Genomic DNA, 54,444 nt, shown 5'->3' with positions numbered 1-54,444 from the left:
GTCTTCCTGATGGCCGTGACCTTCAAGTTCATGGGTATGGGCGACACCGCCGGCTATATCGCTGCCGCCGGCTTTCCGTTTCCGCTGTTCCTGGCCTGGTGCGCGGCGCTGCTGGAAGCCGCGCTCGTGCTGTGCTTGCTGACCGGCGCCTTCTTCACGCCGGCGGCCCTGGTCGCCGCCGCCTATGTGCTGTTCCTCGGCTTTTCCTTCCACGGACCCAGCCACTGGGCCGGCAACCAGGCCGAGTTCGGCTTCTTCATCGACCATTTTTCGTTCATGGCCGGACTGCTGTTCGCGGCGGTGCATGGCCCGGGCAGGGTGCTCTCGCTGAATCCAGGATGGCCGGGCCGGGCGTAGGCGCAGGAGCCCGTCGCTAGCCCCGGATCAACCATTTGCTCACCTGGCAAGCAGTTTATGAGTTTACGGCCTGGACGAAACCCTTGGAGATGGACACATGGCGCTCAAACGGATGGACAATGTAGGGATCGTCGTCGATGACCTCGGTCAGACGATTGATTTCTTTCGCGAGCTCGGCCTCGAGCTCGAAGGGCGGGCCACGATCGAAGGAGAATGGGCCGGACGTGTCACTGGACTGGGCGATCAGCGCGTCGAGATTGCCATGATGCGCACACCGGATGGCCACGGCCGGCTCGAGCTATCCCGCTTCCTCGCGCCACCTGTCGTCGCGGATCACCGCAACGCCCCGGTCAACGCTCTGGGCTACCTCCGCGTCATGTTCACCGTGGACGACATCGACGAGACGCTTGAAAGGCTCCGCAATCGCGGCGCGCAGCTCGTCGGCGAAGTGGTCCAGTACAAGGACGTGTATCGGCTCTGCTACATCCGCGGGCCTGAAGGGCTGCTCATCGGACTCGCCCAAGAACTCGGCTGAGCGCAATACGACGACAATGACGAAGGGCGACCAGGGGTCAGAGAGCGCGTTCAGGCATTCCCGTGGTCTCCGCTACGCCTTGCCGGGAGCCAGGCCCAGGCGCGCGACCATCCCGCAGCGGCAAGCCCGCGTTGGCGTCCTTCATATCTGGTCGTTGTAGGGCTCCTTGATCTGGCCGACCATGCGGGCGAGCTTTGAAAAGGAGGGCATGTCCGCCTCCGGCTGGCATTGATTGGCCAGTTCCAGCAGCCGTATCGGAAAGCTGACGGCGTCGCGGCTTGACGCGGACATGCCTTCGGACCGCTCCTGGCTGATTTCGCCGGCCTCGGCCTTGCGCAAGGCCAGGTCTATTTCCTCCGCCGTCAGCACCCCCTTTTGGACCAGGAGGTGGTTGATCGACGCGACGGCCATCAGCAGGCCTTCGAGTTGCAGATTGGCGACGTTCATGGCGATTGCTCCCGTGGCTATGATCGAAAACGCGCCAGCGGCGTTTCCGCTCCGGCGGTGAGGGCAGGGCGTAGTCGAGGTCGCAAAAGATCACAGAGCTGGCTGCCTGGAAATGCCTATTCCTGCGTCAGGCGCTCGCCATATTCGCGCCACAGCGCTTTCACGTCCAGACCCCCGAGGCGGGGGATCGAGGGATCTGCCGCGGCGATGGCGACGGCACTGATGTCGTATTGGGGGTAGGCGTGGGCGACGAAGCGGATCGCCTCGCCGAGCGAGCGCACGCGGATGATCGGGTCCGCCTGTCCCTGACCGGTGCTTCGCACACCCGAAACCGTGGCCGGCGCATGCCGCACCCTGAAGACGGATGCCATGGTTGGTCTGTCCATCGCCCTCTCCTACAAGGCCGTACGACGCGAATCATTCCATGAGCTTCAGCTAACGGTCTCACAGATGTCGGCTTATGAAAAGTCGACACGAAAGTCTGGCCTTGCCGCCCGCTCGCATGCCGATCGGGTTGTCCGGTGAGGGCATGCTATTGATTTGGGTATGGTGTTGATTTGCGCCAACGACCTCCAGACCCGCCGCGCCGGTGGGTTTTTTGTTTTTCGGCTGCCCTTCAGCGATGCGCGGGAGCTTGGTTGGCGGGCGTCGAAAAAGGGCTTATAGGAATTTTTTCTCAGAAAATCGTTGACTGGGTGAGGGCAGCTATGCTACATATTTGTCCATGGTGCTGATTTGCGCCAACGACCCGCCGCCGAGGCGGGTTTTTTGTTTCTGGCGTCTGTCTATCGATGCGCCCTTGAAAACCACTTGAACGTTGGCAGGACAGAGGGGGGCGTGACGGAACGCCATCCTTTGCCCGACGACCCTTCGCAATATCCACGAGAACTCCCATGCGCCGCTACGCCACCATCATCACCGACGATGACGGCCGCGAGGTCGTCAGCGCCATTGGCGCGTTCGAGGGGGCGGCGCCGCAGCCGCGTCTCGGGCTCATCGAACAGGTCGCGCCCGGCGTGCTGATCGGCATGGTGCGCGGCGGTCCGGTCGATGCGGCCGGCGGCTTCGGCTTTGGCCTGGGATCGCTGGGTGGCAGCGACCTGGCGATCGGGGCGGCACGGCTGATGAAGCGGCTGCGCCTTGCCGGCCACTCTGGTGCGGCGGGTTCCGGCGTGGCGAGCTCCAAAGCGGCAACACCAGCCGGCGCGACAGAGACGGAGGCTGGTCCGGCCAAGCCGGCTCGGGCAGCCGGCAAGCCGCGCAAGCGCCTCGCCCGTTCAAAATCCAAAGTGGCGAAATCGAGGGTAAAAAGAACCGCTCGATCAAAATCCACGGTGGCGAAATCCAGGACGGCCGCTGCAAAGACCACAGGGGGCGAGCATGGCTGACAAGCCGCCGCCGGCTCGCCGGGCGCCGAAGCGCCGGACCGCGACGCCAGCCACCAAGCCCGCTGCCAGGCGTCGGCCGAAGCGCGGGAAAAGGACGCTGGGGGATGATTTCCTGGCGGCCGTGCGCGCCGATTTCCGGACGCATGGCGCCGGGGTCATTGCCGAGGTGCGTGCCGACAAGCCCGACCAATATCTGAAGATCGTGCTTTCGGTGCTGCCCAAGGATTTGCCAAAGGGTCTGCATGTTTCCATCAACCAACTGGACGGCTTAAGCGATGACGAGATCCGCAGCCGTATCCGCGGCCTCGAAGCCGCCCTCAAGCCGTTCCTCGAAGACCTCGGCGGCGAAGACGGAATATCTGGCGCTGCTGGCGGAACTGGACCGCAGGCGCCGCACTAACCAGCTTGCCGCCTACCGGCCCTATGCCAGGCAAGCCGAGTTCCATGCCGCGGGCGCGCAGAACCGCGAACGGCTGTTCATGGCCGGCAACCAGCTTGGCAAGACCAGGGCCGGCGGCGCCGAATGGGCCATGCATCTGACTGGGCGCTACCCCTCGTGGTGGCAAGGCAAGGTCTTTGCCGGCGCGGTCCGGCTGTGGGCGGCTGGCGTGACCGGCGAGGGTACGCGCGACAACCCGCAGCGCGTGCTAGTCGGCCCGCCGCAGCAGCAGACGGCCTGGGGCACCGGCATGATCCCTGCCGACGCTATTGTGCACACCATCATGGGACGCGGCGCGCCGGGCGCGCTCGACAGCGTCGTGGTGCGCTGGGGCGGCGGCGGTGACGTGCAGGCCGATGAATCGGTGCTGTCGTTCAAGAGCTTCGAAAAGGGCCGCGAGAAATGGCAGGGCGAGACGCTGCACGGCGTCTGGTTCGACGAGGAACCGCCGCTCGACATCTATTCCGAAGGCCTGACCCGCACCAACGCCACCGGCGGCATCACCATCGTCACCTTCACCCCGCTGCTCGGCATGTCGGATGTGGTGCTGTTTTTTTTGTCGGCGGAAGAGGTTGAGGGAATGGGGAAGGGGTGAGGACGCAGGACTTCCCTTCTCCCCCTGTGGGAGAAGGTGGCCGAGCGAAGCTCGGTCGGATGAGGGGTGTTCCAGCTGGGCAGTGAAGGCATTTCTTCCAGCACCCCTCAACCGTCTCGGCGCTGCGCGCCGATCCACCTTCTCCCACAAGGGGAGAAGGAGAGAACCGCCGCGCCTAGCCCGAAAATCGCGCCTTAAGGAGTTCGCCATGAGCCGCCACGTCACCTTCATGACCATCGACGATGCCGAGCATTATTCAGCCCAAGAGCGCGCGGCGATCGTTGCCGCCTATCCGGCGCATGAGCGGGAGGCGCGTGCTCGCGGCATTCCGGTGCTGGGCTCCGGCCGCATCTTTCCGGTGGCTGAGGAAATGATCGCCTGCGCGCCGTTCCGGCTGCCGCGCTACTGGCCGCGCATCGGGGCGCTGGATTTCGGCTGGGACCATCCGTCGGCCGCGGTCGAACTTGCCTGGGATACCGAGGCCGACGTCGTCTATGTCGCGAAAGCCTGCCGCGCTTCGCAGCAGACTCCCGCGATGCAGACGCTGACCCTGAAACCATGGGGCGACTGGCTGCCCTTTGCGTGGCCGCGCGATGGCCGCCGCGAAACGCTGGAAGGGGCGGGCGTAGCGCTTGCCCGGCAATATGCCGCGCACGGGCTGAACATGCTGACCCGCCACGCGCAATTCCCCGACGGTTCTGTCTCGGTCGAGGCCGGGCTGATGGAGATGCTCGACCGCATGCAATCCGGCCGCTTCAAGGTGTTCTCGACGCTTGCGCCCTGGTTCGAGGAATTTCGGCTTTATCATCGCAGGGACGGCCAGGTTGTAAAACTGCGCGACGATCTGATGGCGGCGACTCGTTACGGCGTGATGATGCTGCGGGAGGCTGTGGTCGATCCGGCGGAATTCAGGAGCGCGCGGCGACAGGCGGGGCAGAGCGATCCGCTGGGGGAATTTAGGTGAGGGCGAAGTGCCACGTGCTTCGTTATCCTCGGGCTTGACCCGAGGATCCATGCCGCGACTTCCAAGCGTCGCGACGGCACAGAAATTCTGCGCCGCTGCATGCGTCGGCCGAGGTCACGGCATGGATCCCAGGGTCTCCGCGACGTCGCTTCGCTCCTGCTTCGCCCTGGGATGACGAAGTGGCGAGGCTTCGGCCGCCATGCCGTCCGTATCATTCTCGCCGCTTCGAATAGCTGCGATGTCTCGAATTGATCCCGTGGGTCACTCCACGATCTTCCAGTAGGAATCCTTGCGGATCACCTTGCCATCACGAAACGTATAGAAGTCGCAACCTTGGACTTCCTTTCTCACACCCTCGCGGGTGGTGCCTGTGAGGGTCCATTTCGAGATGCCGGTATCGGCGGCCGCATCTGCAAAATGTTGGCCGTTGCCGTAATGGACATCGGGCAAGCCTTCGAAGCGTGTCGCCAGCGCGTCTCGTACGTTGCGCTTGCCCTCGCAACGCGTGCCCCAAGGCATGCTCCCCCGCGGCATCTCCAGGACGCAATCCTCGGCAAAGAACGCCATGATGCGATCGAGATCGTGCGCGTTGAAGGCCTCGCATAGCTCCGTCAGCGTCGATCGAATGTCCATTCGCCCGTCTCCTCCAGTCGTCGGTAGCCTGCGTGTTCGATGCCCGAAGTAGGTCACTGGCGACGGGGCCGGTCAAGTGCGCGGGCCTTCGAGACTCCGCCCGAAAGCGGGAAGCGCACCCCATCGCTCTGGCCTGCCCATGACCCTCCGCATCATCCCCGCCACGCTGCGCGATCTCTCCTACATCGCCGCCAACCTGCGCGCGGAAGACCGCGCCGAGATCGACTGCCAGATTGACCAGTGGTCGCCGGCATTGCTGGCGCTGACGGCGTTGCAGGGGTTCGCCTATGTCGCCGAGCTCGACGGCAATCCGGAGGCCGGCTTTGGCGCCGCCGAACAGCGCGGCGGGCTGTGGATCGCCTGGAGCTGGGGCACGCGCCGCATGAAGCGCTGCGTGCCTGGGATCACCGTGTTCTTTCACACCGTGCTCGGGCCTCAGGTGGCTGCGCGTGGTGCGTGGCGGGTCGAGGCGCGGGCGCTGGCTGCCAATGAACTGGCGCTGCGCTGGCTTGGCCGGCTCGGGGCCACGCAACGCTGCCTGCTGCCGGGTTACGGCAGGAACGGCGAAGATTTTTTCCTCTATGACTGGACAAGGGAAGGCTGGAACCATGTGCCTGTTTCAAAAACCACCGGAACTGAAGCCGCTGCCACCGACACCGACGGCCGAGGACAAGGACGTGCAGGCGCGCGAGGCGGCGCTCAGGGCTGAGCTCGAACAACGCCAGGGAACGCTGAGCACCATCAAGACCGACCTCGCACCGGCAAGCCTCACCGGCCAGCGCCGCGTGCTTCTGGGGCTTTAGACCATGACCGCGATGAAGCGCAGTTTCAGGAAGCGCGTGCTGGCGTGGTGGTATTGGCGCCGGCATGCACGGTTGGTGAGACGGCGGGGGTGAGGGTCAGCTGATCTCCCCCCTTGCGGGGGAGATGCCCGGCAGGGCAGAGGGGGGTGGGAAGGATCGCCAACCTTCCCATATCTCACTCTCAACGAAAGTCGGTCGAAGGCAGAGTTGTGTTTGGCTGATAGGCGGGAGGGACAGCACCCCCCTCTGTCCTGCCGGACATCTCCCCCGCAAAGGGGGGAGATTGGCAGCTTCGCCGCTGCTGTCCGTCGAGAGCTGTCGCGCCCCTCGATGCTTATAGCTCACCCCTTCTTCGCGAAGGCCCAGACCATCAGCGGGTATTCCTCGTCGTTGCTGAGATCGCGCCACAGGCCGTAGGCGCGGACGGGGCCGCCGATGTGGGCCCTGGCGCAGGCCTTGTTGCCCCAGCCGTGGACCTTGACGCTGGCTTCGGAAAAACCTCCTTCGACCATCAATTGCTTGAGGCCGGCGGGGGTCCACCGGTTGTAGTCGTGCGGCCTGGCGTGGACGCGGAACAGGAAGGGTGTCGCCACCATCGCCCAGCCTCCGGACCGGGTCATGGCGTGGATGTTCTGCACCGCCGCCAGCGGCCGCCGCACATGTTCCAGCACCTGGTCGGCGATGACGATCGAATATTGCTCGTCGGTGCGGTCCTTGCAGATGTCGAAGGCGGGGAAATCGACGCAGCGGTAGTTGGGACACATCGCCCGCCAGGTGCGGTTCCAGCCGGGCGAGATCTCGATCACGTCGGCGGCTTTGCGGTTTCCGGCTTCGAGGAAGACGGTGAACGCCTCGATCTGGCGGATGCGCAGCCAGTTGCGGGAATCATAGCCAAGCAGGCGTTTGGCCACCTGTTTGCCGCGGTTTTTCAGGGTGCCGGCAAGGCTTGTCGTCGTCACATCGACCTCCTCCAAAACCCGCCGCGAGAAGAATCTTAGACTGAGAACCGCGCAAAAGAATGACATGGTGCCGAAGCTGCCAATCTCCCCCCTCGAGGGGGAGATGCCCGGCAGGGCAGAGGGGGGGTGTGAAGGAACGCCAGCCTTTGCGATTTCCTAAAAGCAAAACACCAAAATGATTGCAGGTCGGCGGGACAGCGCCCCCCTCTGTCCTGCCGGACATCTCCCCCACGAGGGGGAGATTGGCAGCTTCGGCCTTTGCGCCAAACAAGTGAGACATCCCATGACCGATTCCCGTGCCCGCGATATCCTGTCCCGCCAGTCCGAGCTCGAGAGCGAGCGCAGCCAGTATGAGGCGGTGTGGGAGCAGGTGGCTGAGTTCTGCGATCCCGATGCGCCCGACATATGGGGCGGCCGCCGTGGCGGTGGGGCGGATTCGCAGGCCGAGCGGCAGGAGCGGCGGGGCGCGCGGGTCTACGCCAACACCATCAACTCGGCCGCCAACCGGCTCGCTGCAGGCCTCGAAAGCCTGATCATTCCGCAGTCGGAAAAATGGCACGGCCTGTCGACCGCCGAAATGAACGACGAGGAGACCGACGAGGAAATGGAATGGGCGGAATCCCTGCGCGATTTCCTGTTCTCGTTGCGCTACTCGGCCAATTCGAACTTCGTGCCGGCGACACAGGCCTGCCTGCGCAATGTCGTGCGCTATGGCCCGGCCTATCTCTATGCGGAGGAAGGGTTTGGCTCGACGCTGATCCGCTATGCCTCGATCCCCGTAGTCGAGGGCTATCTCTCGCGCAACCGCTGGGGCCAGGTCGACATCTTTCACCGCCGCTACGAGCGCACTGCGCGGCAGGCGGCGCAGCTGCTCGGCTATGAAAAGCTGCCCGCGCGCATCAAAATGCTGGTCGACGATCCGGCCAAATGCGAGACCAAGATCTCGCTGGTCCAGTGCATCCAGCCGCGCGACGAGCGCAAGATGTATCGGCTCGGCGGCCACACCCAGTATCTCGACACGGCGTTTGCCTCCTACCATGTCATCGAGGACGAGGAGGAGATCGTGCGGGAAAGCAGCTTCCGCACCTTCCCGGTGTCGACGTTCAACTGGCGCCGCTACGAGGGCGATCCGTACGGCGTCTCGCCGACCATCGAGGCGCTGACGACCGTGCGTGAGGAAAACGCCGTGCGCCGGTCGGGCTTGCGCGCGCTGCAGCAGATCACCGATCCGGCAACCGCCTCGAAAGCCCGGCTCGACTATGTGCCGGTGCTCAATCCCGGCGAGAACTATCCCGGCCTGATCGACGACAATGGCCGGCCGCTGATCGCGCCGATCTCGACCGGGCAGAACCCGACCTATGCCTTCAACTATGCGCAGAGCCGCGCCGACGAGATCCGCGACATGATGTTCGTCAACCTGTTCCAGACACTGGTGCAGAACCCGCAGATGACGGCCACCGAAGCGCTGATCAGGCAAGAAGAAAAGGGCGCGCTGCTCGGGCCCTCCGGCTCGATCATCCAGGCCGGCTTTGCCACCAATCTCGACCGCGAGCTCGGCATTCTCGAGGACAAGGGGCTTTATGACGAAGACAGCCGCTTCCTGCCGCCGGCGAGCCTCGCCGGCAAGGCGGTGCGGCCGACCTTTACCGGCCCGCTCGACGTGCTGCGTCGCTCGGCCGAGGCGCGCGACACCATCCAGGTGGTGACGACGGCCATGCAGATGGCGCAGTTCGATCCCGGCGTGATGGACAACATCGACAGCGACGAGGCGATCAAGATCGTGCAGGGCGCCGGCCGCAGCCCGCAGCGCATTTTCCGCCGCAGGCAAGAGGTCGACAGCCTGCGCGATGCCCGCGCCAAGGCAAGCCAGGCCCAGGCCGGCATGGCGGCGATCGCCACAGCCGGGAAGGCGGCCAAGGATGCCGTGCCGGCGGCCGTGCAGGCGCGCGACAGCGGGCTGCTCGACGGGTTGCAAGGCATGCTGCAGGGCCAGGCCGGGTCGGCTGGTGAAGGCGTACAAGGAACATCGGGCGCGGCGGCTGGTCCGGACGCGGCGGGTGGCGGCGCATGAGCCACAAACGCTTCGCCCATTCCGCGCAGGCCGGCGGCCCAACCAAGGCCCGTGAGGCGCTGGCCAAGGCGTATCTCAGGGTGTTTTCCGGCGCCGACGGCGAGATGGTGCTGGCCGACCTCGCGGCGACGGTCGGCTACTACAGGCGCCCGTCCTATGGCGAATGGATGGCGCGGACCCGTACGCCCAACGGCTTCGAACTGCACAGCGCGCTCAGCAATGCACGCGCCGAGGTGGTGCAGCACATCATGGGATTTCTGACGCTGGACGAGGCGCAGCTGGTGGCGCTGGAGAAGGCGGCAAGGTTGGAGGAGAGGTAGGGACGCTCAAGCTGCGTCCCTCTCCCCGTTCACGGGGAGAGGATGCCGGCAGGCAGGTGAGGGGCGGTGCCAGCATTTCGCAACATGGCGCTGCCCGTCCTTCGGACCCCCCTGCCGGGACCTTCTCCCCGTTGAACGGGGAGAAGGGGCTAACGATCAATAGTCGCCGTTATAATACCGGTCGTCGCAGGGGGCGGTGTAGATGCGGCCGTCGCGGTCCTGGTAGCGGCACATCTGTTCGCCGCGGCGTTGCGGTTGCGGGGTGGTGGCCGAGCCGACGACCGCGCCGAGCAGGGCGCCGCTGGCCGCGCCGATGACCGTGCTCTTGGTGTTGCCGCCAATGGCCTGGCCGACGAGGGCGCCGCCGGCGCCGCCGATCAGCGCGCCGGTTCCGGCTCTCTGCTGGCCTTCGGTCTGTGCGCAGCCTGCAAGTGCTGCAGTCATCAGCACGGCGGCGATGGCTTTGTGAAAGTTCATATGAAGTCTCCCTTGAATGCCTGAAATCCCTATGGCTCGCCACGTGCCGCCGCATTGCGGCGGAACGGGGGCACCGGGCCTCACGATATAAGACAGGGTTTCTCGGGCGTTGATGGATCGAGGCCCGAAAACACCTCATGCGAACAAGGCGGTAGCGCCGATCCTTGTCAGAATGATTCAGCCTTTGCCGGTTCGGCCTGGCTGCGCCCGGCCCTTCGCTATCGCTCCGGGCGTTCGTCGTTTGGAAAGCCAAGCAATTGGCTTCCCATGCGCTGCGCGCACCACTCCTCACTCAAACAATGGAGACATACCAATGACCCGAGGTCTTCCCCGCACACTTGTCCGCGCCGCCGCCCGCGAGGCCGGCCTTGCCCCGCCGAAAGCCGGCCTGAAGGCCGTCACATCGGGGCAGGGCGGCGCTTTCCGCACCGTCTTTTCGTTCAGTGCCATGCCGGTGCCGGTCACCGACGCGCTGGCCTATGCCAGCCAGAAGATCTTCGACTTCGCCGACGGCAAGGTGCGCATCAAGGGTGGCACGGCAAGATTGCAGTTCGCCGTGCTGACGGCGCGCGCGGCGACCGTCAACGACAATGCAGCACTCACCTGGTCGCTCGGCTCGGCGCCGGCATCGAGCGCGACACTGGCCTCGACCATGGTCAATGTGCTCGCCGCCACCGCTCGCACGCTCGACGGCGCCGGTGCGGCACTCTCCACCGCCTCGACCGCCGACATCGCCGTCGCCGCGACGCTGGATGGCACCATCACGCCGGTCGATCTCTATCTCAACTTCGCCTTGCCCACCGGCACCGATATCGATGCCGATGGGACGATCGCGGTGACCGGGACGATTACGGTGCTGTGGGAGAACTGGGGGGATAACGCCTAGGGCATGCCGATATTCCGGCGAGGCCGGCCTACAAACGGCGGTCTTCTGCGCTTCCGGTGCTCACGTACCCAAACGTACGCTCCGCTCCGGTTCTCGAAGCCCACCATTTTCGGCTCGGCCTGACCGGAATCTCGACACGCCCTGAGCCAAAACATGGGCGATTGACGTAAGCGGCGATGACGGCCGATCTCCCCTCTCGTGGAGGGAGATTGGCAGCTTTGCCGCCGGCTCTTTTCTAACCCCTCACAAAGGAACATCACATGACAGATCTGGCAGACGCCGGGTCCGTGGCGGCGCGTGCGCAGCCGGCGGGCAACCCGGTACGATCACCGGCTGGTGCGGACAACGGGTCCGCCGCGCCTGTCGTCCAAAGTTGGTTTGACGGTCTTTCCGAAGGCAACCGCAAGCTCGCTGAAACCAAGGGTTGGACCAAGCCTGAAAGCCTCGATCGGGTTTTCACATCCTATGCGGAGCTGGAGCGGCAGCAGGGTGAGAGCCTGCGCATTCCCCAGCCCGACGCATCCCGGGAAGACTGGGACCGGTTTCATGCCCGGCTGCCCGAGGCGATGCGTCCGGTCACCTCGTCCGAAAAGGTCGAGTACCGACGCCCGGAAGGGTTGCCGGAAAACTTCGCCTATTCGGACGAACTCGCCCAGGCGTCCAAGGCCTGGGCGGTCGAAGCCGGTGCCTCGCCGAAGACCGCGCAGGCCTATCACGACAAGTTCGTCGGTTACATGGCCGAGCAGGCAAAAGCACAGGAGATCGCGCTCGCCCGCTCGGTCGAGGCCACCCATGACGACCTTGTCAGGGATTGGGGGCCGACCGACAGCGACGGCTTTCGCCGGAAGCTCGAGGTCGCCAACCGGGCCATGAAGAAGCTCGGCCTGGTCGACGCCTACAAGGCGAAGGGCATCCTTCTGCCTGACGGGGCCTTGACCGATCCGCAGATCGCCAAGGCGTTCCACGCCATCGGCGAGGCGATGTTCACGGAAGACACGATCGACGGCGGTGCTGCTTTCAGCGGAGGCAATCCGTTCAAGCGCAACGCCGCCGGCGAACGCAACATTTCGGCGATTTCAGCCCTCGTCAAAAGCGACCCCGCCCGTGCCCGGAGGCTGGCCCGCGAAGCCGGTGAGAACCCGGATCGGTGGATGCCGAATAATCCTCGCTGACTTTGAGAGATCACCGCTAACCAACGCAAAAGGAAGAGAAAAATGGCAGATGCCTACACCCGTATCGCGGACGCGATCGTTCCGTCCGTCTATGCGCAATATGCGTTCGAGGAACATGTCCAGTCGCTCGAAATCTACCAGGCCGGAATCCTGTTTTCCGACCCGGCCATCGCCTCGAAACTGTCGATGGGCGGCCGCTCGGTCGACATGCCCGGCTGGAAGGATCTCGGCAACGACCCGTCCGAGCCGGTCAATGACGATCCGGCCGATTCGATCGAGATGAAGAAGATCGGTTCGCGTCGCGAGGTCGCCGCCCGCAATGTCCGTGCCCAGGCGTGGGGCGTTCCGGACCTGACCTCGATCCTGGCGGGTGACGATCCGCAGAAGCTGATCGTCAAGCGGCAGACCGAGTACTGGCAGCGCGCCAACAAGCTGACCTTGCTCGGCATCCTGAAAGGCGTCGTCGCCGACAACATCGCCAATGACGGCAGCGATCTGGTGCGCACCACCGGCGCCTCCATTGTCGACACCGACATCATCGAGGCCGCCTATCTGATGGGCGACCGCGCGGACAAGTTCAAGACGCTCTGGATGCACTCCAAGCAGATGAAGGCGCTGAAGCTCGCCGACCTCATCGACTATGTGCCGTCGTCGCAGCAGGGCGGGCCGCTGATCCCCTACTACATGGGGCTGCGCGCCGTCGTCGACGACGACATTCCCGTGGTGGCGGGCGTCTACACCGCGTTCATGTTCAAGGACAAGGCGATCCTGTGGAACGAGCTGCCGGTCAACACCGAAGGCGGGCCGCTGGAGTTCGACCGCAAGCCGCGCCAAGGCCATGGCGGCGGCGTCACCGAAATGGTCGGCCGCCGGCATTTCGTGCCACATGTTCCCGGCACCCGCTTCCTCGACGCCGCCTCGGCCGGCGAGTTCGCCACCGATGCGGAACTCGCGCTGGCGGCCAACTGGGACCGCACCGCGTCGAGCGTCAAGGCGATGACGTTCATCGCGCTGAAGACGACCGAGGCCTGATCAAGAGGGGCGGGGGCGACGAGCTCCCGCTCCCTGCACGAATAGTCGAATTGTCATGGGTGACGTAACTGTTTCCTTGCCGAGGGCAGCTAGAATGGCGGTCTACTGCGGTGCGAGAACATTAATTTGAACTGGTTCCTTCCTGCCATCATCATAGGCCTTGTCCTGTCCGCGCCGTTTCAATTGTACGGAGGCCATCTTCTCGGAGAGGAAATCGAGGTTGACCCTCCAAGGGGCAATTCCCTGTACTCGATGCTCTATTCAATCTCGAGTTGGGCAAAGTATGGCGCTCTCAAGCGACAGGCCGACCGGGGCGATCGTTTCGCCTGGTGGTGTTTGCTCTTGTTCGGCTTGCAGCTGGTATGGTGTGCTCTCGTAGTCTTGGCGTTGTTCTCCAGCCCGATTTGGCACAGGTGGCTAATCTGACAGGCTGTAGCCCGCCAGCTCCAAACTCTCATCGACACAAAATCCCAAGCCGCTTCGCAGCGGCTTTTTTCATGCCCGAACTATCCCGATCAACATCCTTCACGGAGGCGCTGACCCCATGGCCATCACCCCACTCGATATCGCCAACATGGCGCTTGCCGTGCTCGACGAGGCGCCGATCGACAGTCTCGACCAGGACGTCAAGGCTGCACGCCTCATCAACCTGCATTTCGACCTGACACGGGAGGCGGAGCTGACCAAATATGCCTGGGTGTTCGCGATCCTGCGCGCCACGGTCGCGGGCTCGGACACCGGCGGCGACGCGTCCAGCTTGAACTTCGCCTACGAGTTGCCGGCCGACTGCCTGCGGCCGCTGCCGCCGACCCGCAATGGCGAACCGGATGGCGTGCCAATCTCGTGGCGGCAGGAGGCTGACCTCATCTACAGCGACCAGCCCGGGCCGCTGGCGATCCGCTATGTCGCCAACCTCACCGATCCGAACGACTGGGACGCGCTGTTCACCGAAGTGCTGGTGGCGGCACTTGCCATCAAGGTGGCGCATCCGCTGACCCACAAGTCGGGCATGATCGACATTGCCCGCTCGGCCTACGACCGGGCGCTTGACGCCGCGCTCAACGCCAGCGCCATCCAGCGCGGCGGCCGCTCCTACACCGCGTCCTGGGCGTACCAGCGCGGCGACAACCGGGTCGCGCCCGGCGACAGCAGGATCTTGCGCTGATGACGACGCTCTATCCGGTCCAGGACGTCTTCACCCGCGGCGAGATCTCGCCGCGCCTGCATGCGCGCGCGTCGCTCGATTTCTATCGGGCGGCACTGGCCAAATGCGAGAACTTCGTCACGCTGCCGCATGGCGGCATCCGCAAGCGTGGCGGCACCTACTTTGCCGGCGAGGTGAAGATTTCGACGAAGAAGACGCGGCTGATCCCCTTTATCTTTTCGGCCAACCAGGCCTACGCGCTTGAATTCGGCGACCTCTACATCCGCGTGTACGCCTATGGCGCCCGCGTCGGCACGGTCGAGGTGGTGACGCCGTATCTCGAGGCCGACCTGTTCAACCTCCAGTTCGTGCAATCCGCGGACCAGATGTGGATCACCCATGAGACCTATCCGACCAAGGTGCTGACGCGCACCGCGCAGACCGCATGGGCCCTGAGCGACTACCAGTTCCTCGACGGTCCCTATGACCCGATCAATGCCACGGCGACGGCGCTGGTCCCGTCCGACTACGGTTCGCTGACGCCGCCGATGACATCCAACGTCGCGCCAAGCGGCACGGTGTCGGGCTTTGGCGGGTCCGTGGACGCGTGGAAAGTGTTCGACAAGGACAGCGTCAGCCACGTTGGCACTGTCGGTGATACCGGTTCCGTCACCTACCGCACGGCCGGCGGCGCGCAGGTCATCGTCGAAAACTACACGCTGACCGCACGCTCGGGCGGCACCCAGGACAGGACGCCGACGAATTGGGTGCTCGAAGGGTCGAACAACGGCACGACTTGGGTGGCGCTCGACACCCGGACCAGCGAGATCGCCTGGAACGCCGGCGAAACCCGCTTCTACGAGTTCGTCAACAAGACCGGATTTGAATACCATCGCTTCACCTGGAAGGCGATCGACGGCGCCACCGATGTCGACTTCGCCGAACTGACCTTCAATCGCGCCGCCGCCAGCCAGACGCCGTTCAACCTGACGGCCTCCTCCACCGTCGGCGTCAATGGCGGCACCGGGTTCCAGGCCAGCGATGTCGGCCGCGCTGTCCGCCTGTTCGGCTCGGACGGGCGCTGGCGTTGGGCCAAGATCATCGCCCGCACCAGCACCACCGTGGTCACCATCCAGCTTTATGGCTTCGCTCTGCCTGACCTCGGCCCGATCACCCGCTGGCGGCTCGGTACCTTCGTTCCCGGCAAGTATGTCCAGTCGGGCTCGCTCTATGAGGAACGCCTGGCGTTCAGCCGGAAATTCTCGGTCTATGCCTCGGCCACCGGCGATTTCGACAATTTCGCGCTGGGCGAGAAGGACGACGACGCGCTGGAGTTCGTGCAGGCCGGCGGCGGCCAGGCCAACGACATCGTCTGGATCGCCGAATCCGACGGCGCGCTGCTGATCGGCACGTCGGGCGGCGTGCGGGCCCTGTCGGGCTCGGGCATCGACGAGGCGCTGACGCCGACCTCGTTCAAGAACCGGCGTTCGCGCACCTTCGGCTGCGCCCGCATCCGTCCGGTCGATGCGGGCCAGTCGTTCCTCTATGTCACACGCTCGCGCAAATCGATCGCCGAGCTGACGCAGACCGCGCAGAGCCGTTTCACCTCCGATGATGTCGGCCAGATTTCCGAGCATATCCCGAAGCTTGGCGTGGTAGAACTGGCCTTCCAGACCGACCCTGATCCCCTGCTGTGGTTCCCGCTCGGCAATGGCGAGCTTGGCGGTTATACCCATCAGCCATCGCAGGAAGTCCGAGGCATGCACCGGCATCGCCTGGGCGGCGACTTCGGCGGATTGGGACGGGCGGTTGTCGAAAGTGCCGTGGTGACGCCGGGCCAGAACGGCAACGACGATCTCTGGCTGGTCGTCAAGCGCACCATTGGCGGCGCCACCAGGCGCTTCATCGAGATCAAGACCGCGCCCTTCGAATATGGCGCGATCGGCGACGCCTTCGAGGTCGATTGCGGCCTGACCTATTCCGGCGCGGCGGTGACCACGGTGGGCGGCGCGCTACATCTCGCCGGCCAGTCCGTCGATGTACTGGCCGGCGCAAAGGTCTATCGCGGCCTGACGGTCAGCAGCGGTGGCACCGTGACCTTGCCGGCGGGGTCGGCTGCATCGGCCAAATGGCAGCTCGGCCTGCCTTATGCGGCGGGCGCCGACACGCTGGAGCTCGATGTCGGCGGCCGCGACGGCTCCATCATCGGCCGCCGCAAGAAGGTGGCGAAAGCGATCCTGTCGCTGCTCGAGACCGACACCACCGGGCTCGAAGTGCAATCGCTCATGCGCGGCCGCTGGGAGCCGGTGCGCATGCCCTCGATCGTCGCGCCGGATGGCGGGGCAACGCTGTTCACCGGCAATGTCGAGGTGCCGATCGACGACAGCTGGGAAGGGCAGGGAAGGGTGAGGATCCGCCACGTCAACCCGACGCCCTGCACCATCCGCGCCTTCACGCCGGTGTTCGACGCGGAGCCTTAGCGGCGAGGCGCAAGCCGAAGGTTGCATTCCCGCTCACCCCCCTCTGGCCTGCCGGCCATCTCCCCCGCAAGGGGGGAGATCAGACGGCACCCCTGCCTTCGCCAATCGCCAACGTTGTAGGCGCAGCGGCAACGTCTGAACTGCCAATCTCCCTCCTTGCGGGGGAGATGGCCGGCAGGCCAGACGGGGGTGCTGTCCCGTCGGCGTTGATCCTTTCCGCTTCGCGGATCGCCCCCTCACTCCCCCAAAAGGACCCCCAACCAATGACATCCCCCCATGCCGAGCAACTCGGCAGGGCGCGGACGGCTGCCGAATTCGCTGCCGTCATCGCCTTGCTTGACACCGACCTCAACGACGCGCGTCGCCGCAGAGCCGAGCTGGCGCAAGCCGAGGACCGCGCGGTGTTCGGCGATGGCGACCTTGCCGCCGCGCGTGCCGCGATCGACGGCTGCAACGCGGCAATCGCGCTTTTGGAAAAGACCATCGACGCCGCCGGCAAGCGCGGCGCGGAGGTCGCGCAGAGCGAAGCCCGCGCCGAAATCGCAGCGCTCGGCGACGAGATCAAGGCGAGGGCGGCCCTGCTCGGCGAGCGCTGGTGCTGCGTCCACCGGCTGGTCGAAGAGCTGCGCCAGCAATTGTTCGAGGCCGATGCGCTGGCCCGCGCCATCGCCACCGCCAACGGGCTGTTCGACGCCGCCGGCGTCGCCGATTTGAAGGTGAACCTGACCACCACCCGCCGCACTGCGATGGCCGGGCCGCGTGCCGCTGTGCCCGCCCGGCTCAGCCGGCCGGCGCTGCAGGCCGACAGGCTCCTGCTGACCTTCCTCAGCCCCGGCGGCGCGCTCGACCCGCGCCCGGCGCTCGGCGCGCCGGTCAAGCGTCCCGAAGTCAGGCCCCCCGACGTCAGGCGTCCCGGTGGCGTCAAAAGCCAATTCCTTCCCGCAACCAAACCCTTGGGCGAACGAGGCTGAACCATGTGCACACTCGCTCTTCTCGGCACCGCTCTTTCGGTCGGCGGCGCGCTGGCCGAGGGCCGGCAGTCGAAGCAGATGGCCGACGCCCAAGCCAGGGCCTACGAGCAGCAGGCGCGGGCCGACGCGCAAAGCGCCGCCTTCGAACAGGGCCAGGAGCGCCACAAGCAGGATCTCCTGCAGGCGCAGGCGCGGGCCCTGGCCGGCGCTTCCGGCGTCGGCACGGCCGGCTCGCCGGCCGAGGTGCTGGCGGCCAACGCCGGGCAGGGCCAGCTCGACCTCAAGGCGATCCAGTACAGCTCGCTGCTGCGCCAGAACAATCTCGGTACGCAGGCGGCCATTTCGCGCTTTTCCGGCAAGCAGGCGGTGGCGGCGTCGATCTTCAACGCGGGCCGCAGCCTCGGATCGAGCCTCTCCGGCCTCTACGACCCGACCAGGGCGGTGACCTTCGGCAAGGGCGCCTTCCCGCCGCCACCGGGCGGCTTTTCCACCGGGGGTCTCTACTGATGGCGACCATTCCTCTCCAAATAGCCCAGCGCCGGCTCGAGACCGGCAATGCGGTGCAATACCCAAACGGCTCGCAGGTCGGCCGGGCGATGCAGGGTTTTGGCGACGAGCTTTCCGCCGTCGCCGAGCGCTACCGGCAGATGAAGGAGCGGCAGGACGCGTTCGACGCCGAGATCGCGCGCCGCCGCTTCAACGGCCGCATCGCGCAGGCGGAAGACGAGGTGACGGCCAATGCGCCGGCCGATGGCGCAGGCCTGCATGACGCCATGTACGGCCAGGTCGATCCGCGCACCGGCCGCGTGGTCAAACCAGGCCTGTTCGACACGCTGTTCGACGATGCCTTGCCGACCATGCCCGAAAGCCAGCGCGCCGCTTTCGCCAGCCAGAAGGAGGCGATGCGCGCGCCCGGCTCGCTGCGCATGGCCGCAAGGCAGCAAGGGCGGCGTGATGATTATGAGCTGGCCGAGTTGACCGAGGTCGACAACATCTCGACCAGCGCGATCGCAAAGAGCAATCCGAACGACATCGGAAGTTTCGAAGCGATCCGGCAGAGCGGCTTCGACCTGATCGCCAAGATCGGCAACCCGCTCATCAGGCAGGCGGCGGAGGCCACCTGGCGCGGCAACACGGCCAAGGCGTTGGTCCATGCGATGATCGCGCAGGATCCGAAGCGCGCTGCCGAGATGCTAGGCACGGCGCAGGCTGGAGGCCGGACCAAGGACGACAGCGCCGAGGCCGTTGGTGCAACCAGCTCGACACCGCCGGATGGCCAGACAGCCGCCGTATCGCTCGACGCCATTACCTATTTGGCGCCAGGCGATGTTGCCGCGCTACTCGATCAGGCCAACACGGCGACCGCCGCGCAGTTGGTCGATGCCCGCGCCAAGGTGCAACTCGCAGAGCAGAATGCGCCGGCGGTCATCGCCAGCACGGGTCAATATCCCGAGGAGAAACCAACCGCACAGGATTTCGTCAACATCTACGGCGCAGGCGAGGGCGCGGCCCGTTTCCAAATCTTCAATCTAACGACCGGCCTCGCCGAAGCATTCTTCAAAATGCGCCGTGCGCCAAACCAGGCGATCCATGCCGAGCTTCGGGATTTTGAGCCAGGTCCTGATGGCTCGCCGGAACAGCGCGAGCAATACGAGATTAAGGCTGGCGCGGCGCAATTGGTGCTGGGCGCCAGGCGCGACGACCCTGTCGACTACGTCAGCCAGATGTTCCCGGGGCCGGCCCCCGACTGGAGCAAGGTCTCGACGCCTGAGGATTTCCAGGCTGCCGTGACTTGGGCCCTCGCTGCGCAGCAAGAGTTGGGTTTCGACAGAAAACTTCCCCTGCCCCGGGCAGTTTCGAGCCAACGAGCCACGCAATACATCGACCCAAGCGTTCCGTTCGAGAAGCGTTTTGCGGAGTTGAGTGCGATTGTCCTGGCGGTTCGCGACCCGGGCGCGCGCAAGGCGGTGGCTGAACAGATTTCCTTGGCGGCGCAAGCCCAATGGCGAGCCAGGGCGGCCCAGGATTCGAACATCACGCCAGAGTTGTTGGAAGCCCAGCTTGCCGAGCTGAAGAACGGACTGGCCTGGATCGGCGAACATCCGGCCCGAGCCCAGTACAGCACCATGCCGCTGTTGCAGCAGTTCGGCTTGGCATTCGGGGATGTCGGTCGCCTCACCGCTAAGGGCGGGACCGCCGGCGGTGCGGACGCGATCTCCGCCGGGCTCGATTCCGCTTTGTCGGGTGGGAGCTACGAGGACCTTCTCAAAAAGGAGCAGACCCGGACCGAGGATGCCGAGGACCGGGCCGGCTCAGCCCGTTGGGCGGCAGAGGCCCTCGGCGCCGGCTTGACCGGATATGGCCTGGCGAAGGGCGTAACCGCTTTGCTGGGCTGGGCAGGGATTGGCGAACCGCCGCTGGGGGCGCGGCGGGTGGCGCTTACGGCGGCGCATCCGCCTACAACACTGGCGGGAGTATCCCCCGGGGGATTGCCAATGGCGCGCTTTGGGGTGCCAGCGGCAATGTCCTTGCCGAAGGGCTTAGTGCAATTGGCAGCCAGGTGTTGGCAAGGCTCGCCGAGCGCTCCAGCATTGCTAAACCCGATATCGCTCCGGATAATGGGCCGGGCTCTATCTCGACAACTAGTACAGAAGAGATTCCGGTTTCGACTGGCAAGGCAGACGAAATAAGGAGGCCGTATGCACATTTGGAGGATCCTCCCAACGTTGCTCCAGGCAACAAACCAACAAAGAAGCAGAGAATAGCCATATTTAAGGAAAACATGAAAATCAACGGTGGTTATCTAAGATCAGATAAGAGCGGAATAGAGGTAACTGCACCAAATCAAAGTAGGAGAGGTGTCACTCCTCCCAAAAATGAAGCGCATATTGATCACATAGATCCAGTTAATCCTGCCGACAAGACGAAATCACCTGGATCAAATAGCTACAAAAATCTCCAGATTCTCGCCAGGTTTGAGAATTTGGACAAATCAAACAAATAGGTAATGAGATGGGCAGCTGGAAGTTCAAAGACAAAAAAAATTTGGCCGTCATATCTACTCGGAAAGTATTCAGTAGTGCAGGTTGGATTGCGTATGTATCACATGATGACGATGACGAGTCGTGGCAATTCTATGGAAGTGAGGCTGAGATTGATCAAGATGACCTAATTTTGGTGGCCTTGGTCGAGGTGGTAGAGCTTGATCAAACTGTTGCGCAGTTGGCGGATTTGCCGTTGGGCTGGCATGCTTGGCGCGATACAAAAACCTCGCCGTGGAAGCGTGCCAAGATGCCTGATGAGCCGAAAGAATCGGAGCTGAGTTAGTTTCGTCTTATGGACGTTTCCCATGAGGTACCGCTGGCCGATGGTGGGGGGAGATCACGTATTGAATGTGAAGCCTCGTTTCCGGGACGACCATATTAGGCATCATCAAGATGCTGCAGATTTTGCGCGCTGGGCTGAGAGGCGATGGCGCAAGAAGAACTTGATTGGTGGAGACGGAGTATGAATGCAATCGCCCCAGATCTCAGCAAGGTCAGTCGTTTGCCGCTTGCGGCGGAAGATCCGGACTCGGACGATAATTTTGACGCTGCCCTTGGCGAGGCCCGTGAATACATTAAATTTTTTGAGTGGGGGAAGAATATCAAGACGGAGTATTTTGGATATGGTGCCGAGGGCATAGTATACATTTTTCTCTTCGAGATTTTGCCTGGAAGGTCAGATGTACCCGCATGGATATGGGTGATCGTGGGTGATGTGCCTCCAGCTTACATGCCAGGCGACGACGTCAGAACTCCGTATGAGGCGCTGGATGGATACATTGGCGCCATGGAAGAATGGGTTGAAGCCGCTCGGAAGCGGAAGTCCGTTGCGAAGCTGATTCCTGTCAATGTTCCGGCGAATCCCGCCAACGCGGAAATGTTGGGTAGGCGTCTCAAATTCCTGGACGAAAAGGTTCTGCCGCTGCTTCAAGAGTGATCTGTGGTGGCTCGTCGGCAGGTGCGTCAGGGTCCGGCCTCGCGCAAGCGACAGAGACAGTTGTGCGAACATCGCGGGATGGGCTGAGCCGGCAAATTGCGCGGAATTGCGCTGACAGTGCACCACTTTTTCGCCGCCATCCTCCCCTCTACGTTCAACCTACCCGCAGTGGCAGCCAGACGAACATGGAAGTGCACCGTCACCGTAGTCGCACCGCTCGCGCCTGCAGAAGGGCACTGCGTTGCGCACCGTCCTTGGCTTTTGCGCTTCAGGTAGGTCTAATTCCGTAGCGGGTCGTGGCTTTCGGCGCCGGTGCTTGCCGCCGTGTGCCGCCGGGTGTCTTGCCAAAGCTGATTGCGGGTCCGCCACCGCGTTGCAAGCTACCTCTTTTGGATGAGATGGGACCAGACCATATTCGTTGGCGCAAATACGGTGACTGTGCACGTTTTCTTTTCGCCGCCTGACTCGTTTTCCGAATTTCGCGGGCTTTCCAGTTTGCCCGGCAATCCGATCCAGGCATGCCTCGCCGCCTACCGGCCGGCCGACAGCCCTGCGCAGGGCGCAGTGTCCACGTAATTCCTCGCGTCCGGTTCAAGGGCTCTGGGACCGCTGTGGCAAGCCAATCCCGGCGTTCCATCAAAGTTTAACGATCGGGAAAGGGCCGTGGAAAGCACGTGCGGTAACAGTTGATTCAACCATCGCTGGTATATTAGGGAGTGTAAGTAGCGGCTCCGACAGTGCGGGGGGCGCTGTGTGCCGGAGCCGCCGGCGCAGTCCGGTTGGGGTTGACCGCGCCGTCCTATTCTGGGACAGCGCGGTCAACGATTCGTTAAAATTTTCCGGAACTAATAAAGCGCATGCTAATTGCGTCTGCGGCCGACGATTCTCATTTCGGCGCCTGCCTCGCCTTCCCGCCTGCACACAATGACGGCCGAACGGACTTGAGTGCACTGTCACGGTAATTCCGGGCCAGGCTGTTTCAAAGCAGGGCCAGGCCGCATTTAAACCGCCACACAATCCGCAACTTTCACAGCCTCGCTTTCGCGAGGCTTTTTTCATGGAGCAAGCCTTATGGCCCGACCTGCAACTGCCGCCGTTCGCCTGTTGACCGGCGAACGAGAACCCGTGCGCCTGGCAACCACGGGCAACATCATCTTGTCGGGTCTGAAGACCATCGACGGCGTGCTGACCGAGGTCGGCGACCGGGTGCTGGTGAAGAACCAATCGGACCAATCAACCAATGGCATTTACACGGCCAGCGAAGGCGTATGGTACCGCGCAACTGACGCGCGCACGTCGCGGACTATGCAGAAGGGGACCTCTGTCCGGGTCCAGCAAGGTTCGCAGGCCGATTTCGTCTATTCATTCCTGGCGTTCGAGCCGGTGATAGGAACCAGCGCCATCACCTTTTCGCTGTGGTCGCTCGGGCATATTGGAACGGAGCGCTATTCGACGGAATTCGGCTTTATCGATGATGGCGTAACGGACAATGACGCCGCATGGGCATTGGCGAAGGTAACGCTGGGTAGCGTCGACACTCTGGTCATGCTCACCAAAGCTACGGGCGTTTTCTACTTCGCCACGACGAGCGATTTCACCGGCTTGCTGATCGATGCATCCTGCAATCCCACCTTCACCGGACCTGGCGTTTACAACGACCGAACGCAAACGCAGAAAGCCAACGGCGACCCCGCCGTAACGGTGGTCGGGACCGGGGCACTTACGTTCCTCAGCGCCACCCTTCACAGCACCTTTAGGTTTCATGGCGAGCCGGTCGACAAGTTCGACTGGCTTACGGATGGCAACGTGGCCCACGAGGAACCGACCGTCATTGACATGACCACAGCCGCGATGAACCGCTTTTCGTGGCCAAATGGGAACACGTTGATCGCCTCGTCGACAGGCGTCTCGAAAGCGGCAAACCTGATTAATATTGACTGGTCGGCCGCCCCTACAAACACGCTGATCTTTGCCGGCTTCATTCCAGAGGTTGGGTGTCAATATTCGTGGGCCAGCGGCTACAACGCGACCGACGTTGGCTATGTCGTTCTGTACTACAACGGTGGCTATCACGCGATCTATGCTGCTGTCGGCGGCGCGATGACGCATAAGAAATTGACGGCTGCCAGCACGTTCACCGAAGCCACGGTCCAGCACTTCGGTGACGGCGGCCCGACCGACGTTGAACCTGCTTACCAGCTTACAAAGGCGTCGATCACGGTCGATATGATCACGCCCACTCGCTACCAGATTGGTCTAAACGGCGTCATCATCGCCGATGGTGAGTTGGCGTCGCCAGCCTTGCTCATCGGACCCGGTGCCCTTCGTCCTGCATCCGGTTCGGAAGTCGCCAATTTTCAGAACGTCGTCAAGACGCGGAGCCCGACACGGCTTGCACCGCGCCCGATCCGCGCGCTGTTCATCGGCGATAGCAAGATGGATGACATTATGATCGGCTGGCCGCGTGATGTCGCGCGGATCATGCAGGGCTCGATGGGTACCCAATGGGAATTTTCCAAGAACCTGGCTGTTGCTGGGGAGATATTGGCGCAACAACTCGTGCGCATAAATGCGGAACCTATATCGGGTTACACGGATGTTTTTATAGGGCTAGGAACAAACGACGCGCAGATCTCAACTGCTGTTTCATCGTTTGCGTCGGATTTCGCTTTGCTCCTTGACCGGGCTCTTGCAGCCGGTGCGAGGGCAATCGTCCTGCTGACGCCGCAGTTCTACGCAAGGGCGGCGGCGCAGACCTATGGCGGTATCGGCCAGAACTCTGGCAGCGGCAGCAACGTGCCTATTTATCGCGAGACCATCCGCCGCGTCGTTGCTACCTATCGAGACGCCGGCAAGCCCGTGGCCTTTGTGGACGCCGGCAAGATTTGCGGGCCGACTATTGCCCGATATCTTAACTGGAGCGGCGATCAGAACCGAGTTGACACCAACGTCTTTGACAACATCCACGAGACCCGTAGCGCCCGCACCAAGATCGCGCATGCTTGCGCAAGGGCGAGCTTCGGGTTGTCGACGCCTAAGCGCACCAGCGTCGTCAAGGGCGTCTTGGCGCTCACCTCGGCGGGCGGCACTGTGGCGGCAAATACAACATCGTACATTGGGGCGCATGCCTCCGTAACGTCGGCTCTCAACCCGGCGATTACCGTGCCGTTCGCAGGGGTCGTGAAAAACCTGCGAGCGCTTGCCAACCTCGTTCCGGGCGCGTCGCAGACATACACCTACACGCTATTCATCAACGGGGTGGGAACTCTTCTGACCTGCACCACTACGGCGGCAGTGCTTGTGTCCGCCGATACGGTCAACATAGTGGCGGTGTCGGCTGGTGACAGCTTGTCGGTGCGGGTGGTGAACTCTACGACGGGTGCGGTTGCTACCCATCAATGCTCTGTCGAGCTCGACGCCTCCTAGGCCACGGATGTTGCGGCGCCAGCTCTCCGCTGGTATCCATCCGCGATGCTCTATAAAAACATCCAGGGTCTTCGGGCCGTCGCGGCTCTAATGGTGGTGTGGGTTCATTTCTACGGCCATTGGATGGAACCAATACCGAGCGCTGTCGGGCCGGGTGGCGTAGATCTGTTCTTTGTGATTTCGGGCTTCGTGGTCTTTTTGGCCGCCGACAGGCTGGGCAAGAAAGCGGAGATCGGCGGACGGTGGCGCTCTTGCCGAGAGTTTGCCGTGAAGCGCGTGTTTCGCATCTACCCAGTCTATTGGGTCGCTTTCGGCGTTGCCTCGCTCCTGATGACAACGGTTGATCTTGGCTCACGCGCGCTGCCTCAGAAACCATGGTGGGAATTGGCGCTGCTCATCAATTCGCCGAACAACCGAATCCTGGCGGCTTGGACACTGCAATATGAGATGATTTTCTACAGTATGTGCGCGCTGGCGATCTTGGTGTTTCCGCGCCGCATTCTGGTTGTTTTGGCGCTTTGGTTTGCCGTTGTTTTTTACGTGTGGGTCGCCAATATTCAAGGGTTTCCAACATATCTGATACCGATCGTCTTGGAGTTCTCCTTTGGCATCGTTGTGGCTTTGATGGCTGAGCGGAAAATCTCCGGCTATGCGGTGTCCACTCTGCTTGTAGGGGTGGCCGGCTTTGCTGTTGGTGCAACTGTTCTGAGACATAGTGGCGGATGGGGTCTGCCGCCTATGTGGCGCGTCTCGTGCATCGGTCTACCCAGCGCCTTCATTGTTTACGGCTGCGTTGCTTTGGAAATCAGGCAAGCTTGGACGTTCTCGAAGCCTTGGGTCCGTTTGGGTGACGCATCCTATTCGCTCTATTTATGGCACCAACTGCTATACGCGGTGATGGTTGCCTTGTTCGTAAGTCCAGGCTTTGCGGGGATGCATGACCAAAGGCTGTTGTGGGTTTTCTCAGTTCCAGTAGCCCTCGGGGTTGGCTTCGTCAGCTTCTATCTGATCGAGCGCCCCATCAACAAATCCGGCTGGTTGGCTCGGCTGGCAGGCGTGGAGCCAAAAAAGCCGAGCGCTGCACCGTTAACTGTCGCGGCGGCCAGGACTGAGGCAATCCAGCAAGCTGTTTGAAGTTTTTCGTCAGAAACCGGGCGGTGGTGCCATGCTGGAATTGCCCGGCAACCGCCGATAGAGGATGGCTTTGGAGACTTCGGGGCTATGCACTATCGGAACGTCCAGGGCCTGCGCCGTCGCGTCATTGATGGTCCTGGTCAGTCATGTGCTTCACCCCTTTCGTGCCGATGCGGGGGCACTGGACAACGCCTTACATCTACAATTTCGGGCCTGGCGGCGTCGACATCTTCTTCGTTATTTCGGGCTTCATCATCTACACCGTTGGAGAAAGGGCCGGCAGCCAGTCCATGGACAGGGGCCGGTTTGCGTGTCGAGCGGTGGCTGCTGGACAGGGTCTGCAATGCCTTGATCGGATGCGCGTCAGAGCTTCGACAATCCAGCCGGCCGAGTGACTGGACCACTCGCCGAGCGTTTCGGGTTCAGAGTGGTATTTCCCCAACCCGAGCTGTTCCATCCAGTGTGATGTTCGCCAACGTTCGCCGCTATGTGAGCGCCGGCGCCCCCGAGGCTTCCTCCGGTGCTGGCTGGCCCGATCTAACACCGCCATTGGCAACCGGTTGCTGAGGCGCCGGTGGCTTGGGCGCCAGGCGCGATATCCGTCTACGCAGCGGCGTCTCGACGTAGCGGAATGAACAGTAGCTGGCGATCGTCACAACGATCAATGTCAGCCCGAACCAGATGGGTTTCGGCAAAAGCGAAATTGGCGTCCACATCTTGAGCGCGACATGGATGGGCAGGTGGAGCAGATAGAGGGAATAGGAGATGTCGCCATACCACTTCAGCACGCCCCGCCCCAACAGGCGCTGGGCAAGCGGGGAGGCTGTCGAAACCAGGACGAGAGAAGGCAGATAGACAAGGTACAGCGTGCCGCCGAAAAGGGATCTTGGCAATTCCAGGACATCGATCATTCCAGGCCAGGACAAGACGTAGAGGACCAGCAGCGCAACGAACGGGACATCGTACGACTTGTCCGGCTCAAGCTCGATACGCCCGGCGACGACGCCGGCGAGAAACAAAGGGGCGGCCTGCATGAGAACGGGCGTGCCGATAGCGGCTCCCTGGAGAATGGCCGCCGCCGCGAGCAGCAAGAAGTTGGCAGCATTGCCCAGACGCTGGCAAATCCACCAGATCAGCGGAAAAACCAGATAGAACTGGATCTCTCTCGGGATCGTCCAGAACACGGATTGGCCGGCCCAGAAAACGTAATGGTGCCACCATCCATCCCATTTCAACCCGTAAAAAGGCTGGTCGCGACCTGTCAGCAAAAGCCAGGCATAGGCTGCCGTCACGCAGATCAAGAACAGTGGAAGGACGCGCGCCGCGCGCTTGACCCAGAAGTCGATCACCGCCGAGCCTGAAATCGGGGCAGTCGAATACTTCCTGCCCATCAGAAACCCGGACAGCACGAAAAACAGTTCAACGCCGATGAGGCCGCACCAGGCAAAGGTGAGGGGATGCCAGGGTGTATCGGTCGCGAAATGCTGAAGGAAGACTGACAGCGCGGCGATGCCGCGCAGCCCATCGAGCGCGAATATTCGCGCATTGTTGTTCAGCAAGTTAGATCCCTCGTCCTGCGCCAACTATAGCCAAATTCCAAAACTCAGCAACCTGCCCGGAGAGGGCGGAAAGGAACTGCCATGGACCGCAACTTTGCGCGGGCGCTTGCGCTCGTCTTGAAATCGGAAGGTGGGTGGTCGGACAATCCGGCCGACCCCGGCGGCGCCACCATGAAGGGTGTCACGCTCGCCAACTTCCGCCGTTATGTGAAGGCGAATGCCACCAAGGCCGACCTGCGCAAGATCAGCGACCAGCAGGTCGCTACCGTCTTCCGCCGCTACTACTGGGATGCGGTGCTCGGCGCCGAATTGCCCGACGGGGTCGACCATGCCGTGTTCGATTTCGCCGTGAACAGCGGGCCGGGCAGGGCGGCGAAAACCCTGCAGGCGGCCCTGGGCGTCGCCCAGGATGGCCGGATCGGGCCGGCCACCCTTGCCGCGGCCAGGGCAAGGCCGGCCGGCGTCACCATCGACGCGCTATGCGATGCGCGGCTGGCGTTTCTCAAACGGCTGCCGACATGGGCAACATTCGGGCGCGGCTGGTCCGATCGCGTCACGTCGGTGCGGGCTCAGGCCTTGCTGATGTCGGCGACACCTGTGACCGCGCCTGCGCCTGTGCCGGCCGCGCCGTCGCCCGGCGCCGAAAAGGCCTTTGGCGGGGCGCCGGCGGCCCAGCCCGTGCCGCCGGCCGTCAAGACTGCTGCCGCCGCCGGCATCCTTGTCCTCATCGCCGGAGCGCTCGCGGCCTTCCGGCAGCACGTCACCGATATTTTCGGGAGCCTCTTTTGATGAAATTCCTCAACACCAACGCGCTGCACAATCTGCTCAACACGCTGATCGCGATCATCTGCGGTGGCGCCCTGGTCGGCTTCGACTGGACGATGTTCGGCGTCACCGATCGCACCGCGCTTCAGATCAGCGGCGCTATCGCCCTTGCCAAGATCATCATCAACGCGGTGCGTGACGGTCCGCTCGGCATGGTCGCGCCGCCGCCGCCGGTCGAGGAGAAATGAGATGGGAGCGCTCGCCATGCTTGGCCAGTTGTGGCCGTATCTGCTTGCAATGGGTGCCGCGCTCGCCGGTCTCTGGACGGCCTACGCCAAGGGCAAGGCCAGCCAGAAGGCCAGGCAAGATGCCGCCGACGCCGCGGCGCGCAGCCGAGCCCAGAAGATCGACGACGCCGTTGCCGGCCGGACGCCGGCCGACAACAGGGGGAGGCTAGCGAAGTGGTCAAGATCATAGTGCTCTCGCTCCTGCTGGCCGGCTGCGCAAGTGCTGGCGGGTCGTTCTGCGCGGTCGAGCATCCCATACGGCCGGCAAAGGCAGAGGTGGCGACCCTTTCCGGCGCGTCGGTGGCGGCGATCCTGGCTCACAATGAAAAGGGCCAGGCGCTTTGTGGATGGAGGCCGTGATGCACGATCTGTTCGACCTGCTCGGCATCAAGGGACCGGTCGTCGCCGCCGGCCTTGCCGGTGGCGTCCTGCGGGCGCTGTCGCGGCATCGCTACAAGCTGCGCGAAATGGTCGCCTCACCGATCTGCGGCGCGCTTGCCGCGGCCTATTTGACGCTGCCGGTGGTGTCCTATGTCAGGATCGCCGGCCTGCCGATGCCCGACCCCGCCGACGACACCACCACGCTTGCCGCGGCTTTCCTGATCGGCGTCTGCGCCATGTGGATCTCGGACATCCTGTTCGAGTTTGTCGTTCGCAGGTTCAAGCCGGGGGTGCAGGAGTGAACCGCAAACGGCAACCAACCCCTCCGCCGCTCGTTTACCCTACGCTGGTTGATCCCAGCACTCCATAAGCCTGCCCGCTGCCGCAAGGTGGCGGGCCTTTTTGCGTTTCGGCCCGATCAGGCAAGGATGTTGACGGCGCGTGCCGCGACCAGCGCGATGGTCAGCAGCGAGATCATGGCCTCGGCCATCATCAGCAGCTTGGCGCGTTGGCTGAGTGGCAGCGTATCGGTCGGAGAGAAGGCTGTCGCATTGGTGAAGGCGAGGAAGAAATAGTCGACGAAGCCGGGCAGCCAATCGCGGAGATCACGGTCGTTCAGCGTCATCTGCGCAAACAGGAAATCAGCCTGCGCGAGCTTGACGAGGCCGCAGGTCGGCGGCCCGCCCCGGTCGGTGCTCCAGAACCACAGGGCAAAGACGATGACGTTGGTCACCCAGATGTTGAGCGCGTCGATCAACAGCGTCGTGCCGCTGTTGCCGGCGTGCCCCTCCAGCAAGGCTCGCACCAGCAGGACCAGCGAGCCGCAATTCATGACGCTGATGATGGCGGTCATGGTCAGGGCCGTTCTGCGGATCATGATGCGAAACTGGCCGATCGCATGCCATTCGTGATCCTCGACCGCCTTTCTTGTGGCGACCTGTGTCCAGGCCGTCGCCACCGACAAGGGCAGCAGCAGGGCGGCTTCCAGCGCCGGCGCCAGCCAGCGCGGCCCGAAGGAGAGGTTGTTGATGACCAGAAGCTGCAGGCAGATGATGACGAGGACGGCCGCACGCGCCATCCAGAAGTCGAGCGCACGGTAGTGGATGACGGCATGGTGGTGGCGCATCGGGACCCGGATTTTTTCAGACAGGGTCAGACGTGCAACGCTGTCCTGCCTGGAGAGAGGACGCCGATGCTCCTGCCCGATCTTGGTGCTGCAATGGCACACAGCTATACTTTTTCGTAAGCTTCGATTTTTGGGGCTGTTCGTCAAACCGGACTATGTGATTTAAGCGCCGCATGGTGGGGATAGATGGATCCATGGATCACTTGGTGCCGGCGGGATTGCCCGCCGCCGGCGTCGATTCCCCATCGGTTTTGTCCAGTCTGATCCGTCATCCATGGCACCTGCTGGCGCTTTTGTGCCTGATGCAGATCCTGTGCTGGACGGTGGCACCGGCGCTTATCAACGTCTCACCGCCCAACGATGTCGTCGAAGGCTTTATGTGGGGACGCGAATGGGTGCTGTTGACCTACAAGCATCCGCAACTTCCGGCATGGCTGCTCGAGACCAGCCATCTCCTGACAGGATCGTTCCGCTGGCCGCAATATCTCGTGGCGCAGTTGACGATCTCGGCGACGTTCGTCCTGGTCTATCTGCTGGCCCGCGACATGCTCGGGCAGAGGCGTGCGCTGGCCGCCGTGCTGTTGATGCCGTCGCTCTATTTCTTCGGCTGGCCGACCCCGCAGTTCAATCATGACTACGCGCAGATGCCCTTCTGGGCCGCTATCTGCTGGCTGTTGTGGCGTGCGGGCCGCGGCGGTGGGCCGATCTGGTGGCTGGCGCTCGGACTGGTGTCGGGCGTCGGGCTCTACGCCAAGTTCTCGACCGGCCTGCTGTTGCTGTTTGGCGCGATCTGGCTGTTGTCCGACGCGCGGGCACGCAGCCGGCTCGCCACGCCTTGGCCATGGCTTGGGCTTGCGGTTTTCGTCGCTGTCGCGGCGCCGCTGGCCATCGAGCTCTACCGCGTCGATTTCCTGCCGCTGACCTACGCCGCCTGGCGCGATCAGTGGGTGATGGCGCATCGCTCCCGCTTTTATTATATCGGCGTCCAGGCGGCCGGACTCTGCGGCTTTTTTCTGGTGCTGGCGATATCCGGGCTGCTTCGGCGCTCGCCCCCGCCGCAAGAGCCGGTCGGGCGCGGTACGCTCGTCTATCTCTTGTGGATGGGACTTGGCCCGGCGATCCTCATCATGGTGGCGTCCCTGTTCACCGGCACAGGCGAGGCCTGGGGCGCGCCGATGTACAATCTTGCAGGCGTCGTGGCGCTCGCCTTCCTGGGCCACCGTCTCGGCGCCGTCGAGATGCGAAAGCTGGTAATCTGCGCGCTCATCTGCATCATCGGCATATCTGGTGCCTATGCGGGCATCCGCTGGACGAAATGCAATCTGCGTGGGCGCATGGACGCCGTCTGCTGGCCGGCGCAGAAGATCTCGGATGAGGCAGAAGCCGTCTGGCACGCGGCGACGCCCGGTCGGCTCGACATCGTCGGCGGCCATAACATTGTTGCGCCGCTGGCGGGCCTCAATGCTTATGACAAGCCGTCGATCTTCACCGAGCTGAACATGCAGTACGCCCCCTGGATCACCAAGCAGCGGCTGCGCGATCACGGCATACTCCTGGTCTGGCCCGGGCGCGACGTGCCACCCTATCTGCAGGCGTGGCTTGGCAAACTGCCGGTCAAAACCGTTCTCTTCGACTGGTCGCTCAAGGCGCCGCCGATGGCGATCAGCTTTGCCGCCGTTCCGCCCGGCGCGCCGCAGCTGCCGAGTGTGATCGACAGCCTCGCCCAACCCGGCAACTGAAGCAGGTCGGGCGGTCCGCTGGACGAAGCAAGAGACAATGCCCATTTATGGGGAGATCCAACTTGCTTTTTGCGCAATTCCAGACGGAAAACCACTACGCATTTTTCCTGGAATTGCTTTTTGAGGAGACGTGATATGGCGACTTCGACCGAACGCGCAGTGCTTGCCGGCGGCTGTTTCTGGGGCGTGCAGGATTTGATACGGCGCTATCCCGGCGTCATCTCCACCCGTGTCGGCTACAGCGGTGGCGATGTGCCCAATGCCACCTACCGCAACCATGGCACCCATGCCGAGGCCATCGAGATCAATTTCGATCCGGCCGTCATCAGCTATCGCACGCTGCTGGAGCGCTTTTTCCAGATCCACGATCCGACGACCCGTAACCGGCAGGGCAACGATGTCGGAATGAGCTATCGCTCGGCGATCTATTACACGAGCGATGAACAGAAGCTCATCGCCGAAGACACCATCGCCGATGTCGACGCCTCTGGCTTGTGGCCGGGCAAGGTCGTCACCGAGGTCGCACCGGTCGGTCCCTTCTGGGAAGCCGAGCCTGAACATCAGGACTATCTGGAGAAATACCCCAACGGTTACACCTGCCACTTCGTCAGGCCGGGCTGGAAGCTGCCGGTTCGCGAGAAGGCGGTTTCGTAGGGTTTACAGGATCGGGGCCAAGGCCCCGATCCACACCTTGCCGCCGTCGCGAATCAAGCCTGCTGTGTCGGATAGAGGGTCAGGATATTGACGTTGACCCTTGGTGGCTGCGAGACCGCGAAGAGCATGGCGGCGGCGATGTCCTCGCTCTCCAGTTGCTCCATGTCGCCCAACCTTTGCTCGACAGCCAGCCGAACATCGTCGCGCATATTGGCGGTGAACTCGGTCCTGACCGCGCCCGGCTCGATCACCGTGACGCGGATGCCGTCCTTGCCGATTTCGCGGCGCAGTGATTCGGCGATAGCGCTGGCCGCATGCTTGGTGCCGGAATAGACCACCGACGGGTGGATGTAGCGGCCGGTGCCCGACGAAACGATGACGATGTGGCCTGATCCCTGCCGTTTCATTGACGGCAGCGCCGCGTTGATCGTGTAGAGCAGACCCAGAATGTTGAGGTCGACCATCTCCCGGTATTCGCGGGTGGTGGTGTTCTGGAAGGGGGCGGCGACGCCGACACCGGCAACATTGAACAGCAGGTCCAGCCGGCCATGGCTTTCCAGCACGCGCCGGACCATGGCTGTGGCCTGCGCCTCGTCGGTGATGTCGGTCTCGATGGCCAAGGCCTCGCCGCCGTTGTCGCGGATGCGTGCCGCCAGGTCGTCGAGACGCTGCCGACGTCGCGCCGCGATGGCGACGACAGCACCTTGCTCCGCCAGCGCCAGCGCGGTTGCCGCGCCAATGCCCGAGGAGGCGCCGGTCACCAAAGCGATTTTTCCGTTGAGTTTCTGCATGTTCGTTGCTCCTGCTCAGAGGGAAATTCAGGTGTGCTCGATGCCGATGATTGCAGCCGTTCGAGGCATGTCCTCAAGCTAGGCAGCAGAAGCCATACCGAAAATGCGATAGGATGCCATCATACTCATTGGAGAATCTGGCATAATGCGAGGTAGCGACTATGCCGAGCTGAAAGCCTTTGCCGCTGTCGTGGCGCATGGCAGCTTCGCCCGTGCCGCTGAGGATCTGCGGATTTCAGCGTCGACGCTCAGCCAGACGATCCGTCAGCTCGAAACGCGGCTTGGCCTGCGCCTGCTCAACCGCACGACCCGCAGCCTCTCCTTGACCGAAGCCGGCGCGCGCCTGCATGCGCGCTTCGCGCCGGCTATGGCCGAGATGGAGGCGGCGGTCGGCGATGCGACGGCCTTGCGCGACACACCGGCCGGCGTCTTGCGCGTCCATATGCCCAGCGTTGCCGCCGCCACCTATCTGGAGCCGTTGCTTGGCCGTTTTCATGAGGTATGGCCGGACATCGTGCTCGATGTGACGATCGACGATGCCGCCGTCGATATTGTCGAGGCCGGCTATGATGTCAGCGCCAGGCTCGGCGAATTTCTCGAAGCTGACATGGTCGCGGTGGCGCTTGGCGGCACGCAGCGCCAACTCGCCGTGGCCTCGCCGGACTATATCGCCCGTTACGGATCGCCGTCGGCACCGGCCGATCTGCTCCAGCACCGCTGTATCAATTGGCGCCGGCCGGGCAGTGCCGGGCCCTACGCATGGGAATTCGCCAGAGGCGGCGAATGGTTCTCGGTCGTGGTCAATGGTCCGCTTGTCGTCTCCAGCCGCGACATGGCGATTGCCGCCGCCGTGCAGGGCGTCGGCATCGCCTTTTGGGCTGAAGACCTCGTGCGCCCGTTGATCGATGCCGGCAAGCTGGTGTCGCTGCTGGATGATTGGTGCGCGGCCTTTCCCGGTTGGTTCCTCTGCTATCAGAAGCAGCGTCATACAGCACCAACCGTACGGGCCTTCGTCGATTTCCTGCGCCATGCGCATACTGGGCGCCAGACAACGCCTGTTGGTTGAAAGTTTGTCGCTCGACGGTCCGGTTTCGCAGGCCTGGCGCAATGCTTTTGGAGGAGCACACCAAAAAAACGGCTTTCGCTTCAACTCGAATGGTGCTTTAACCCGCGCATCCACAGGGGTGCTCCGTACGGTCGGGGCTGAGAAGGGGGCGGCAAGCCCACAGACCCTAGAAGCTGATCTGGGTAATACCAGCGGAGCGAGGCGGGCGATGTTTTCAGGCGCACAGATTTCCCTATATCCCATGGCCGACGATTTCGTCGGCGTCATCCTTGGCGCGCTGGATGGGCTCGACCCCTACCGCGATCGGCTCAGGATCGAGACCGACGACATCTCGACCTTGCTGGTCGGGCCGCCCGAAGTGCTGTTTCCGGCGATGCGAGACCTGTTCGTGGCGGCGGCACGCAGCGGCAAACATTGCGTGTTGTCAGCCACCATCTCGCGCGGCTGCCCTGGCGAGCCAGATGATCCGATCTGCCGTTCCGATGCGCTTGGTGGGCCTGTCGGCCCCCTCGGCCCGCGCAAGGATGCGGCAATCGCCGCGGTGCGTGGCGCGGCTTTGACCGGCCAGCCGGCGGCAGCGCAGTTCTCGCTCTATGTGATGGGCACCGACGACCACATGGAAGAGATCTATGGCTGCATCGATTTTCTCAAGCAGTCCGGCGTCTATGAGCGCTCGAAGCATTTCTGCACGAAATTGCGCGGGGATGCCGGCGCGATCTTTTCGGCGCTGGACGAAGCCTTCTGCCGCTTCGGGCCAGGCGCCGGCCACGTAACCCTCGACGTCACGGTCTCGGCGAACAGCCCGTCGGCCAGCTGAGCGGCCGCATTCGCGACCCCGTCAAAGGTTATGCCCGTGGTCTCATCATCAGCCGCTTCGAGCCCGATCGCGAGCCTTCTTGTCAAGGCAGCACCGGCCATGATTTCGGTCGGGTTGCTGCTGCTGGCTTGGGAGCTCTATGCCACTTATTCCGGCATCAAGTCGACGACACTGCCGGCGCCTTCGCGTGTGTTCGAGCAGGCGATGCTCAATCGCGAAGCGCTGGTCGACAATGCCATTCCGACCATCCGGGCCACGCTGATCGGCTTTGCCTTTTCGCTCAGCGCGGCCTTTGCGCTGTCGATGCTGGTCGACTTCTTCCGGCCGCTGCGGCGTGCGCTGTTTCCCGTCTTCATTGTCAGCCAGACCTTGCCGCTGGTGGCGATCGCGCCGCTGGTGGTGCTGTGGTTCGGCTTCGGGTTGATGCCCAAGATCATGCTGGTGGCGCTGGTCACCTTCTTTCCGATGCTGGTGGCGCTGGTGCAGGGCTACGAGGCGACGGAGGCCGAGATCGGGCAGATGCTGCGCGCCATGGGGGCAGGGCGCTGGCGCGTCTTCTTGTTGGCGCGACTGCCCTCGGCGCTGCCCTATTTCTTCGCCGGCCTGAGGATCTCCATCACCTATGCCGTGGTCGGCGCCATCTTCGCCGAATATGCCGGTGCCGCGAAGGGGCTGGGCATCTACATGCTCAACGCCAAGAACAATTTCCGCCCCGATCTGGTGCTGGCCGCCGTCGGTGTCAGCGCCGCGCTCACGCTCACTCTGTTTGGGCTGACGGTGCTCCTGCAGCGCCTTGCCATGCCCTGGGAACGGGCCGCCGGCCAGCACCCCGCCGGGACGGGGCCGTGGCGATGAGCCGGCTCGAACTGCGGCATGTGCGCAAGGCATTTGGCCGGCTCGACGTGCTCGCCGACATTTCGCTCAGCGTCGGTGCCGGTGAATTCGTCTCCATGCTCGGGCCGTCGGGCGCTGGCAAGTCGACGCTGTTCCAGCTTCTGACCGGCGCGCAGCACGGCGAGGGCGAGATGTTCTTCGACGGCACGCCGCTCGACGACCACGGCAGGCATTTCGCCTTTATGCCGCAGCGTGACGCGCTGATGCCGTGGCGACGCATCCTCGACAACACGACGCTTGGGCTCGAAGTGCAAGGCATCAGGCGCAAGGCGGCGCGGGCGCGCGTTGCGCCGCTGTTTGCCGAGTTCGGGCTTGCCGGCTTCGAACGGCATTTTCCGGCGCAGCTTTCGGGCGGCATGCGCCAGCGCGCGGCGCTGTTGCGCACCGTGGTGCAGGAGCGCGACATGCTTTTGCTCGATGAACCGTTCGGCGCGCTCGATGCACTGACCCGCACCGCCATGCAGCGCTGGCTCGAGCAGATGTGGCGGCGCCATCGCTGGACGGCACTGTTGATCACCCACGATGTGCGCGAAGCCGTCTTCCTGTCCGACCGCATCTATGTGCTGTCGGCGCGTCCGGCCAGCATCGTCCGCGAAATCAAGGTGCCGCTGCCGCGCCCGCGCAGCCTTGGCGGCGCTGACGCGTTGCAGACAAGCGCAATCGAGGCCGAGATACTCGACATCCTGCTCAACCCCGAGCCCAACCCGCACTCATCCAAAGGACACGACCATGACTGACTTGACGCGCCGGCAGGCCTTGTTGCTCACCCTTGTCTCCGGTCTTCCGCTGGTGGCCGGAGCTGGCCATGCCCAAGCACAATCGGCTGCGCAAAAGGTCACCGTCGCCCTCGACTGGACGGTCAACACCAACCACATCGGGCTGTTCGTCGCCCGCGACAAAGGGTTCTATTCCGAAGCCGGGCTCGAGGTCGACATCCTGCCCTACAGCGATACCGGTGCCGGCACCCTGGTCGCCAACCGCGTCGCCGATTTCGGCATCAACGGCACCATCAGCCTGTTCACCCAGAAAACCGCCGGAGCCGACCTGAAGGGCGTCTATGCCGTCGTGCAATCCGAAACCGGCCGGCTGGTGTTCAACGCGGCACGCAGCGAGATAAAAAGTCCGAGGAACCTTGACGGCCTGACCTATGGCGGCTTCGGCAGCGCCTGGGAAAACGCCCTGATCGGCACCATCATCCGCCACGATGGCGGTAAGGGCAATTTCGAGACGGTGACACTCGGCACTTCAGCCTATGAAGCGCTGGCCAACGGTTCGGTCGATTTCACGCTGGAGGTCTCGACCTGGGAAGGTGTCGAAGCCGGGTTGAAAGGCGTCAAGCAGCGCAGCTTCGTCTACGCCGACTATGGCGTGCCTGATGAGCACACGACCCTGATCTCCTCGAGCGAGGCCTATCTCCAGGCAAACCCCAAACCTGCGGCCGCCTTCGTCCAAGCGACGCGGCGCGGCTACCAATTCGCCGTCGACCATCCCGATGCGGCTGCCGCACTTCTGATCGCCGCCAATAAGGACACATTGACAAATCCGGCGCTGATCGAAGCCTCGCTGAAGGCACTGATCGATGGCCACTATTTGCGCGGGGACAATGGCGCAATCGGCACGATGGATCCGACCAAGATGCACGCGATTGGCGACTACCTCTTCGCTGCGGGCATTCTGCGCGATGCCGATGGCAAAGTTCTGACGCAACGCCCTGAATTCGCGGAGTACTTCAGCAACTCAACTCTGGGGTAGGGAGCCTATCTGATTCTCGAAACTTCGAAGGACTCGCGTGGCGTGGCAGCTTCCCGTCAAACGCGCACGCATTGGCAGATTCCAGCTAATTCCTCGCGATCTCGTAGAGCAGAGTGGTTATGCCGCCCGGGTTCACCCTGCAGCGACAAAGCGGCTGCGTAGAGTTTCGCCACGCGACAGGTGGCTCCGGTTTCCCGCGACATGACATGGTTGAGCACGGCCAATTGTGCACGCAGCGCCTCGGCGGCTTTGCTGTGGAGCCGAAGACAGCAGAGACGCGTATCTTTGCCTGGGGCCGGAGACATCCTGCTCGTGTTTCGCACGATCGTTGAAGGCGTTCGCTGGCGTCCGGAGACACATAAGCGCTTTGCTGCCGATCTGATCTTCTTGATTAACCGTACGGCAATGGTTGCGTGCAAAGGTCGCCCCGAGGGATAACCGGGTGCTTGGCCTTGCTCATGTCAAAAATTGAAACCCTTTCGCACGTCAACGACGAAGGGATTTTGTCCGCAGCCCGAAAGCGGGAAATCCTGGTCGACCTGCGGGAAGGCTTCTTTCGGCTCTGCTCGCTGGCTTTCGCGGGGCTGTTTGTCTATCGCGGCATACACCACCTCATGCTCGACCCGACCCGTATCAATGTGGCACTGGTGGCGACGTCCGAGATCCTAACCTTTACCTGGCTGCTTTTGTCGCGGCGGCCGCAGGTTCGCGACTGGAACCCGCTCACGGTGATCGTATCCGTGATTGCCAGCTTCGGTGTCGGCTTCATCACCTTCGAGCCGGGCGTTGCCATCATCCCGGTCTATGTCGCCGCGCCGCTGCAAGCCCTGGCGTTGAGTTTCGTGATCTGGGGCAAGGCATCGCTGGGGCGTTCGTTCGCCATTCTGCCGGGCAATCGCGGCGTGATGACCGGGGGTGCCTACCGCCTGGTGCGACACCCGATCTATGCCGGCTATCTGGTCGGCCATGTCCTGTTCCTGCTGTCGGCCTTTTCCTTCTACAATCTCGCCGTCTACGCCGTCATCACGTTCTTCCAGGTGCATCGCATCCTGCGCGAAGAGGCGCTGCTTGCCGCCACGGCGGAATATCGGGACTATATGAAGCGCGTCCGCTACAGGCTGTACTACGGGATCGTCTGACAACAAGGCCCGTGCACAACGTCGTCGTTTTGTCGGCAATCGCGCAGGCAGCGTTTTGGCATGACCCGCCTTCTATTCCTGTCTGGCGCAAATTGACGTCATCGGGGCAGCCGTGACGCCAATGCGTTGCGTTTTGATGCGGACCTTTCGCTGACGGGCTCGGGGACCCATCGCGGCGGCCTGACCAAAAAGTTCATGCGGTCTCTGGCCTGGCGCCGCCTCGAACAAATTCCATAAAAATCGATTCTTAACAAACTTCGAAATACATATCGATCATAACGATCCGCTTCACATCGTTATCACGAAGATTGTACGTCAATTTTATTATTTTTATACTTTTACAATTTCAAAAATTAACACCATCAATCGCGCTGGCGAAGCGCTTTGTGAAACTTAAGTTCACTCCCTGCGTAGGTTAATTCGCAATCGGCCTCTGGCTGACTGCCTTATCTCAACGGCAACAGGGAGAGTGTTATGACTTTTTCGATCAAAACAGTCGCCAGTGTGTTGGCAAGTGGTGCGGTAGTCTTCGTTCTTTCGCTGCCAGCGTATACTGCAGGGCTCGGTCTTGGCGCAGGCGCCTCGGTGGGCGGTAGCGGCGGCGTCAATGCCGGCGTCGGTGCGTCGGTCGGCGGCACTGGAGGCGTCAACGCAGGCCTCGGTGCTTCCGTAGGCGGCAGCAACGGCATCAATGCCGGTGCCGGCGCCGATGTCGGCGGGGCTGGCGGCATCACTGCCGGCCTCGGCGCCAGTGTTGGTGGAACGGGTGGAGTCGGCGTCGGCGTTGGCGGAGGCGTTGGTTCAATCAACCCGAGCAATCCCGGTAATCCGGGCACAACAGGGAACCTGGGCAACTTCGGAACACCGCGTACTTTGGGACATCCGAACCTGCCGGGTGTCGTCGCCGACATGTCGGACAGTCAAGTGGCACGGTTGAAGAGGCGCTGCGTCGATGTCCTCGGCAGTTCCGGGGACTACGACCGCGACCTGCGCCAACTGTGCCTTTTGATCGCACGTCGCTGACGCCAAGAGCGCCGGGAGCGGACTGGCCGTGAGGCTTTAACCGCACTCTCCTGGCGTCCGTCCGGTCGGAAAGCCCGCCATCCCGGCGGGCTTTCCGCACACCTGCATGATTGTTCCCGGGCGTCCGTCGTCGCTGCGGCGGCGGAACGCCATTGCGTCGAGAGCGTTTACATCTCGGCAACACGCGAATGGCGCAGTGTTCAGCTGGCGCAGAAGCGCACAAAAGGGAGCGGGAAGACCATGAGCTTGGGAACCATACTAATCATTATTCTTGTCTTAGCGCTGCTTGGGGGCTTCAGTGGCCTCGGTGGCGGTCCATTCTATGGCACCGGTTACTATGGCGGCGGCGGTCTGGGGCTCGTGCTGCTCATCATCATCGTGCTTGTCGTGCTCGGGCGGATCTAGCCGCTTGCTTGCCGAACCGATCGCAATCCCGTGACCGCATCGATTTCGGCGCGCACCGGAATGTGAACTTCGCAAGCCGGCTTGTGATCCGGCTTGTTTGGAAAACTTTGTAAGGTGATCGCGGTCCACACCCCCCGTGGAAACAAGAGGAAAGGGTCCCACCCCTTGTCCTCCTCCAAGGCCCGCTCCGGTTCGCCCGTGGCGGGCTTTTGCTTGGCGGTCTAGGAAACCGGCTTGCCGCCGACATCGAGTTCGGGCCAGGGGCCGGGGCCGATCGATTACTCCATGTCAGGCACGTCGCCGCTGACGAACAGGGTGTTCGGCGGACCGTACTCGCCAAGTGTCGGGTCGGCCTCGCGGCTCCAGGCGATGACGCCGACATGTTTTGCCGCCAGCGCCCTGGCCGTGCGTATGGCACGGTCCTCGCTCTGCTGGTCGGCAGGGCCGAAGGCCGGAAACAACTCGCCGTCATCGCCGCGGTCGAACGCGACCACGACAATCAGTCTGGGACTTTTCTGGCCTTGGGAATCGGACATCTTGCACCTTCCTCAGGAAATCTATCACACTACAAGGAACTAGGTCGGCACGTTCGATTTCGGGAGGTGGCGTGGTGCAGGACCAGCGTTTCGATGAGCCGGTGAGGATTGCGCTCGGGGCAAAGGCACATGGCAGCCCGTAAGGTCTGCCTGGCCGGGAAGGAAGGAAGCCTCGGCGGCACGAGCGGCGTTCATTAGCGCCGCAATCGAAGCGGATATCCTCGTTGAACCCCGTGAGATGTCGATGCCGTCCGGCCAAAATTGAATCAAGACTTGGCTCTATCTCTTGATTGATTGCGGTGTTTTCGGCGATCACGATCAGCTTTTCGGGTTCATGCTGCCCGGCCCGCCGACGCCTTGCAGACACTTCCGCACCATTCGCTGGCCGTTTGGCTTGCCTTCGGCATCCCGTTGACATGGTACCCACGTCCATATATTGAACAGGACTATACAGGTTCACTAGACAGGTACGCATATGAAGCGGCGCGCGGTTCAACTGTCTCCCGGCACGGGCAAGCCCGAGCAGATCGCCACTGTTCTGGAGCATGAAATCCGCTCCGGCGTGCTCGGCTTCGGCGACCGCCTGCAAAGCGAGAACGAGCTGGTCCAGCGCTTCTCCGTCAGCCGCAACACGATTCGTAAGGGCCTCGAGGAACTGTCCAGCCGCGGGCTGATCACCACCAAGGTCGGCATCGGCTCGTTCGTCACCTTTGACGGCATGCCGGTCGACGACGCGGTCGGCTGGTCGCGGGCGCTGGCCAATGCCGGCGCCAATGCCGAGACGCGGACGCTGCGACTGGAGGTGATCGAGGACGCAGACCTGGCTGCCTGGCTTGGCATTGAGAGCCCGTTTTTCATCGCCGTCGACCGGGTTCGCACCAACGCCAGCGACGGCCATGCCATTTCTATCGAACGCAGCCGGCTGCCGCTGTCGCCGGAACTGGAGGACGTGCCGCTGCGCGGCCTGCGCGAGGGTTCGCTGCACCAGACGCTGCGCGACGCGGGGCTCATTCCTGACCATGGTGAGGAATGGGTCGAAATCGAGATGCTCAATGCCGAGGATGCCGCCATCCTCGGTTGCCCGCAAGGCTCGCCGTTCCTGCGCGGCCGTCGGTTGACCCGCGCCGCCGACGAGCGGCCGATCGAGTATGTCACCAGCCTGCTCAACCCGGCGCATTTCGCGCTGCATATGAGGTTCTGAGCGATGTCGGATGCAGCGAGCAAGGCGATCGACCGCGCCATGGGCGCACTTGTCGGCGGGGCGATTGGCGATGCGCTAGGCATGCCGACGCAACTCCTGTCGCCGGCCCGGATCGCCGAGCTTTATGGCCATGTCGACGATTTCGTCGCCCCGGTTGCCGACCATCCGGTGTCGAAAGGGCTGCTGGCCGGCACCGTCACCGACGACACCGAGCAGGCACTGCTGCTTGGCCGCATCCTTGTGGAGTCCGGTGACCGTTTCGACCATGCGCGCTGGGTCAACGCACTGCTCGACTGGGAGCGCGAGGTCAAAGCGCGCGGCAGCTACGATCTGCTGGGACCGTCGACCAAGCGCGCCATCGATGCCATCAACAATGGCGTGCCGGCGGAGGAAGCAGGGCGCGGCGGCGACACCAATGGTGCGGCGATGCGCATTGCGCCTGTCGGCATCATGATGCCGCTGGAGCCGCTCGACGCGCTGGTCGCCAAGGTGGCGGAGACCTGCCAGGCGACGCACAACACTTCGATCGCCATTGCTTCGGCCGCCGCAGTCGCTGCCGCCGTCAGCTGTGGCGTCGCCGGCGGTGGCTGGCGCGCCGCATCCGACAGCGCCGTTGCGGCGGCGAGGCGCGGGGCCACGCTCGGCCATTGGGTGACCGGCGGCGACATCGCCGCGCGCATCGTCTGGGCGCAGGACATCGTGCGTGGCAAGGTGATGAAGGATGCGATCCGGCTGATCACCGATCTGGTTGGCACCGGCGTCGCCAGCCAGGAATCCGTTCCGGCCGCCTTCGCGGTGCTGGAAGTCGCCGGCGGCGATCCATGGCAGGCGGCCGTCATCAGCGCCAATCTCGGCGGTGACACCGACACGATCGGCGCCATCGCGGCCGGCATGGCGGGAGCCTGCGCCGGCTTTTCCCGATTGCCGCAGCAGCATATCGCCAGGCTTGTCGGCATCGACATGTCGGAGGTTCGCGCCCTTGCCTCCGATCTCATGGCGGTAAGGGTTGCGAAAAAAGGTTCCGGCAAGGACGCGGCGGCATGAGCGGGCGTCTCGTCCATATCGGCAGTGCCGTGGTCGACTATGTCTACCGCATCGATGCCTTGCCGGCGCCCGGCACGGAGAAGACCGCATCGAGCTTCGCCCAGGTCGCCGGCGGCGGCTTCAACATGATGGTCGCGGCCAGCCGTACCGGCATGAAGGTGGTGTTCGGCGGCCAGCTCGGCAGTGGGCCGAACGGCGACTTCCTGCGGGCCGCTTTCGCCAACGAGGGCATCGAGACGCTGACGCCGCCATCGCCCTTGATGGATAGCGGCAATTGCGTCGCCATGATCTCGAGCGACGCCGAACGCACCTTCGTGTCGTGGCCGGGTGCCGAGAGCGTGCTCAGCCCCGACATGATGGCGCCCGTCTCGGTCACACCGGGTGACTGGGTGTTCACCTCCGGCTACACGCTGAGCTACCCCGCAAGCCGTGACGTGCTCACCGACTGGATCGAAACACTGCCGGCGGACACTCCCTTCGTCTTCGATCCGACGCCGGTGATATCGGACATTCCGCGCCTCATCCTGTCACGGGTGCTGGCCCGCACCACATGGCTAAGCTGCAACGCGACGGAAGCGGCCGAGATTGCCGGTCCGGGCGACGTTGAAACGGTTGCCGCGCGGTTGCTGGAAGTCCATTGCCCGAAAGCAGCCGGCGTGGTCATCCGCGCCGGGGCCAAGGGCTGTCACGTACGGCGGGCCGACGGCTCGGTGCAGACCGTTGCCGGCTTCAAAGTTTCCGCCATCGACACCAACGGCGCCGGCGACACACATATCGGCGCCTTCGTCAGCGCGCTGTCGCGCGGCATCCCGCCTTTCGAGGCAGCGCGCTATGCCAATGCAGCGGCGGCGGTTTCGGTGACCCGCCATGGCGGTTCTTCGGCGCCGACCGATTACGAGATCCAGACATTCCTGAGCCATGCCGCCGACCCGTCGGGCGCACAGGGCCGGACACAGAAGGCCAATGCATAACTGCCAGAAAGCCTGACAAGCCCGGGAAGCGGGCAAACACAGAGAGGAACCAACCATGCGCATGCCTGACTTGACTGCTCTTTTGACGGCGACCGCCGTATTTACCTCCGCACTTGCGTTTGCCGCCAAGGCCGACGAAGTGCATGTGCTCAACTGGAAGGGCTACGGCACCGACGAGCCGTGGGCCGTCGAGGCTTTCGAAAAGGCCACCGGCAACAAGGTCATCAACGACTTCTTCAATTCCGAACAGGAAATGCTGACCAAGATCCGGACCAATCCCGGCCTCTATGACGTCGTCATGATCAATGCCGCCTTCAACGACCAGGCGATGGACGGAAAGCTGATCCAGTCGATCGATACGTCCAAGTTGCCGAACTACGCCGACATCAGCAAGGACAAGGCGGGATCGCCGATGCTTGTCCATGACGGCAAGGTCTATGGCGTGCCATGGGTGTGGGGACTGACAGCGCTCGCCATCAACGAGAAATCCTTCGACAAGCCGCCGACCAGCATCGCCGCGATGTGGGATGCCGCCCACAAGGGCCGCGTCGTCATTCGTGACGACGCCGTCGAGGCGGTGCAGTTCGGCGCCATCGCCACCGGCCAGAACATCAACGACATCAAGGATATGGATGCGGTCAAGACGAAGCTCACCTCGCTGATGCCGCAGATCAAGACCTTCTGGAGCTCGGAGAACGACTGGAACCAGATGGTCGCCTCCAACCAGATCGACATCGGCACCTACTGGAGCGGTTCTGCCGACCGCGCCAAGACGCATTTCAAGCTGCCGGTCTCGCTGGTCGTGCCGCAGGAAGGCGCCGTCGCCTGGCTCGATGCCTTTTCCATTCCGGCCGGCGCCAAGAACGTCGCCGGCGCCGAGGCCTTCATCAACTACATGATCGACCCGAAATTCTATGTCGAATGGGTCACCAAGGTCGGCGCTCCGGTCTCGGCTAGCACGAAGGCGGTGGAAGCGCTGCCCGAGGATGCCTTCAACCGCAAGGTGATGGGGGACCCCGAAGTGGCCAAGCGCATCCAGTTCCAGGCGCCGATAACCGACGCGCAGCGCGAAGCCTATCTGGCGCTGTGGCAACAGCTCAAGGTCGACGTGAAATAAGGCCGACATCCGGGCCAGCCGGCGGTTCGCGCCGGCTGGTTCTTTCAATCCTGGGGAGGAGGGTATCATGGCAGCTGCGACAGCGTCGCGAAGCGGGCTGAGATCGGCATTGCCGCTGCTGGCGCCGGCCTATCTCTGGCTGACGGTGGCGATCTTCCTGCCGCTCTCGGCCATGGTCTTCTTCTCGTTCATGACCGAGCTGCCCCTGTCTGGGAAGCCGTGGGCATTCACGCTCGGAAACTATGCCGCCTTCTTCTCGCAGAGCCTCTATCTGACGCTGCTGCTCGCCTCGCTGCGGCTAGGCCTTGAAGTGACGCTGTGGTGCATCGTCATCGGCTACCCCGCGGCTTACGTGCTGGCCAAGGTGCTGAAGGGCCGCAGCCGCGAGGCGATCTTCCTGCTCGTCATCCTGCCGTTCTGGTCGAACGGCCTGGTGCGCATCTTCTCCTGGGCGATGGTTCTGCGCGAAGGCGGCATCCTCGACACGGCGCTCAACGCAGTGCTGCCGTTCAAAATCAACATCGACCTCATGTATTCCTATCCGGCCGTGATCATCGGGCTGGTGCATTCCTATGTGCCCTACATGGTGTTGACCTGCTACCTGACCCTGCAGGCGATCGACGACTCGCTGATCGAGGCCGGGCGCTCGCTCGGTGCCTCGCGGCTACAGGTGCTGAAGCGCGTGATTATTCCGCTGTCGATGCCCGGATTGGTGGCCGGCGCAGCACTCATCTTCGTGCCGGTTGTCGGCTCGTTCATGGAGCCACGCATCCTCGGCGGCCGCACAGGCACCTTCTACGGCACGGTCATCGAGGACCAGTTCGTCGCCGTGTTCAACTGGCCGCTGGGTGCGGCGCTCTCCTTCATCCTGCTGGCCGTCGTGCTGGTAATTCTGGCGGCTGCCTCGCCAGTACTCAAGAGGGCCGCGTGATGGCGACAACCCGCGTCCTCGAATGGCTCGGCCGCCTTTACATCTGGCTGCTGCTGGCCTTTCTCTATTTGCCGATCATCATCATGGCGCTGATGTCGTTCAACGTCTCGCCCTTCTACCAATTGCCGTTCGAATGGACGACGGAGTGGTACGCATCGCTGTGGCAGAACGATCAACTGATCGCCGCCACCTGGAACAGCGTCGAGATTGCAGTCATCACCACCGTCATCTGCACGGTACTTGGCTCGGCGGCGTCGCTTGCGCTCTATCGTTACGAATTTCGCGGCAAGAAATTCCTTCAGGCGCTGCTGTTTCCGCCGATCGCCATTCCGTGGCTGATCACCGGCACGGCGATGCTGATCTTCTTCTTCGGCGTTGGCATCGGCCGCGGGTTGCATGCCATCCTGCTCGGCCATGTGGCGCTGGCGCTGCCATATGTCATCGTCGTCGTTTCGGCCCGTCTGCAGACCTTTGCGCCGGAACTGGAGGAGGCGGCGCGCTCTCTCGGCGCCAACCAGTGGCAAGTGACCGCGCGCGTTACGTTGCCGTGGATCATGCCCGGCGTCATTGCCGGTGGCCTGTTCGCCTTCGCCGTCTCGTTCGACCAGTTCGTGGTGTCCTATTTCCTGGCGACGCCGGGGCAGACGACGCTGCCGGTCGAAATCTACGCCGCGATCCGCAAGGGCTTCACGCCCGAGATCAACGCGGTCTCGACGATCATCATTGTCGTGTCGATGGCACTGATGCTGCTCACGGCGCGCTTCTTCAAATTCGGCGGAGAGAAATAATGGCCGGCGTACAGGTATCGAACGTCTCGCGCAGCTTCGGCGCGCACAAGGCGCTGGACGATGTCTCCATCGATTTCGCCGATGGCGGCTTCTATGCGCTGCTTGGGCCGTCGGGCAGTGGCAAGACCACGCTGCTGCGCCAGATCGCGGGGTTCGACTTTCCGGATTCCGGCCGCATTGCCATTGGCGGCGAGAGCGTCGAGCGGGTGCCGGTCGAGAAGCGCCGCATCGGCATGGTGTTCCAGAACTATGCGCTGTTTCCCAATATGAGCGTTGCCGACAATGTCGCCTTCGGCCTGTCGGTGCGCGGCGAGGCCAAGGCGGTGATTGCCGCCGAGGTGCAGGCCGCGCTCGATCTTGTGCAACTCGGCAAGCTCGGCGGCCGACGCCCGCACCAGCTGTCGGGCGGTCAGCGCCAGCGGGTGGCGCTGGCACGGGCCATCGTCACCAAGCCGCGGGTGCTGCTGCTCGATGAGCCGCTCGGCGCGCTCGACAAGGCGCTGCGCGTCGACATGCAGATCGAACTGAAGCGCATCCAGCGAGAGATCGGCATCACCACAATCTTCGTCACCCACGATCAGGAAGAGGCGCTGACGATGAGCGACCGCATCGGCATCTTGCGCGACGGCAGGCTGGTGCAAGAAGGGCCGCCGGAGGAAATTTATGACCGGCCAAAGAGCGAGTTCGCCGCCACTTTCCTCGGCGACGCCAACATCTTTCGTGGCGACAGCACCGGCAACGGCATCCGCCTGGCGGACGGCACGGCGATCGCTGCGGGCGCGGGCGCGACGCTTGCCGCCGGCGCCAAGGCGAGTTGCGCCGTGCGGCCTGAACGCATCCGCATTGCCACCGATGCCGGGGTTTCCAATGCCACCGACGCGAACGTGCTCAAGGGCCAGGTTTCCAAGCGCATCTTCGCCGGCAACAACAGCACGTACTTCGTCGACCGTGCCGGCCAGACGCTGAAGGTCATTGTGCAGAACACCGGCATCGAGCGGCTGTCGGAGGGCCAGGACGTGGTGCTGCGCTGGTCGCCGGAGAGCACGGTGCTGATCGCTGCGGGCTGAGATCTGCAACGGGTCTTGCCAGACCGTTCGCAATCAGGGACAGCATAGCCGGGCAAGAGTCCGGAGTGGCGATGACCTTGGAACTGAGTGGGCGGGACCAGTCGATGCTCGATGGCGAGCAGGGCCAGTCGGCAGCCGCTGCGATGAAAATCCTGGTCGCGTTTTCCAATGCAGTTGGAGCCGGCAGCCTGCTCGATATTGCCGGCGCCCATATCGATGGCTGCCTTTACCACGGCAAGGCCGGGCTCGATTTCGTCGAACGGCTGGTCGAGGGCGGTGGCCGTGTCCGGGTGCCGACGACGCTCAATGTTGGTTCGTTCGATCTCATCCATCCCGGCATTGTGAAGATGCCGGCGGCGGAGGAAGCGCCGGCGCGGCGTCTGATGAAGGCGCATCTCGAACTCGGCTGCCAGGCGACGTTCACCTGCGCACCCTACCAGACGCGGTTCCGGCCGGGCTTCGGCGAGCAGATCGCCTGGGGTGAATCCAATGCCATCGTCTTTGCCAATTCGGTTATCGGCGCGCGCACCAACCGTTATGGCGATTTCATCGACCTCTGCTGCGCCATGACCGCGCGTGCGCCGGCCTGGGGCCTGCATCTGAGCGAGAACCGGCGCGGCCGCATCCTGTTCGACCTGGCCGTTCCTGAGCCGGAGCCGAGCGACAGCCTGTTCGTCGGCGTCGGGCTGTTCATCGGGCAAGCAAGCGGCGATCGGATTCCGGTGATCGCCGGCCTGCCACAACCGCGTGACGAGGACCAACTGAAGGCGCTGGGTGCTGCGGCGGCAACCACCGGCGCGGTGGCGCTGTTCCATGCGGTCGGCATCACGCCAGAAGCGAAGACGCTCGATGAGGCGTTCCAAGGCCATGCGCCAGAGGCTTCGATCCGCATCAGCCGCGCCGACATCGATCAAGCGCTGGCCAGGCTATCGACCGTGCCTGATGGTGCGCCGCTGGCGGCCGTGTCACTGGGCACGCCGCACTTTTCCCATGACGAATGGATGCGTCTGTTGCCGATGGTGCGCGAGATCGCGCCGGCCAGGCGTATCCCGATCTATGTCAACACCGGTCGCGCGACGCTGACGCGATTGCAGGAGGAGGGCGCGCTGGCTGGCATGGAGGGGTTCGGCTTGATCCCGGTCGCCGACACCTGCACTTATGTCACCTCGATCCTCGAGCGCTTGGACGGCGTGGTGATGACCAATTCCGGCAAATGGGCGCATTACGCGCCGGGCAATATCGGCGTGTCCGTCGCCTTCGCCGACATGAGGGATTGCATCCGCTCGGCTGCGATCGGGCATGTTGTGCGGAGTGCGTCATGATTTGGTCGACTGACACCGGGGTCGAGCGGTTCGGGACCTTCCAACTGGCCGGTGAGGCCGAGGGCCGGGCGCTGGCTTTTTCGCAGCCGCTCAGCTTCTGGGGCGGCGTCGACGCCGAGACTGGCGACATCATTGACCATTCGCATCCCGGTCTCGGCCAGAATATCGCCGGCAAGATCCTGGTGATGCCGAGCGGGCGTGGCTCGTCCTCCTCATCCTCGGTTCTGGCCGAGGCGATCCGCAAGGGCACGGCACCTTCCGGCATCCTTCTGGAGCGGCCGGACCCGATCCTGGCGGTGGGCGCCATCGTCGCCGAATTCCTCTACACCATTCGCATGCCGGTGGTGGTGTGCGACATTGCCGGTGTCGCCTCCGGCGACCGGATCGCGATCGGCCTCGACGCGGATGGCCGGGCGATCGTCAGCATCGGGACACGCCCAGACTGAGTGGCTTGGAAGTGCTGCCTCGCGTCGCCACTTCGAACAGACGGCGCGCGCTTATCAGCGCGGCCTTCGTCATTCCTGGTCTGAATCGTCGGTCGTCACAACCCCATGATGGGAAATGATGGTGTCGGCCTTGGCCGAGGCGCAGGCCATCGCGTTATATCCTGTCCTCCACGGGAGGAATGGATGGCAGGCACGGATTTCGAGCCGGATGTGAAGATTCGCACCAGGGAATACCGGATCGGCTGCGTCGGTGCCGGCATGATCATGGCCGAATGCCATCTCGCCGCCTATGCACAAGCCGGCTTCCCAGTGGTCGCGATTGCTTCGCGTACGAAAGCCAGCGCCGAAAAAGTGGCCGGGCGCTGGGGCATCCCAACCGTTCATGAGACGCCGGAACAGCTGATCGAGGACGACCGGGTCGAGATCGTCGATCTTGCCTTTCCGCCCGACCAGCAACCGGCGCTGATCCGCCATGCGCTGAAGCAGAAGCACATCCAGGCGATCCTGGCGCAGAAGCCATTGGCGCTGTCGGTAGAGGAAGCGGTCAGGCTGCGCGACGAAGCGGCCGGGTCCGGCAAGATACTCTCGGTCAACCAGAACATGCGCTACGACCAGTCGATGCGTGTGCTGAAACAAATCATCGATAGTGGCGCGCTGGGCGACATCGTCTTCGCGAAGATCGACATGCATGCGATCCCGCACTGGCAGACTTTTCTTGCCGACTATGACCGGCTGACGCTCGCCAATATGAGCGTGCATCATCTCGACGTGCTGCGTTTCCTGTTCGGCGATCCGCAAGAGATCACGACGCTGACGCGCAAGGATCCGCGCACGAAATTCGACCATTCCGACGGCATCACCGTGTCGACGTTGCGCTTCCCGTCCGGGGTGCTCGCCGTGTCGCTGGAGGATGTCTGGTCCGGTCCGCGGCAGGAGGGCTACAAGGACGACCAGCACATCAACTGGCGCGTCGACGGCACCAGGGGTGTCGCCAAGGGCACCATCGGCTGGCCGACGGGCGTGGCTTCGACCCTGACCTATGCCTCGGCCGAGACGACCGGTGGCGAGTGGGTGACGCCCACCTGGGACACGATGTGGTTCCCGCACGCATTCATCGGCGTTATGGAACAGCTTCAGCATGCGGTGAAGACGGGCACGCCACCGGCGCTGTCCGTCGCCGATAACGTCAAGACGATGGCGCTGGTCGAAGCCGGCTACCGCTCCATGGCACAAGGCCGCACGGTCAAGCTGTCCGAGATATCGATCGACTGAACATCTGGCCGCCGAATCGCGTGGCGGCTGAATCGCTTACCGGGAGGAGTTCACATCATGATGCAGGCGGGTATCTTCACCGGCTATTTTCCCTATGGCCTCGAAGAGGTGGCCCGGCGCATTCGCGCGCTCGATTTCAACACGGTACAACTCGATCTGCATTTCAGGGATATCGACCTCTCGGCTGGGCAGATCACCAAAGATAAGGCGAGGACTGTGCGGGATACGTTCCGCGACCACAATCTGCCGGTCTGCTGCGTTTCCGGCTACACCAACATCATCCACCCGGACAAGGTCGAGCGCGACAAGCGCGTCGGCTATCTCAAGGAGATCATCCGCAACGCGCGCGAATTCGGCTCGCCTTACGTGATCTCGGAAACAGGCACCTACAACACCGAATCCGATTGGGTGCACCACCCCAGGAACAAGACTGAGGAAGGATTCGAGGAATGCCGTAAGGTGATCTCCGACCTTGCCCAGACGGCCTATGACCATGGCGCGGTCTTCCTGCTCGAAACTTATGTCAACAATGTCGTCGGCTCAGTCGAGGAAACGGTCAAGATGTTCGCGCAGGTCGACCATCCTGGTCTTGGCCTGCTGATGGATCCGACCAATTATTTCGAGGCGCACAATATCGACCGCATGGACCAGGTGCTGAACCAGGTGTTCGACACGCTGACCGACAAGATCAGGATCGCGCATGCCAAGGACGTCAAGCGCTCCGGCAGCGACAAGTCGGAGAAGCACGCCGACATTGGCGATGACAATGCTTCGGAAGGCCTCACCTTTCGCGGCGTCGGCGAGATCGAATTGCCGGCGCCCGGCCTCGGTTCGCTCAATTATGATCTTTATCTCAAGCGGCTCAGCGAAAAGCACCCGAACATCCCGGTCATCATCGAGCATCTGACCGAGGACGACGTGCCACGCGCCAAGACATTCCTCGATGGAAAATTCCGCGCCAACGGCCTTTGAGGACCGCACGGGAGGCGACGATGGCGACGGTCAAGACAAAGCGCGACTACAGCCTGGTCGGTGAAAGCACGCGGATCGCGATCGAGACCGGGCTGGCCTCCGCCGAGTGGTATCACACAGACGTGCCGCGCAAGACTATGAAGGAGCTGATGCAACGCTCCGATATGCCGGCGATCCGCGACACCCTCATCTGGATCGCCGCCATATTGGGCTCGGCTGCCGGCGGCATCTGGTTTTGGAGTTCATGGTGGTGCGTGCCGTTCTTCTGCGTCTACGGTGTGCTCTACGGCTCCTCCAGCGACTCGCGCTGGCACGAATGCGGCCACGGCACAGCCTTCCGCACCCGCTGGATGAACGACGTCGTCTACCAGATCGCGAGCTTCATGCTGATGCGCAATCCGGTGACCTGGCGCTGGAGCCATGCCCGACATCACACCGACACGATCATCGTTGGCCGCGACGCCGAGATCGCGGTGATGCGTCCGCCGGATCTGTTGCGCGCCGCACTTGCCTTCACCGGCGTCCTCGATTTCCGCTATTCGCTGCCGACGCTGGTGCGCAATGTGTTCGGCAAACTCTCGCCGGACGAGAAAAGCTTCGTGCCGGAGATGGAGCAGCACAAGGCGGTCATCGCCGCGCGCTGGCAGATCGCTATCTATCTCGCTGCGATCGCGCTGGCGCTCTACCTCTGGTCGTTCCTGCCGCTGGTGCTGATCGGCCTGCCGCGCCTCTACGGCAGCTGGCACATGGTGCTGACCGGCCTGCTTCAGCATATCGGGCTGGCCGACAATGTCACCGATCATCGGCTGAACACGCGCACCGTCTACATGAACCCGATCAGCCGTTTCATCTATTGGAACATGAACTACCACGTCGAACATCACATGTTTCCAATGGTGCCCTATCATGCGCTGCCGAAGCTGCATGAGTTGATCAAGCATGATCTGCCGGAACCGAACCCTTCGATGTGGCATGCTTATCGCGAGGTCTGGCCGGTACTGATCAAACAGCTCCAGTACGAGGACTATTTCCTCGAGCGCGAATTGCCGCCGACGGCACGGCCGTACCGCGACGAATTCCATGCGCTGACCGTCCCGGCGGCAGCGGAATAGGGGAGAACCAGATGGCCGGCTGGGTTGAAGCGTGCGGCGTCGATGATGTCGAGGAAGAAGACGTCATCCGCTTCGACCATGGCGGTCGCACCTTCGCCATCTATCGCAGCCCGGATGACGAATTCTTCGCCACCGACGGCTACTGCACGCATGAGAAGGCGCATCTGGCTGACGGGCTGGTGATGGACGACATCATCGAATGTCCCAAGCACAATGGCCGCTTCAACTACAAGACTGGTGCTGCCAAGGGCGCACCAGTGTGCGTCGATCTCGCGACCTATCCGGTGAAGGTCGAGGCTGGCAAAGTGATGATCCAGATCGGCTGACCTGCCGCAGCACGTAACAGAGGGAATTCTTTCGATGAGCCGAAAAAGACCGACGGTGGCGGACCTGCGCGCCATGAAGGGCAAGCGCCAGCTCACCATGCTGCGCGTGCTGACGATGGACGAGGCCGAGGCCGCCGAGCGGGCAGGGGTCGACATCGTCTCGGTGCCGCCAGAACTGGTGCTCAACCCGCAATACCGCGATGCGGCGCCCAGCCTGTTCACCATGCCGGGGGAGAATTTCTTCGAGATCGGCACGGCGGACGATTTCCTGCACTGGGCCTTCCGGCTCTATAAGGCCGGCGCAGACGCGGTCTATTGCAGCGCCGGCTACGCCACGATCAAGCGGATGGCCGACGACGCCATCCCGGTCATCGGCCATGTTGGCCTCATTCCATCGCGCGCCACCTGGACGGGCGGCTTCAAGGCTGTTGGCAAGACAGCCGACACCGCCATGGAGGTCTTCGCAGCGGTGAAGCACCTGGAGGCCGCCGGCGCCATCGGCGCGGAGATCGAAGTGGTGCCGGTCGAGGTGGCGAAGGCGATCTCGGAGCGGACGTCGCTGATCATGCTGTCGATGGGGGCGGGGACCGGCTGCGACGCGCAATATCTGTTCGCCGACGACATTCTCGGCCAGAACCGTGGGCACATGCCTCGCCACTCCAAGGTCTATCGCAATTTCGCCGCCGAATATGATCGTTTGCAGGCTGAGCGGATCGCGGCGTTCTCC

At 63.2% G+C, this 54,444-nt stretch carries 59 protein-coding genes, 1 pseudogene and 1 riboswitch (1 of these 61 only partly in view); of the genes and pseudogenes, 51 read left to right on the top strand and 9 right to left on the bottom strand.

Annotated elements, in window-relative coordinates:
• Together AC1D08_RS10905 and AC1D08_RS10900 are read left to right on the top strand one after the other, a co-directional pair.
• Positions 1-357, top strand: the 3' portion of a protein-coding gene (locus AC1D08_RS10905; protein ID WP_457152621.1) for a DoxX family protein. It extends 102 nt beyond the left edge of the window; 357 of the gene's 459 nt are visible here — the last part of the coding sequence; its start codon lies off the left edge, out of view; the stop codon is at positions 355-357.
• 97 nt (positions 358-454) lie between these two features.
• On the top strand, positions 455-892 hold the full coding sequence (locus AC1D08_RS10900; protein WP_457153818.1) for a VOC family protein: 438 nt from the start codon (positions 455-457) through the stop codon (positions 890-892).
• 141 nt (positions 893-1,033) lie between these two features.
• Here the strand turns inward: AC1D08_RS10900 and AC1D08_RS10895 are convergent, their stop codons facing one another.
• Both AC1D08_RS10895 and AC1D08_RS10890 read right to left on the bottom strand, forming a co-directional pair.
• Positions 1,034-1,339 (bottom strand): hypothetical protein, encoded by a 306-nt coding sequence (locus AC1D08_RS10895; RefSeq protein ID WP_457153819.1) that lies wholly within the window; start codon positions 1,337-1,339, stop codon positions 1,034-1,036.
• Positions 1,340-1,455: 116 nt separating this feature from the next.
• Positions 1,456-1,725 (bottom strand): hypothetical protein, encoded by a 270-nt coding sequence (locus tag AC1D08_RS10890; protein ID WP_457153820.1) that lies wholly within the window; start codon positions 1,723-1,725, stop codon positions 1,456-1,458.
• A gap of 507 nt (positions 1,726-2,232) precedes the next feature.
• Here AC1D08_RS10890 and AC1D08_RS10885 point away from each other — a divergent pair.
• From AC1D08_RS10885 to AC1D08_RS10870, 4 genes and pseudogenes are all read left to right on the top strand, one after another.
• Entirely contained in the window at positions 2,233-2,727 is a 495-nt protein-coding gene (locus AC1D08_RS10885) for a hypothetical protein (protein ID WP_477413251.1), read from the top strand.
• Positions 2,720-3,127 carry a hypothetical protein gene (locus tag AC1D08_RS10880; protein ID WP_457153823.1) on the top strand — a complete coding sequence of 136 codons (408 nt, stop codon included), beginning with the start codon at positions 2,720-2,722 and terminating at the stop codon, positions 3,125-3,127. Before AC1D08_RS10885 ends, AC1D08_RS10880 begins: the two co-directional genes overlap by 8 nt.
• The gene (locus AC1D08_RS10875) at positions 3,087-3,761 is read left to right on the top strand and encodes a terminase large subunit domain-containing protein (protein ID WP_477423342.1); all 675 of its coding nucleotides are present in this window, start codon (positions 3,087-3,089) and stop codon (positions 3,759-3,761) included. Before AC1D08_RS10880 ends, AC1D08_RS10875 begins: the two co-directional genes overlap by 41 nt.
• A 211-nt stretch (positions 3,762-3,972) precedes the next feature.
• A pseudogene (locus tag AC1D08_RS10870) lies at positions 3,973-4,725 on the top strand (phage terminase large subunit family protein); the annotation flags it as partial.
• 261 nt (positions 4,726-4,986) lie between these two features.
• Here AC1D08_RS10870 and AC1D08_RS10865 read toward each other — a convergent pair.
• Positions 4,987-5,358 (bottom strand): nuclear transport factor 2 family protein, encoded by a 372-nt coding sequence (locus AC1D08_RS10865; RefSeq protein WP_457153824.1) that lies wholly within the window; start codon positions 5,356-5,358, stop codon positions 4,987-4,989.
• Between the two features lie 139 nt (positions 5,359-5,497).
• Between AC1D08_RS10865 and AC1D08_RS10860 the strand changes: the two genes are divergently transcribed.
• The gene (locus tag AC1D08_RS10860; protein WP_457153825.1) at positions 5,498-6,067 is read left to right on the top strand and encodes a hypothetical protein; all 570 of its coding nucleotides are present in this window, start codon (positions 5,498-5,500) and stop codon (positions 6,065-6,067) included.
• 435 nt (positions 6,068-6,502) lie between these two features.
• On the opposite strand, the gene AC1D08_RS10855 is transcribed toward AC1D08_RS10860, so the two are convergent.
• Positions 6,503-7,120, bottom strand: a complete 618-nt coding sequence (locus tag AC1D08_RS10855) for a class I SAM-dependent methyltransferase (RefSeq protein ID WP_457152171.1) — start codon at positions 7,118-7,120, stop codon at positions 6,503-6,505.
• Between the two features lie 283 nt (positions 7,121-7,403).
• Here AC1D08_RS10855 and AC1D08_RS10850 point away from each other — a divergent pair, with 283 nt between their 5' ends.
• Together AC1D08_RS10850 and AC1D08_RS10845 are read left to right on the top strand one after the other, a co-directional pair.
• Complete coding sequence (locus AC1D08_RS10850; protein WP_457152172.1) at positions 7,404-9,191, top strand: portal protein; 1,788 nt, start codon at positions 7,404-7,406, stop codon at positions 9,189-9,191.
• Positions 9,188-9,511, top strand: a complete 324-nt coding sequence (locus AC1D08_RS10845) for a Bbp19 family protein (protein ID WP_457152173.1) — start codon at positions 9,188-9,190, stop codon at positions 9,509-9,511. The genes AC1D08_RS10850 and AC1D08_RS10845 overlap by 4 nt, the downstream gene beginning before the upstream one ends.
• Positions 9,512-9,667: 156 nt before the next feature.
• On the opposite strand, the gene AC1D08_RS10840 is transcribed toward AC1D08_RS10845, so the two are convergent.
• A complete protein-coding gene (locus AC1D08_RS10840) occupies positions 9,668-9,988 on the bottom strand; it encodes a YMGG-like glycine zipper-containing protein (protein ID WP_095091384.1) in 321 nt (106 codons plus the stop codon).
• Positions 9,989-10,301: 313 nt separating this feature from the next.
• Here AC1D08_RS10840 and AC1D08_RS10835 point away from each other — a divergent pair, with 313 nt between their 5' ends.
• From AC1D08_RS10835 to AC1D08_RS10775, 13 genes are all read left to right on the top strand, one after another.
• Entirely contained in the window at positions 10,302-10,874 is a 573-nt protein-coding gene (locus AC1D08_RS10835; protein ID WP_477423102.1) for a hypothetical protein, read from the top strand.
• A 260-nt stretch (positions 10,875-11,134) separates the two neighbouring features.
• The gene (locus AC1D08_RS10830) at positions 11,135-12,046 is read left to right on the top strand and encodes a hypothetical protein (RefSeq protein WP_457152175.1); all 912 of its coding nucleotides are present in this window, start codon (positions 11,135-11,137) and stop codon (positions 12,044-12,046) included.
• Between the two features lie 42 nt (positions 12,047-12,088).
• Positions 12,089-13,078 (top strand): Coat protein, encoded by a 990-nt coding sequence (locus AC1D08_RS10825; RefSeq protein ID WP_477423100.1) that lies wholly within the window; start codon positions 12,089-12,091, stop codon positions 13,076-13,078.
• A 544-nt stretch (positions 13,079-13,622) separates the two neighbouring features.
• Entirely contained in the window at positions 13,623-14,243 is a 621-nt protein-coding gene (locus tag AC1D08_RS10820) for a phage connector family protein (protein WP_457152177.1), read from the top strand.
• Positions 14,243-16,702: a phage tail protein gene (locus AC1D08_RS10815; protein ID WP_457152178.1), complete on the top strand. Its 2,460-nt coding sequence runs from the start codon at positions 14,243-14,245 to the stop codon at positions 16,700-16,702. Before AC1D08_RS10820 ends, AC1D08_RS10815 begins: the two co-directional genes overlap by 1 nt.
• 263 nt (positions 16,703-16,965) lie before the next feature.
• Positions 16,966-17,673: a hypothetical protein gene (locus AC1D08_RS10810; RefSeq protein WP_457152179.1), complete on the top strand. Its 708-nt coding sequence runs from the start codon at positions 16,966-16,968 to the stop codon at positions 17,671-17,673.
• Between the two features lie 3 nt (positions 17,674-17,676).
• On the top strand, positions 17,677-18,180 hold the full coding sequence (locus tag AC1D08_RS10805; RefSeq protein WP_457152180.1) for a hypothetical protein: 504 nt from the start codon (positions 17,677-17,679) through the stop codon (positions 18,178-18,180).
• Positions 18,180-20,363, top strand: coding sequence for a hypothetical protein (locus tag AC1D08_RS10800; protein WP_477423097.1), 2,184 nt, complete (start codon positions 18,180-18,182; stop codon positions 20,361-20,363). Before AC1D08_RS10805 ends, AC1D08_RS10800 begins: the two co-directional genes overlap by 1 nt.
• 17 nt (positions 20,364-20,380) lie before the next feature.
• A complete protein-coding gene (locus AC1D08_RS10795) occupies positions 20,381-20,677 on the top strand; it encodes an HNH endonuclease signature motif containing protein (RefSeq protein WP_457155049.1) in 297 nt (98 codons plus the stop codon).
• Between the two features lie 8 nt (positions 20,678-20,685).
• On the top strand, positions 20,686-21,000 hold the full coding sequence (locus AC1D08_RS10790) for a hypothetical protein (protein ID WP_457155048.1): 315 nt from the start codon (positions 20,686-20,688) through the stop codon (positions 20,998-21,000).
• 180 nt (positions 21,001-21,180) lie between these two features.
• A complete protein-coding gene (locus AC1D08_RS10785; protein WP_457155047.1) occupies positions 21,181-21,654 on the top strand; it encodes a hypothetical protein in 474 nt (157 codons plus the stop codon).
• Between the two features lie 1,071 nt (positions 21,655-22,725).
• The gene (locus AC1D08_RS10780) at positions 22,726-25,080 is read left to right on the top strand and encodes a hypothetical protein (RefSeq protein ID WP_477423095.1); all 2,355 of its coding nucleotides are present in this window, start codon (positions 22,726-22,728) and stop codon (positions 25,078-25,080) included.
• Between the two features lie 45 nt (positions 25,081-25,125).
• Positions 25,126-26,214, top strand: coding sequence for an acyltransferase family protein (locus AC1D08_RS10775; protein WP_477423093.1), 1,089 nt, complete (start codon positions 25,126-25,128; stop codon positions 26,212-26,214).
• Positions 26,215-26,699: 485 nt separating this feature from the next.
• On the opposite strand, the gene AC1D08_RS10770 is transcribed toward AC1D08_RS10775, so the two are convergent.
• Positions 26,700-27,773 carry an acyltransferase family protein gene (locus AC1D08_RS10770; protein WP_477423091.1) on the bottom strand — a complete coding sequence of 358 codons (1,074 nt, stop codon included), beginning with the start codon at positions 27,771-27,773 and terminating at the stop codon, positions 26,700-26,702.
• 81 nt (positions 27,774-27,854) lie between these two features.
• Here AC1D08_RS10770 and AC1D08_RS10765 point away from each other — a divergent pair, with 81 nt between their 5' ends.
• The 5 genes from AC1D08_RS10765 to AC1D08_RS10745 are packed head-to-tail and all read left to right on the top strand — an operon-like array spanning position 27,855 to position 29,508.
• Positions 27,855-28,562 carry a glycoside hydrolase family 108 protein gene (locus AC1D08_RS10765; protein ID WP_457151278.1) on the top strand — a complete coding sequence of 236 codons (708 nt, stop codon included), beginning with the start codon at positions 27,855-27,857 and terminating at the stop codon, positions 28,560-28,562.
• Positions 28,562-28,786, top strand: a complete 225-nt coding sequence (locus tag AC1D08_RS10760) for a hypothetical protein (protein WP_457151277.1) — start codon at positions 28,562-28,564, stop codon at positions 28,784-28,786. The genes AC1D08_RS10765 and AC1D08_RS10760 overlap by 1 nt, the downstream gene beginning before the upstream one ends.
• 1 nt (position 28,787) lies before the next feature.
• Positions 28,788-29,015, top strand: a complete 228-nt coding sequence (locus AC1D08_RS10755) for a hypothetical protein (RefSeq protein WP_457151276.1) — start codon at positions 28,788-28,790, stop codon at positions 29,013-29,015.
• Positions 29,000-29,185: a hypothetical protein gene (locus tag AC1D08_RS10750; protein WP_095091404.1), complete on the top strand. Its 186-nt coding sequence runs from the start codon at positions 29,000-29,002 to the stop codon at positions 29,183-29,185. The genes AC1D08_RS10755 and AC1D08_RS10750 overlap by 16 nt, the downstream gene beginning before the upstream one ends.
• Positions 29,185-29,508, top strand: a complete 324-nt coding sequence (locus AC1D08_RS10745; RefSeq protein ID WP_095091790.1) for a hypothetical protein — start codon at positions 29,185-29,187, stop codon at positions 29,506-29,508. The genes AC1D08_RS10750 and AC1D08_RS10745 overlap by 1 nt, the downstream gene beginning before the upstream one ends.
• A gap of 116 nt (positions 29,509-29,624) precedes the next feature.
• Here AC1D08_RS10745 and AC1D08_RS10740 read toward each other — a convergent pair whose 3' ends face one another.
• Positions 29,625-30,332 carry a hypothetical protein gene (locus AC1D08_RS10740; RefSeq protein WP_457151275.1) on the bottom strand — a complete coding sequence of 236 codons (708 nt, stop codon included), beginning with the start codon at positions 30,330-30,332 and terminating at the stop codon, positions 29,625-29,627.
• A gap of 194 nt (positions 30,333-30,526) precedes the next feature.
• Between AC1D08_RS10740 and AC1D08_RS10735 the strand changes: the two genes are divergently transcribed.
• Together AC1D08_RS10735 and msrA are read left to right on the top strand one after the other, a co-directional pair.
• Entirely contained in the window at positions 30,527-32,071 is a 1,545-nt protein-coding gene (locus tag AC1D08_RS10735; protein WP_457151274.1) for a glycosyltransferase family 39 protein, read from the top strand.
• Positions 32,072-32,206: 135 nt separating this feature from the next.
• Positions 32,207-32,725, top strand: coding sequence for a peptide-methionine (S)-S-oxide reductase MsrA (msrA, locus tag AC1D08_RS10730; RefSeq protein WP_457151273.1), 519 nt, complete (start codon positions 32,207-32,209; stop codon positions 32,723-32,725).
• A gap of 53 nt (positions 32,726-32,778) precedes the next feature.
• Here msrA and AC1D08_RS10725 read toward each other — a convergent pair whose 3' ends face one another.
• On the bottom strand, positions 32,779-33,516 hold the full coding sequence (locus AC1D08_RS10725; protein WP_457151272.1) for an SDR family oxidoreductase: 738 nt from the start codon (positions 33,514-33,516) through the stop codon (positions 32,779-32,781).
• A gap of 145 nt (positions 33,517-33,661) precedes the next feature.
• Between AC1D08_RS10725 and AC1D08_RS10720 the strand changes: the two genes are divergently transcribed.
• From AC1D08_RS10720 to AC1D08_RS10685, 8 genes are all read left to right on the top strand, one after another.
• On the top strand, positions 33,662-34,582 hold the full coding sequence (locus AC1D08_RS10720; RefSeq protein ID WP_457151271.1) for a LysR family transcriptional regulator: 921 nt from the start codon (positions 33,662-33,664) through the stop codon (positions 34,580-34,582).
• Between the two features lie 104 nt (positions 34,583-34,686).
• A riboswitch (TPP riboswitch) is annotated at positions 34,687-34,800 on the top strand.
• Complete coding sequence (locus AC1D08_RS10715; protein ID WP_095091410.1) at positions 34,791-35,399, top strand: YkoF family thiamine/hydroxymethylpyrimidine-binding protein; 609 nt, start codon at positions 34,791-34,793, stop codon at positions 35,397-35,399. (Overlaps the previous riboswitch by 10 nt.)
• A gap of 99 nt (positions 35,400-35,498) precedes the next feature.
• Positions 35,499-36,254, top strand: a complete 756-nt coding sequence (locus AC1D08_RS10710) for an ABC transporter permease (protein WP_095091792.1) — start codon at positions 35,499-35,501, stop codon at positions 36,252-36,254.
• Complete coding sequence (locus AC1D08_RS10705; RefSeq protein ID WP_457151270.1) at positions 36,251-37,030, top strand: ABC transporter ATP-binding protein; 780 nt, start codon at positions 36,251-36,253, stop codon at positions 37,028-37,030. The genes AC1D08_RS10710 and AC1D08_RS10705 overlap by 4 nt, the downstream gene beginning before the upstream one ends.
• A complete protein-coding gene (locus AC1D08_RS10700; protein ID WP_457151269.1) occupies positions 37,023-38,045 on the top strand; it encodes an ABC transporter substrate-binding protein in 1,023 nt (340 codons plus the stop codon). The genes AC1D08_RS10705 and AC1D08_RS10700 overlap by 8 nt, the downstream gene beginning before the upstream one ends.
• Positions 38,046-38,548: 503 nt before the next feature.
• Complete coding sequence (locus AC1D08_RS10695; protein WP_457151268.1) at positions 38,549-39,184, top strand: methyltransferase family protein; 636 nt, start codon at positions 38,549-38,551, stop codon at positions 39,182-39,184.
• Between the two features lie 474 nt (positions 39,185-39,658).
• Positions 39,659-40,207: a hypothetical protein gene (locus AC1D08_RS10690; RefSeq protein ID WP_457151267.1), complete on the top strand. Its 549-nt coding sequence runs from the start codon at positions 39,659-39,661 to the stop codon at positions 40,205-40,207.
• Positions 40,208-40,447: 240 nt separating this feature from the next.
• Positions 40,448-40,612 carry a DUF3309 family protein gene (locus AC1D08_RS10685; RefSeq protein ID WP_457151266.1) on the top strand — a complete coding sequence of 55 codons (165 nt, stop codon included), beginning with the start codon at positions 40,448-40,450 and terminating at the stop codon, positions 40,610-40,612.
• Between the two features lie 278 nt (positions 40,613-40,890).
• On the opposite strand, the gene AC1D08_RS10680 is transcribed toward AC1D08_RS10685, so the two are convergent.
• On the bottom strand, positions 40,891-41,148 hold the full coding sequence (locus AC1D08_RS10680) for a hypothetical protein (protein ID WP_457151265.1): 258 nt from the start codon (positions 41,146-41,148) through the stop codon (positions 40,891-40,893).
• A 475-nt stretch (positions 41,149-41,623) separates the two neighbouring features.
• Here AC1D08_RS10680 and AC1D08_RS10675 point away from each other — a divergent pair, with 475 nt between their 5' ends.
• The 14 genes from AC1D08_RS10675 to AC1D08_RS10610 form a co-directional block, all read left to right on the top strand.
• Positions 41,624-42,349, top strand: coding sequence for a GntR family transcriptional regulator (locus AC1D08_RS10675; RefSeq protein ID WP_457151264.1), 726 nt, complete (start codon positions 41,624-41,626; stop codon positions 42,347-42,349).
• 3 nt (positions 42,350-42,352) lie between these two features.
• Positions 42,353-43,393: an ADP-ribosylglycohydrolase family protein gene (locus AC1D08_RS10670; protein ID WP_477423089.1), complete on the top strand. Its 1,041-nt coding sequence runs from the start codon at positions 42,353-42,355 to the stop codon at positions 43,391-43,393.
• Complete coding sequence (locus AC1D08_RS10665; protein ID WP_457151262.1) at positions 43,390-44,364, top strand: PfkB family carbohydrate kinase; 975 nt, start codon at positions 43,390-43,392, stop codon at positions 44,362-44,364. The genes AC1D08_RS10670 and AC1D08_RS10665 overlap by 4 nt, the downstream gene beginning before the upstream one ends.
• A 55-nt stretch (positions 44,365-44,419) precedes the next feature.
• Positions 44,420-45,481, top strand: coding sequence for an ABC transporter substrate-binding protein (locus AC1D08_RS10660; protein ID WP_457151261.1), 1,062 nt, complete (start codon positions 44,420-44,422; stop codon positions 45,479-45,481).
• 67 nt (positions 45,482-45,548) lie between these two features.
• The gene (locus AC1D08_RS10655; protein WP_095091419.1) at positions 45,549-46,412 is read left to right on the top strand and encodes an ABC transporter permease; all 864 of its coding nucleotides are present in this window, start codon (positions 45,549-45,551) and stop codon (positions 46,410-46,412) included.
• Positions 46,412-47,200, top strand: coding sequence for an ABC transporter permease (locus AC1D08_RS10650; protein ID WP_457153982.1), 789 nt, complete (start codon positions 46,412-46,414; stop codon positions 47,198-47,200). Before AC1D08_RS10655 ends, AC1D08_RS10650 begins: the two co-directional genes overlap by 1 nt.
• Entirely contained in the window at positions 47,200-48,267 is a 1,068-nt protein-coding gene (locus AC1D08_RS10645; RefSeq protein ID WP_477423087.1) for an ABC transporter ATP-binding protein, read from the top strand. Before AC1D08_RS10650 ends, AC1D08_RS10645 begins: the two co-directional genes overlap by 1 nt.
• Positions 48,268-48,338: 71 nt before the next feature.
• Complete coding sequence (locus tag AC1D08_RS10640; protein WP_457153978.1) at positions 48,339-49,589, top strand: aconitase X; 1,251 nt, start codon at positions 48,339-48,341, stop codon at positions 49,587-49,589.
• Positions 49,586-50,035: an aconitase X swivel domain-containing protein gene (locus AC1D08_RS10635; protein ID WP_457153979.1), complete on the top strand. Its 450-nt coding sequence runs from the start codon at positions 49,586-49,588 to the stop codon at positions 50,033-50,035. Before AC1D08_RS10640 ends, AC1D08_RS10635 begins: the two co-directional genes overlap by 4 nt.
• A gap of 183 nt (positions 50,036-50,218) precedes the next feature.
• On the top strand, positions 50,219-51,307 hold the full coding sequence (locus AC1D08_RS10630) for a Gfo/Idh/MocA family protein (RefSeq protein WP_457153980.1): 1,089 nt from the start codon (positions 50,219-50,221) through the stop codon (positions 51,305-51,307).
• Between the two features lie 57 nt (positions 51,308-51,364).
• Complete coding sequence (locus AC1D08_RS10625; RefSeq protein ID WP_477413320.1) at positions 51,365-52,279, top strand: sugar phosphate isomerase/epimerase family protein; 915 nt, start codon at positions 51,365-51,367, stop codon at positions 52,277-52,279.
• Positions 52,280-52,299: 20 nt separating this feature from the next.
• Positions 52,300-53,391 carry a fatty acid desaturase family protein gene (locus AC1D08_RS10620; protein ID WP_457155290.1) on the top strand — a complete coding sequence of 364 codons (1,092 nt, stop codon included), beginning with the start codon at positions 52,300-52,302 and terminating at the stop codon, positions 53,389-53,391.
• A gap of 11 nt (positions 53,392-53,402) precedes the next feature.
• Positions 53,403-53,717, top strand: coding sequence for a MocE family 2Fe-2S type ferredoxin (locus AC1D08_RS10615; protein ID WP_477226916.1), 315 nt, complete (start codon positions 53,403-53,405; stop codon positions 53,715-53,717).
• A gap of 34 nt (positions 53,718-53,751) precedes the next feature.
• Positions 53,752-54,444: 3-methyl-2-oxobutanoate hydroxymethyltransferase (locus tag AC1D08_RS10610; protein WP_477423084.1), on the top strand; the 693-nt coding region annotated here is incomplete at its 3' end.

This window comes from Mesorhizobium sp. P2_E6 (genome assembly GCF_056403835.1).
Note: the sequence above shows the minus strand (reverse complement) of the source record. Positions and strands in the feature narration are given on the sequence as shown.

Excerpts from the sequence above, each read along its gene's own strand:
- AC1D08_RS10630 (WP_457153980.1), top strand. The coding sequence starts at position 50,219 with ATGGCAGGCACGGATTTCGAGCCGGATGTGAAGATTCGCACCAGGGAA.
- AC1D08_RS10810 (WP_457152179.1), top strand. The coding sequence starts at position 16,966 with ATGACATCCCCCCATGCCGAGCAACTCGGCAGGGCGCGGACGGCTGCC.
- AC1D08_RS10890 (WP_457153820.1), bottom strand. The coding sequence starts at position 1,725 with ATGGACAGACCAACCATGGCATCCGTCTTCAGGGTGCGGCATGCGCCG.
- msrA (WP_457151273.1), top strand. The coding sequence starts at position 32,207 with ATGGCGACTTCGACCGAACGCGCAGTGCTTGCCGGCGGCTGTTTCTGG.
- AC1D08_RS10670 (WP_477423089.1), top strand. The coding sequence starts at position 42,353 with ATGTCGGATGCAGCGAGCAAGGCGATCGACCGCGCCATGGGCGCACTT.
- AC1D08_RS10620 (WP_457155290.1), top strand. The coding sequence starts at position 52,300 with ATGGCGACGGTCAAGACAAAGCGCGACTACAGCCTGGTCGGTGAAAGC.
- AC1D08_RS10705 (WP_457151270.1), top strand. The coding sequence starts at position 36,251 with ATGAGCCGGCTCGAACTGCGGCATGTGCGCAAGGCATTTGGCCGGCTC.
- AC1D08_RS10745 (WP_095091790.1), top strand. The coding sequence starts at position 29,185 with ATGCACGATCTGTTCGACCTGCTCGGCATCAAGGGACCGGTCGTCGCC.
- AC1D08_RS10665 (WP_457151262.1), top strand. The coding sequence starts at position 43,390 with ATGAGCGGGCGTCTCGTCCATATCGGCAGTGCCGTGGTCGACTATGTC.
- AC1D08_RS10685 (WP_457151266.1), top strand. The coding sequence starts at position 40,448 with ATGAGCTTGGGAACCATACTAATCATTATTCTTGTCTTAGCGCTGCTT.
- AC1D08_RS10765 (WP_457151278.1), top strand. The coding sequence starts at position 27,855 with ATGGACCGCAACTTTGCGCGGGCGCTTGCGCTCGTCTTGAAATCGGAA.
- AC1D08_RS10880 (WP_457153823.1), top strand. The coding sequence starts at position 2,720 with ATGGCTGACAAGCCGCCGCCGGCTCGCCGGGCGCCGAAGCGCCGGACC.
- AC1D08_RS10715 (WP_095091410.1), top strand. The coding sequence starts at position 34,791 with ATGTTTTCAGGCGCACAGATTTCCCTATATCCCATGGCCGACGATTTC.
- AC1D08_RS10655 (WP_095091419.1), top strand. The coding sequence starts at position 45,549 with ATGGCAGCTGCGACAGCGTCGCGAAGCGGGCTGAGATCGGCATTGCCG.
- AC1D08_RS10860 (WP_457153825.1), top strand. The coding sequence starts at position 5,498 with ATGACCCTCCGCATCATCCCCGCCACGCTGCGCGATCTCTCCTACATC.
- AC1D08_RS10805 (WP_457152180.1), top strand. The coding sequence starts at position 17,677 with ATGTGCACACTCGCTCTTCTCGGCACCGCTCTTTCGGTCGGCGGCGCG.
- AC1D08_RS10640 (WP_457153978.1), top strand. The coding sequence starts at position 48,339 with ATGACCTTGGAACTGAGTGGGCGGGACCAGTCGATGCTCGATGGCGAG.
- AC1D08_RS10775 (WP_477423093.1), top strand. The coding sequence starts at position 25,126 with ATGCTCTATAAAAACATCCAGGGTCTTCGGGCCGTCGCGGCTCTAATG.
- AC1D08_RS10820 (WP_457152177.1), top strand. The coding sequence starts at position 13,623 with ATGGCCATCACCCCACTCGATATCGCCAACATGGCGCTTGCCGTGCTC.
- AC1D08_RS10690 (WP_457151267.1), top strand. The coding sequence starts at position 39,659 with ATGACTTTTTCGATCAAAACAGTCGCCAGTGTGTTGGCAAGTGGTGCG.
- AC1D08_RS10760 (WP_457151277.1), top strand. The coding sequence starts at position 28,562 with ATGAAATTCCTCAACACCAACGCGCTGCACAATCTGCTCAACACGCTG.
- AC1D08_RS10895 (WP_457153819.1), bottom strand. The coding sequence starts at position 1,339 with ATGAACGTCGCCAATCTGCAACTCGAAGGCCTGCTGATGGCCGTCGCG.
- AC1D08_RS10885 (WP_477413251.1), top strand. The coding sequence starts at position 2,233 with ATGCGCCGCTACGCCACCATCATCACCGACGATGACGGCCGCGAGGTC.
- AC1D08_RS10710 (WP_095091792.1), top strand. The coding sequence starts at position 35,499 with ATGATTTCGGTCGGGTTGCTGCTGCTGGCTTGGGAGCTCTATGCCACT.
- AC1D08_RS10725 (WP_457151272.1), bottom strand. The coding sequence starts at position 33,516 with ATGCAGAAACTCAACGGAAAAATCGCTTTGGTGACCGGCGCCTCCTCG.
- AC1D08_RS10800 (WP_477423097.1), top strand. The coding sequence starts at position 18,180 with ATGGCGACCATTCCTCTCCAAATAGCCCAGCGCCGGCTCGAGACCGGC.
- AC1D08_RS10785 (WP_457155047.1), top strand. The coding sequence starts at position 21,181 with ATGAATGCAATCGCCCCAGATCTCAGCAAGGTCAGTCGTTTGCCGCTT.
- AC1D08_RS10735 (WP_457151274.1), top strand. The coding sequence starts at position 30,527 with ATGGATCACTTGGTGCCGGCGGGATTGCCCGCCGCCGGCGTCGATTCC.
- AC1D08_RS10625 (WP_477413320.1), top strand. The coding sequence starts at position 51,365 with ATGATGCAGGCGGGTATCTTCACCGGCTATTTTCCCTATGGCCTCGAA.
- AC1D08_RS10850 (WP_457152172.1), top strand. The coding sequence starts at position 7,404 with ATGACCGATTCCCGTGCCCGCGATATCCTGTCCCGCCAGTCCGAGCTC.
- AC1D08_RS10615 (WP_477226916.1), top strand. The coding sequence starts at position 53,403 with ATGGCCGGCTGGGTTGAAGCGTGCGGCGTCGATGATGTCGAGGAAGAA.
- AC1D08_RS10720 (WP_457151271.1), top strand. The coding sequence starts at position 33,662 with ATGCGAGGTAGCGACTATGCCGAGCTGAAAGCCTTTGCCGCTGTCGTG.
- AC1D08_RS10680 (WP_457151265.1), bottom strand. The coding sequence starts at position 41,148 with ATGTCCGATTCCCAAGGCCAGAAAAGTCCCAGACTGATTGTCGTGGTC.
- AC1D08_RS10635 (WP_457153979.1), top strand. The coding sequence starts at position 49,586 with ATGATTTGGTCGACTGACACCGGGGTCGAGCGGTTCGGGACCTTCCAA.
- AC1D08_RS10675 (WP_457151264.1), top strand. The coding sequence starts at position 41,624 with ATGAAGCGGCGCGCGGTTCAACTGTCTCCCGGCACGGGCAAGCCCGAG.
- AC1D08_RS10830 (WP_457152175.1), top strand. The coding sequence starts at position 11,135 with ATGACAGATCTGGCAGACGCCGGGTCCGTGGCGGCGCGTGCGCAGCCG.
- AC1D08_RS10840 (WP_095091384.1), bottom strand. The coding sequence starts at position 9,988 with ATGAACTTTCACAAAGCCATCGCCGCCGTGCTGATGACTGCAGCACTT.
- AC1D08_RS10825 (WP_477423100.1), top strand. The coding sequence starts at position 12,089 with ATGGCAGATGCCTACACCCGTATCGCGGACGCGATCGTTCCGTCCGTC.
- AC1D08_RS10815 (WP_457152178.1), top strand. The coding sequence starts at position 14,243 with ATGACGACGCTCTATCCGGTCCAGGACGTCTTCACCCGCGGCGAGATC.
- AC1D08_RS10660 (WP_457151261.1), top strand. The coding sequence starts at position 44,420 with ATGCGCATGCCTGACTTGACTGCTCTTTTGACGGCGACCGCCGTATTT.
- AC1D08_RS10845 (WP_457152173.1), top strand. The coding sequence starts at position 9,188 with ATGAGCCACAAACGCTTCGCCCATTCCGCGCAGGCCGGCGGCCCAACC.
- AC1D08_RS10900 (WP_457153818.1), top strand. The coding sequence starts at position 455 with ATGGCGCTCAAACGGATGGACAATGTAGGGATCGTCGTCGATGACCTC.
- AC1D08_RS10645 (WP_477423087.1), top strand. The coding sequence starts at position 47,200 with ATGGCCGGCGTACAGGTATCGAACGTCTCGCGCAGCTTCGGCGCGCAC.
- AC1D08_RS10755 (WP_457151276.1), top strand. The coding sequence starts at position 28,788 with ATGGGAGCGCTCGCCATGCTTGGCCAGTTGTGGCCGTATCTGCTTGCA.
- AC1D08_RS10780 (WP_477423095.1), top strand. The coding sequence starts at position 22,726 with ATGGCCCGACCTGCAACTGCCGCCGTTCGCCTGTTGACCGGCGAACGA.
- AC1D08_RS10740 (WP_457151275.1), bottom strand. The coding sequence starts at position 30,332 with ATGCGCCACCACCATGCCGTCATCCACTACCGTGCGCTCGACTTCTGG.
- AC1D08_RS10650 (WP_457153982.1), top strand. The coding sequence starts at position 46,412 with ATGGCGACAACCCGCGTCCTCGAATGGCTCGGCCGCCTTTACATCTGG.
- AC1D08_RS10865 (WP_457153824.1), bottom strand. The coding sequence starts at position 5,358 with ATGGACATTCGATCGACGCTGACGGAGCTATGCGAGGCCTTCAACGCG.
- AC1D08_RS10835 (WP_477423102.1), top strand. The coding sequence starts at position 10,302 with ATGACCCGAGGTCTTCCCCGCACACTTGTCCGCGCCGCCGCCCGCGAG.
- AC1D08_RS10790 (WP_457155048.1), top strand. The coding sequence starts at position 20,686 with ATGGGCAGCTGGAAGTTCAAAGACAAAAAAAATTTGGCCGTCATATCT.
- AC1D08_RS10700 (WP_457151269.1), top strand. The coding sequence starts at position 37,023 with ATGACTGACTTGACGCGCCGGCAGGCCTTGTTGCTCACCCTTGTCTCC.